Source organism: Roseateles sp. P5_D6, from assembly GCF_054049415.1.
Window position 1 is genome coordinate 222,903 of sequence record NZ_JBFUMK010000007.1, and the last position, 56,421, is coordinate 279,323.

The window sequence follows — 56,421 nt, forward strand, 5'->3', positions numbered from 1 at the left end:
TCTGCGCCGCATCAAGCTGGACACGCATGTCGGCATGGGTTTTTCCAACCTCATCGCCTTTTGCATCATGCTGTCCACGGCCGTGACGCTGCATGCCGCCGGCGTGCACGACATCCAGACTTCGGCCCAGGCCATCGAGGCGCTGCGGCCGATCGCGGGTGAGCATGCGGCGCTGCTGTTCAGCCTGGGCATCATCGGCACGGGCATGCTGGCCGTGCCGGTGCTGGCTGGCTCGGCGGCCTACGCGGTGGCCGAGGTGGCCGGCTGGCGCGACAGCCTGAGCCTCAAGCTCGAACGCGGCGAGGGACGCGGCTTCTACAGCGTCATCGCCGTCGCGACCCTGGGCGGCGTGGCCCTGTGCTTCGCGCCGCTGGACCCGGTCAAGGCGCTGTTCTGGTCGGCGGTGTTCAATGGCATCAGCGCTGTGCCCATCATGGCCGCGATGATGGTGCTGGCCACGCGCGAATCCGTCATGGGCGAGCATGTCATCGGCCCCAGGCTGCGCCGCATGGGCTGGGCTGCCACCGGCGTGATGGCGCTTACCGCACTGGCACTGGCGCTGGTCTGAGTTCTTCACGCGCGTGGCGCAGCACCACGCGCGATGAGTGCAAGGCGAGGCCGGCCATGATGACGGCCACGAGCAAGTCGGGCCAGGCCTGGCCGGTCAGCGCCACGCCACCGGCAGCGGCCACGACGGCCACATTGCCCAGCGCGTCGTTGCGACTGCACAGCCAGACCGCGCGCATGTTGGCGTCGCCTTCGCGCCAGGCATAGAGCATCACGGCCACACCCACATTGGCCAGCAGGGCCAGCGTGCCGACGATACCCATGGTCGCGGCCTGCGGTGGCTCGCCCGCCCAGGCGGCCCAGGCCGCGCGGGCCAGCACACCAACGCCGAACACCGCCATCGCCCAACCCTTGACCCAGGCCAGCCGCGCCCGCCACAGCAGCCCGGCCGACAGCACGGCCAGCGACGCGCCATAGTTGGCTGCGTCGCCGATGAAATCCAGCGCATCGGCCCACAGCGACAGCGACCCGGCGCGCCAGCCGGTCGTGATCTCGACGACGGCCATGGCCGCATTGATCAGCAGTGCCGCCCACAGCACACGGCGGTAGGCCGGCGAATTGCCGGGGCTGGGTTCATCGTGATGGTGGTGGCAGGCGTGGCTCATGGCGGGGAAGACCTTGGCTGAAAACTGCCGCTATTGCAAACCCTGGAGCCACACCAGAGTCAAGCCGAGAATCGTCACATGCGTATCGGAGAACTCAGCCGCCTGACCGGAACAAAGGTCGACACCATCCGCCACTATGAGCGCGAGGGCCTGCTGGCGCCGCCACCGCGCACGGATGCTGGATACCGCGTCTATGGCCCGCCTGATGTCGAGCGCCTGCACTTCATCCGCCGCTGCCGCTCGCTGGACATGAACCTGGCTGAGGTGCGGGCGCTGCTGGCGCTGCAGGGCGACGGGCACGGTGGCGCCAACGGAGCAGGTGTGCATGCGCTGCTGGACGCGCACATCGACCACGTCAGCGCGCGCATCACGGCGCTGCAGGAACTGGAGAAGGAATTGCGCGCGTTGCGCGCCCGCTGCCAGGGCAACGAGCCGGCCTGCGCCATCCTCGAAGGGCTGGCCGAGCCGGGCGCCGAGCTACCGCCCAAGAGCCACGTCGGCCACAGCCACTAGGGCATCAGCCGACCCGGCAGACCTTCAGCATGTTGGTGCCGCCGGGGTAGCCCATCGGCTCGCCGCAGGTGATGGCATAGGTGTCGCCGGGCATCAGCACACCGCGCTCGACGAGGATCTTTTCCGCGGCGGCCAGGGCCACGTCGCGGTCCTCGAACTTGGGCATCAACAGCGGCAGCACATTGCGGTAGAGCGCCATCTTGCGCTGGCTGACCGGTTGGGTCGTCAGGCCGAAGATGGGCACCTGAATGCGGTGGCGGCTCATCCACAGTGCCGTCGAGCCGGATTCGGTCAGGGCCAGGATGGCCTTGCAGCCCAGGTGGTAGGCGGTGAACAGCGCGCCCATGGCGATGGACTGGTCGATGCGGCCGAACTGGCGGCCAGCGAAGTCGGTGTCGAGACTGACAAACTCGGCACGCTCGGCTTCCAGCGCGATGTTGGCCATCTGCTCGACGGTCTCGATGGGGTATTTGCCGGCAGCCGTCTCGGCGGACAGCATGACGGCATCGGTGCCGTCCAGCACGGCGTTGGCCACGTCGCTGACCTCGGCACGCGTGGGTACCGGGTTGACGATCATGGACTCCATCATCTGCGTGGCCGTAATGGACACCTTGTCCAGCTCGCGGGCCATCTTGATCATGCGCTTTTGCAGCGCCGGCACGGCTGCGTTGCCCACTTCCACGGCCAGGTCACCACGCGCCACCATGATGCCGTCGCTGGCCTTCAGGATGGCCTCGAGGTGGGGGATGGCCTCGTAGCGCTCGATCTTGGCGATCATGGCCGGCTTGTGGCGATAAGCCTCGCCGGCCACGTTGGCGAGCTGGCGCGCCATTTCCATGTCGGTGGCGTTCTTGGGGAAGCTGACGGCCAGGTATTCGCACTGGAAGGACATCGCGGTCTTGATGTCGTCCATGTCCTTGGCTGTCAGTGCCGGCGCCGTCAGGCCGCCGCCCTGCTTGTTGATGCCCTTGTTGTTGGACAGCTCGCCGCCGAGCTTGACGATGGTGTGGACCTGCGCGCCGCGCACGGACTCGACGGTCAGCACCAGCAGGCCGTCGTTGAGCAGCAACGTGTCGCCGGGCTTCACGTCACGCGGCAGTTCCTTGTAGTCGAGGCTGGCAATGTCCTGGTTGCCGAGCTCGGTGCGGTCGGCGTCCAGGATGAAGGGCGCGCCGGGGATCAGCTCGATCTTGCCGCCCTCGAACTTGCCGACGCGGATCTTGGGGCCCTGCAGGTCGGCCATGATGGCCACCGACTTGCCGACACGTTGCGCGGCTTCCCGGACCATGGTCGCGCGGTCGATGTGGTCCTGCGCCTTGCCGTGGGAGAAGTTCAGCCGCACGACGTCGACGCCGGCGCGGATCATCTTCTCCAGGATCTCCGGCGTGTTGGAAGCAGGGCCGAGGGTGGCGACGATCTTGGTGGCGCGGGTCATGGCTGTCTCGATTCTTGGAAGGCGCGGAATTATGGTCCGCCAAGCCTCGCGCGAGTTTCGTCGTGTTTCAACCCAACACCTTCTCGAAGAAGGAGCTCAATGGATCAGGCGTGTAGCCGCCGAAGGGCCCGCGCTCCGAGTAGCCCAGACGCCGGTACAACGCCAGGGCCTCGGGCTGGTGGATACCGGTCTCCAGCCGCGCGATCCGCAGGCCGCGTTCGGTCAGCTCGGCCTCTAACTGCGCCATCAGCTGCCGGGCGACGCCACGGCCACGCTCGCTATCCAGCACGAAAAGACGCTTGATCTCTCCATAGCCGTCCGCGTCGAAGTGCTTGACGCCGCCGCAGCCGACGAGCTGCTCGCCACGCCACAGCCCGTAGAAGCTGCCCTGCGGTGGGCGCAGGCCATCGGCGGGCTCGAAGTGGTTGCTCTCGCTGGGATAGAGCGCGCCCATATAGGCCTCGGACAGCGCGATCAGACGCCGCGCATCGGGGTGACCGGGGTCCAGCGGCGCAAGGCGGGCGGGCAGTTCGGAACTCATGGTGGTTGGATACCAGTTACAGGGAAGGCACCGTCATCGCGAGCAGATAGCGCGCTGATTCGGCCCCGGGGTTGGTGAAAACGCTGCGCCCAAGGCAGCGAAAGCTGATCGAGTCGCCAGCGCCCAGCTCGAAGACCTGCCCCTGCAGAGTCAGCCGCAGCCGGCCTTCCAGCAGGCACAGGTGGTGTTCCAGGCGCGCGACGGTGGGCTCGTCGTAGGCCAGCTCGGCGCCGGGCGCGAGACGGCCCTCGATGACCTCGGTCGCGAAGCCGGCCAGGGGCGGACAGCGCATCAGTCGCTCGAAGCCGCTCTGCACGTCGTGCCAGCGTGGCAGGTCGGCGGCGCGCAGCAGGCGCACGGGCAAGGCCTCGGCTTCGGCGAGCAGGCGGCTCAACGGCAGGCCGTAAGCGCGGGCCAGGCGCGACAGCAGCGTCGCCGTCGGGCTGGTCTCGGCGCGCTCCAGCCGGCTCAGCGTTGCGCGGCTGACGCCGCTTTTCAAAGCCAGCTCGTCCAGCGACCAGCCGGCGGCCGTGCGCAGCGCAGCCAGCCGCTCGGCCAGTTGACGCTCGAACTGCCCCTCTTCGCTCAATTCAGAGAATTCTTCTCTCATATGAGAATATGCTAGCCGATATGAAGGACCGCCAGCTCGCCCCGTTGATCGCCGCTATGGCCGTCGTGCTGACCTGGGGCGTCAATTTCCCACTGTCCAAGGCCTTGTTCAACCAGGTCGGCCCGACCGGTTTCCTGGGGCTGCGCTATCTGCTGATGCCTTTCTGCGCCGTCGCGCTGCTGTGCTGGCGTTTCGGCCTGCGCTGGCCCCGGCTGGATCGTGGTGAGGTCTGGCCGCTGGTGCGATTGACGCTGATCGGCCAAGGCCTGCACCTGTTGCTGTCGGCCTACGGCATGCAGGGCTCCACTGCCTTCAGCGCCAGCGTGCTGCTGGCCTGCGGGCCGGTGTTCACACTGCTGATCCTGCGCGCGACCGGCGTGGAGAAACTCTCCGCGGGCCAGGTCGTCGGCGTGGCGATGGCGGCCACCGGCGCATTGGTTTTCACATCGGACAAGCTGCTCGCCGCCGACTGGCAGGCCGGCCTGGGCGACCTGACCCTGCTGGCCGCCGCCGCTCTCTTCAGCTACTACACGGTGGCGAGCAAGCCGCTGATCCAGCACCACGGCGGTGTGACGGTGCTGGGTTATGGCAGCCTGGTGTGCACGCTGCCGATGCTGCTGTGGTGCTCGCCGGCACTGGTGTCCTTGGACTGGGCGACGCAGCCCACATGGGTATGGCCGGGCCTGGCCTGGCAGGTCATCGGCGGCGGCTTCCTGGGCTGGCTAGCCTGGGGCTGGGCCAACGAGAAGCGCGGCGTGGCCCGCACCGCGCCGCTGATCTACCTGATGCCGCTGGTGGCCGGCCTCATCGCGTGGCTGTGGGGCGGTGAGCAGTTCAGCGCGCCCAAGCTGCTCGGCGCCGGCGTCATCCTCGCCGGTGTGGCGCTGGCGCAGTTCAGCCCTGCGCTGAACGGGCCTCGCGGGCTTCCCGCACGTCCGCAACCGCCAGAGCCGTCATGTTGACGATGCGGCGCACCGTCGCGGAGGGCGTCAGGATGTGCACCGGGGCTGCCGCGCCCAGCAGGATGGGGCCGACCGTCACGCCGTGACTGGCGCTGATCTTCAGCACGTTGAAGAGGATGTTGGCCGCATCCAGCGTCGGCAGCACCAGCAGGTTGGCGGCGCCCTTGAGCTTGCTGTCGGGCAGGAAGGCCTGGCGCACGCTCTCGGAAAGGGCCGCGTCGCCATGCATTTCACCGTCGCATTCGACTTCAGGGTGGGCGGCCGAGAACAGCTCGTGGGCGCGGCGCATCTTGACGGCCGACGGCCGCGTGCTGGAGCCAAACATCGAATGGCTGACGAAAGCCAGCTTGGGCGGCAGGCCAAAGCGGCTCACCTCCTCGGCAGCCATCGCGGCGATGTCGGCCAGCTCCTCGGCGCTCGGGTCGTCGTTGACGAAGGTATCGGTGATGAAGAGCGTCATCTGCTCCAGGATCAGCGCGTTCATCGCGGCGAACTGGCGCACGCCTTCGCGAAGGCCGACGAGGTCGCGCACCTGCTCCAGGTGGCGGTCGAAGCGGCCGACCATGCCGCAGATCATCGCGTCGGCGTCGCCCAGCTCGATGGCCAGCGCACCGATCGCCGTGTTGGAGCGCCGCACGGCGGACTTGGCCATCTCGGGCGTGAAGCCGTTGCGCTTCATGCGGGCGTAGTAGGCCTCCCAGTACTGCCGGAAGCGCGGGTCGTCCTCGGGGTCGATGACGGCAACGTCTTCACCCAGCTTCAGCCGCAAGCCGGCGCGCTCGATGCGCGCCTTGAGCACCGCCGGTCGGCCGATCAGCGTCGGCTTGCACAGGCCCTCGTCCAGCGCCACCTGCACCGCGCGCAGCACGCGCTCGTCCTCACCCTCGGCGTAGATGACACGTGCGCACTCGGCCTTCGCGGTGGCGAACACGGGGCGCATGAACATGCCGGTCTGGTAGACAAAGCGCTCCAGCGACTGGCGGTAGGCGACGAGGTCTGCCACCGGCCGCGTGGCCACGCCGTCGGCCGCCGCAGCCGCAGCGACCGCGGGCGCGATGCGCAGGATCAGCCGCGCGTCAAACGGCTTGGGGATCAGATATTCCGGGCCAAAAGCCAGTTCCTGGCCGGCATAGGCCGCGGCCACTTCATCGCTGGTCTCGGCCTTGGCCAGCGCCGCGATCTCGCGCACGCAGGCGAGCTTCATGCCTTCGGTGATCTTGGTCGCGCCGCAGTCCAGCGCGCCGCGGAAGATGTAGGGGAAGCACAGGACGTTGTTGACCTGGTTGGGGTAGTCGCTGCGGCCCGTGGCCATGATGCAGTCCGGCCGCACGGCCTTGGCCAACTCGGGGCGGATCTCGGGCTCGGGGTTGGCCAGCGCCAGGATGATGGGCTGACTGGCCATGGTCTTGACCATGTCGGCCGTCAGCACCCCGGCGGCCGAGCAGCCGAGGAAGACGTCGGCGCCATCGACCACATCGGCCAGTGTGCGCGCCGCCGTGATCTGGCAATAGCGCTGCTTGGACTCGTCCAGCTTGCCGGCCTTCGCGTCTTCACGTTCGGACTGGATGACGCCGCGCGAGTCGCAGACGAAGACGTTGTCGCGCTTCACGCCCAGGCCCACCATGACGTCCAGGCAGGCGATGGCGGCGGCCCCCGCGCCCGACACGGCCACCTTGACCCTGGCGATGTCCTTGCCCACCAGCTCCAGGCCGTTGAGCAGCGCCGCCGACGAGATGATGGCCGTGCCGTGCTGGTCGTCGTGGAAGACCGGGATGTTCATGCGCTTGGACAGCTCGCGCTCGATGTAGAAGCACTCGGGCGCCTTGATGTCCTCAAGGTTGATGCCGCCCAGGGTCGGCTCCATGGCCGCGATGATGTCGATCAGCTTGTCCGGGTCGCGCTCGGCGAGCTCGATGTCGAACACATCGATGCCGGCGAACTTCTTGAACAGGCAGCCCTTGCCTTCCATGACGGGCTTGGCGGCGAGCGGACCGATGTCGCCCAGGCCCAGCACGGCGGTGCCGTTGGTGATGACGCCCACCAGGTTGCCGCGCGACGTGAAGTCGGCCGCCAGCGACGGGTCGCGTTCGATGTCGAGGCAGGGATAGGCCACGCCCGGGGAGTAGGCCAGCGACAGGTCGCGTTGGTTGGACAGCGCCTTGGTCGGCGTGACCGAAATCTTGCCGCGCGTCGGGCTGCGGTGATAGTCCAGAGCGGCTTCGCGCAGCGCAGCTTCGGCAGGCGACAAGGGAGCGTTGTTCTTTTCCATGAGGGTGACTCTCCAGGGAGGAACCCTCAAGGTTACGCCGCGTTTCAGCCCCCGCCGATGCAGGTTTTTTGGCGATCTATGCCGAAGCCGATATCACCCGGTCGCGGCCTTCATGCTTGGCGCGGTACATGGCCCGGTCGGCCTCGCGCAACGCAGCCTCGACATCCGCCGCCGCCACGGCCTGGGCCACGCCCCAACTCGCAGTGACCTTCAGCCCGGCCGACCATTCAACGCGCGCCAGCACCTGGCGCAGCCGCTCGGCCACGGCCACGGCCTCCTCGGCCGGCGTCTGCGGCATGACGATGACGAACTCCTCGCCGCCCCAGCGCGCCAGCAGGTCGTCACGCGGCAGGTTGGCGCGCAGCGTGCGGGCCAGCAGCACCAGCACCTGGTCGCCGACCTCGTGGCCATGCTGGTCGTTGACACGCTTGAAATGGTCGACGTCGACGAAGACGACCGACAGCGGGAAGCTCATGTCGCCCTGCACTTGCAGCAGCAGGTCCAGTGCACGGTTGAGGCCATCGCGGTTGGCCACACGCGTCAGCGGGTCGCGCAAGGCCATCTTCTCGAGCGCTCGCGAGCGTTTCATCGACAAGCGCAGGCGCCCGTGCACCGTCCAGCTTTCCCAGACCAGATAGCCCAGCAGGCTGAACATCCACAGGCCAACCAGGCCGAGGCGGAAGGTCTCGGGAGCGACCCAGTCACCGACGAGCTCGGCGCGGTCGACGCGGATCAGGTGCTTGCCCGGCGCCACCTGGCCGCTGGTGCTGAAGCTGATAACGCGGATGCTGTCCATCTCCGGCCCCACCAGCGATACGGGCAGTTGATGGGTCTGAGCCCACCAGGAGCTGACAGCGAACTGCGACAGCCGCAGTTCCACCGGCTGCGGCTGGGCACCGGGCGCGAAGGTGACCTCCTGGGGCTTGAGGCTTTCGGCGTCACCCGGCTTCGTATAGGCCGGGTTGGCATTGCGCAGGAAGACGCGCACCTGTGGCGCCTGATGGTCCAGCGATGGGCCCTCGGCATTCAGCCACAGGCGGATGTGGCTGAAGTTGCTCAGGTCCAGCGGCCGGCCCTTCATCTCGAACTGCAGCTCGCAGTAGGGCCACTCGTAGCCGGGGCGGATGTCGCAGCGCATGCCCACCGGGCCGCCGGCAGGCGCGTCCAGCCTGGCTTCACTCTTGCCGCCGCTGCTGCGGTCGTCGACGATCTCCAGATGCTGCCCAGCCCCGCGCCCATCGAGCACGAGGTGGCGAGTCATCCAATACTCGTTGGCATAAAGGCCGAGCAGCGTCGTGACGACGAGCAGGGCGAGAAGCCAGCGCAGGACCATGCGGCAATTGTGTCGGCCGGTAACCCCCCGCGGATGGCCGCCGCCGCCAGCGAGCGTGAAATCATGACCGCCCCCAGCGGCGGACTTGTATCAGCCCGCTGCGCGCTCGGCCAGGATCTTGAAGGCCGGCAGCGTCTTGCCTTCCAGCACCTCCAGGAAGGCACCGCCGCCCGTGGAGATGTAGCCCACGTCCTTCTCGATGCCGTACTTGGCAATCGCAGCCAGCGTGTCGCCGCCACCGGCAATGCTGAAGGCAACGCTCTCGGCGATGGCGCGGGCGATGGCCTCCGTGCCATGGGCGAAGGCCGGGAACTCGAACACGCCGACCGGGCCGTTCCAGACGATGGTGCCGGCGGCCTTGAGCTTCTCGGCCAGCTTGGCGGCCGTCTTGGGGCCGATGTCGAGGATGAGGTCGTCGTCCTCCACGTCGGTGGCCGCCTTGACCGCCGCCGTGGCACCAGCGGAGAAGGTCTTGGCCGTCACGACGTCTTCGGGGATGGGCACGTCGGCGCCGCGCGCAGCCATCGCATCGATGACGGACTTGGCCTGATCGATCAGATCCGGCTCGGCCAGCGACTTGCCGATCTTCAGGCCTGCGGCCAGCATGAAGGTGTTGGCGATGCCGCCGCCGACGATGAGGCCGTCGACCTTGCTCGCCAGGGCTTGCAGGATGGTCAGCTTGGTCGACACCTTGGAGCCGGCAACGATGGCGACGAGCGGGCGGCGCGGGTTGGCCAGGGCCTTGGTGATGGCGTCGATCTCGGCTGCCAGCAGCGGGCCGGCGCAAGCGATCTTGGCGTACTTGGCGATGCCGTAGGTGGTGGCCTCGGCGCGGTGGGCCGTGCCGAAGGCGTCGTGCACGAAGATGTCGCACAGGGCAGCCAGCTTCCTGGACAGCTCCTCGCTGCACTTCTTCTCGCCCTTGTTGACGCGGCAGTTCTCCAGCAGCACCAGTTGGCCCGGCGCGACGGAGACGGCATCGACCCAGTCGCGCTGCAGCGGCACCGGGCGGCCCAGCAGCTCGGCCATGCGCTCGGCCACCGGCGCCAGCGAATCTTCAGGCTTGAACTCGCCTTCGGTCGGGCGGCCCAGGTGGGATGTGACCATGACGGCGGCGCCAGCGTCCAGGGCCATCTTGATGGCCGGCAGCGAGGCGCGGATGCGGGTGTCCTCGGTGATCTTGCCGGTGTCGTCCTGCGGCACGTTGAGGTCGGCGCGGATGAAGACGCGCTGGCCGGCCACCTTGCCGGCGGCGATCAGGTCGGAGAAGCGGATGACGTTCATGGTGGGCGGGGCAGTTGATGAGAAACCGAAACTGCCGCGATTCTCGCTGCCCGCCGTTCCGGCGCGGTTACCAGCCGAGGCCGAGCTTCAAAGGCAGCATGACCGCCATGCCGACGAGGATGGTGCCCAGGATGCCCTTGCGCCAAAAGTAGTAGGCCGTCGCGGCCACCGCCGCGGGCCAGCGCGCATCCTGCCAGGTCGTGATGAGCTGGCCCTGCGTCATGAAGATCTCGGGCGCGACGACCGCGACCAGGGCCGCCAGCGGTGCAACCTTGAGCAGTTCGCGCAGCCAGTCCGGAATGGGCAGGGGCTTCTCGCCAATCATGAAGAAACTGCGGGTCAGGACGGAAATGCCGGCCAGGCCGAACAGCGCCACCCAGGTCATCGCATCGCTCATGTCCGCCCCTCGGTCGTCGAGTACGCCGACCGATCCCCCGAGGGGATGCGCGCCGACTTGGGACGGCCCGGCGTTCGGCGCACGCTCATGCCCTGGCCTTTCGCGCGTCCAGCCACCAGCCTACGGCGCCCGCCGCAAAGATGGCGCACAGGATGTTGAGCTTGAGCGGCAACGCATAGGTGGCAATCGACACAGCGCCAGCCGTCACAGCCACCCACCACAGCACCTTCTCGGTCAGCAGCGAATAGGACAGTCCCAGCAGCGCCAGCACGCCGGCGAAGCCAATGCCCCAATGCGGCGGAATGCGGTCGGCCAGCAGGATGCCGGCGAAGGAGCAGGCCTGCCAGGTCGGCCAGTTGACGGCCACGCCACCCCAGAAATAGCGTTGCTGGCCCGGCACCGGCACGGGGTCCGGATAGCGCTTGACGAAGTAGACGAAGTTCAGGTCGGCCGCGACATAGCCGCTCAGCAGCCGGCGCGCCCTGGGCAGATGGCCCCAGTAGTTGCGCCATTGCGCGCTGAAGATGACAAAGCGCAGGTTGACGCAGAACGCCGTGGCCAGCAGCACCCACAGCGGCGCGCCGGAGGCGATCAGCGGCAGGGCCGTCAGCTGCGCGCTGCCGGCAAACACCAGCAGCGACATGCCCATAGCGAGCGGGATGCTGAGCCCGCTCTTGACCATGGTCACACCGGTCACCAGGCCCCAGGCCGCCAGGCCCAGGGAGGGCGAGGCCATGTCGCGCGCGCCGTGGCGGAAATCGGGGTCGGCCGCGAGCGCGCGCAACCTGGAAGTCAGACTCATGCCGCCATTGTCGGCGGCATAGGGCCTGTTCACCCGACAGCAATGGGTCGCGTTGTGGCAAGAAAGGCTGCGAGCAAGGCGCAAACCGCAGCCGGGCCGGTTGCCCGGCGAGGATTTGCAACGCCGCGCGCAGTCTTTCTGGCCACAACCCGAAGGGAAGGTCCGCCGCCAGGGGCCACTCGGCGTTGCATCCCTTGCCCGCACACGAGTGCGGGCGGCGCACTGCGCCTTGATTGGCCCCTGGCGGCGGGCCTTCGCGACCCATCGCTGTCGGGCGAACAGGCCCTCAAATCACTGCCCGATGCGACGGACTTTGCCGCTGCCGGCGACGGAGGACGAAATCTCCGGCGAGCCCGCGTACTTCACGTCGCCGCTGCCAGCGATGGAGACATTCAGGCGCTTGGTCGCGTTGACCTGGGCGTCGCCGCTACCGGCGATGCTGACCTTGACGTCTTCCGCCACCAGGTCGGCCGCCTTCACGTCGCCGCTGCCGGCGATGGTCACCTGGGCGCTGGCACAGCGGCCGGCCGCGACGATGTCACCACTGCCGCTGACCTTCATCCCCAGGCGTTCGGCGTCCAGGCCCGCGAAGCGGATGTCGCCGGAGCCGGCGATTGAGGCGTCGACGCCGGCCGTCTTCATGGCCTCGACCTTGACGGTGCCGGAGCCGGCCACAGCGATCGAGCGCAGGGCCGGCATCTCGATGGTCAGGCTGGGGTTGGTCGAGCTGTGCACATTGACGCCCTTTTTGGGCGAGATCTCCAGCGTGCGGCCCTTGCTGCCGTCGACGACGCGGGTTTCGATCAGGGGCAGCAGGTTGCGGTCGGCCTTGACCTCGACCTTGTTGCCCGAACCCTGGCGAATGACGACGTTGAAGCCGCCGGTCAGCGCGACACCGTCGAAGGCGCCCGTGTCGCGGGCCTCGGTAGCGATGTCGCCATTGCCGTTGACGCGCTCGCTGTTGATGGTCCAGCTCCAGGCCTGGGCGGAGCCGCTGAACATGGCGGCGGCCACGAGACCGAGGGCAAAGAGACGGCGGGAGGTGTTCATGTCGGGCTCCATCGGGTTTTGATGGTTCCCATGGTGCCAAGCGGCGCCGGGACGGACCTGACCAACGCGACAGTGCGCAGGATGGAAGGGGCGAAATGCGTCTGGCGGTGCCGGATCAGTGGCCCTTGGCCTTGTCGCCGCCCTTTTCAGACGCCTTTTCAGCGGCTTTCTCGACCGGCTTGGCCTCTGGCTCGTCGGCCGACGGCTTGACCGAGCCCGGGCGCGGCACGACGGGCGCGACGCCCTCGAGCTTGTTCTCACGCATGTACTCGTCCATCTCGCGCCAGCCGGTGTAGACGGCGGCCTTCTGGGCCTTGGGGTTGAGGACGTAGCAGTCCTCGATGGCACGCATCGCATGCCGGCAGGCGCTGCCGATGGCCTTGCCCTCGGCTTCCTTGGCAGCGGCCACTTTGGCGGGGTCGTCGATGCCAAGCTGCTCGCAGGCCGACAGGGCTGCGAGCAGGGGCAGGGCAAGAAGAAGGCGCTTCATGGGCTCAGCTATCGGCCGGCGCGGCTGCAACTTGAGGTCACGGCGAGTCAGCGCCTGGCCATCGCGAGCAGGCGCGTGACGCGTTCCTCGGTCGACGGGTGGGTGGAGAACAGCCCTCGCAGGCCACCACCGGACAGCGGGTTCATGATCATCATCTGCGCCGTCTCCGGGTGAGCCTCGGCGGGTGCCATCGGAATGCCCTGAGCGTAGCGGTGGATCTTGTCCAGGGCCGAGGCCAGCGCGGCCGGGTCGCCGGAGAGCTCGGCGCCGCCGCGGTCGGCCTCGAACTCGCGGGCGCGGCTGATGGCCATCTGGATCACCGTGGCGGCCAGCGGTGCAAGCAACGCGATCGCAATGCTGGCGATGACATTGGTCTGCCGGCCGTTCTCGTCGCGGCCGCCGAACAGCCCGGCGAAGTTGGCCAGCATCGAGATCGCACCGGCCATCGTCGCGCTGACGGTGCTGATGAGGATGTCCCGGTGCGCCACATGGGCCAGTTCATGGGCCATGACACCACGCAACTCGCGCTCGGACAGCACGCGCAGGATGCCCGTCGTTGCCGCGACGGCGGCATGCTCCGGGTTGCGGCCGGTCGCGAAGGCGTTCGGTGCTTCCTCGTCGATCAAATAGACCTTGGGCATGGGCAGACCGGCCCGTTGCGCCAGTTCCTGAACCATCCGATAGAACTGCGGCGCGGTGCTCTCGTCCACCTGCCGGGCGTTGTACATGCGCAGGACCATGTCGGCCGAAAACCAGTAGGCGAAAAAATTCATGCCAACGGCCACCAGCAACGCGATCAGCATGCCGGCCTGGCCGCCGATCCAGGACCCGACGGCCATGAACAGCGCCGTGATGGCGGCCATCAGGACAGCGGTTTTCAGCAGATTGAACATGTCACCGGCCCGGAAGTCAGGAATACGTGGGAGATGGTGCCACGCACCCGGGGTTTCAAGCGTCGAAGCGTTCGCCGACGGCAATCGGCCGGGCCTGGAGGAAGGTCGAAGCCGGCCCGCGCTTGCCCCCGGCGCGTTGCAGTTCGGTCAGTTTCAAAGCGCCTTCACCACAAGCAACCTCCGGCCCGGCGGCGATGACTTCACCCGGCTTACCCCGGCCTTCAACGACCTCGGCCCGCCAAACCTTGAGCGCCTCGCCGGCCAGTGTCGCCTGGCCGCCGGGGAAGGGATCGAAGGCGCGCAGCCGGCGCTCGATCACGACAGCGGGCAGCGTCCAGTCGATGGCGCTCTCGGCCTTCTCGATCTTGTGCGCGTAGGTGACGCCCTCGCCGGGCTGGGGCGTCGGCGCCAGGCTGGGCGCCTGCAGAGCCTCGACAATCAGGCGACCGCCCAGTTCGGCCAACCGGTCATGCAGGGCCGCGGTCGTGTCGTCGGCGCGGATGGTCTCGCGGCCGATCAGCAGCATGTCGCCGGTATCCAGGCCCGCATCCATTTGCATGATGGTGATGCCGGTCTCGGCGTCGCCAGCCTCGATGGCACGGTGGATGGGCGCGGCACCGCGCCAGCGCGGCAACAGCGAGGCGTGGATGTTCAGGCAGCCGCGGCGCGGGGTGTCCAACACCCACTGCGGCAGGATGAGGCCATAGGCGGCGACGACCATCACGTCGGCATCTGCCGCCCGCAACGCCTCGCGCGCCGCAGCCGCGTCAGCGGCATATTTGCCGTCCAGTTTCAGGCCCTGCGGCTGGGCGACCGGGATGCCGGCCGCAACGGCGCGTTGCTTGACCGCCGAAGCCTGCAGCTTCATGCCCCGCCCGGCCGGGCGATCGGGCTGGGTCAGCACCAGCGGCACGGCAAAACCGGCAGCCAGCAACGCGTCCAGCGCAACGGCAGCGAATTCTGGCGTGCCAGCAAAGACGACGCGCATCACAACCTTTGGTTGCGCTTTTTGGCCTCGAGCTCTTCCTCGCGCGTCTTCTTGACCATCTTGGTCTTGATGCGGTCGCGCTTGAGCGGGCTCAGGTATTCGACGAAGACCTTGCCCAGCAGGTGATCCATCTCGTGCTGAACGCACACGGCCAGCAGGCCATCGGCCTCGAACTCGTAGACCTCGCCGTCGCGATTGGTGGCGCGCACGGTGACCTCGGCATGGCGCGGCACCTTGTCGTAGATCTGCGGCACCGACAGGCAACCTTCCTCGCCCTCGACCATGCGCTCGCTGAGACGAACCAGCTCGGGATTGATCAGCACACGCGGGGTGTCGCGATCCTGCGACGTGTCGATGACGATGACACGCTCATGCACATCGACTTGCGTCGCGGCCAGGCCGACACCGTCGGCGGCGTACATGGTTTCCAGCATGTCATCGACGAGCTGGCGGATGCGCTCGTCCACGGCGGCCACCGGTTTGGCAACGGTGTGCAGACGCGGGTCGGGGTAGCGAAGGATGTGCAGTTGGGCCATGGCGCCTTGTAAGCACTCGCAAACGAGCGCTAGCGGTTGTTGGTTGCCCCCGGTGATTGCGGGCAGAATCGCCTGGATTTTCGCCGATCCGGCAATCCCCTCGGAGACCGCGCCAGATGCCCGTTGCCCGCCCAGCCCACTTCGCAGTCCTTGCGACCTGCCTCGCCCTCGCGACGGCGACCTCAGCCTGGGCGCAAACCAGCAAGCTGCCCGTCACCGCCGAACAGCGACGCGTCGCCGATCAGGTCGCGTCCGCGGGCGTGCCCCTGGCCGAACTGGCGCCCAATGCGCCGGACAGCCACACGGTGCAGCCAGGCGACACGCTTTGGGACATCTCCAAGCTGTTCCTGAAAAGCCCCTGGCGCTGGCCCGAGCTCTGGGGCATGAACCGCGACCAGATTCGCAACCCCCACCTGATCTACCCGGGCCAGGTGCTGCTGCTGGTCAAGGTCGATGGCCGGGCCCGGCTGCAACTGGCACAGGGCGTCGGCGGCAATACGGCCGGCAATGGCGTGGTCAAGCTGCGGCCGCAGATGCGCATTTCGGCGCTGGATTCCAGCCCCATCCCAAGCATCCCGCTGCACCTGATCCAACCCTTCCTGACCGACGCTGTCGTCTTCGACACCGATGCGCTGGCCACGGCACCGCGCATCGTCGCCGCCCAGGAAGGGCATGTGCTGCTCGGCCCGGGCGAACTGGCCTATGCGCGTGGCGATTTCGGCAGCGGCACCGACTTCCGCGTCTTCCGCAACGCCCGCCCGCTGCGCGACCCAGCCACCAACGAGATCCTGGGCTACGAGGCCCCGTATGTCGGCACGGCTGAACTGACCCGTCTGGGCGAGGAGCGCACCGGCGCCGATGGCAAGGCCGAGATCGTGCCGGCCACGATGACCGTCCGGCAGATCAAGCAGGAGGTCGGCATCGGCGACCGTCTGGCGCCGGCACCGGCACGCAATCTCGAGCTGTATGTGCCGCACGCGCCCAGCCAGCCCATGGCGGGTCAAATCGCGGCCATCTACGGCGAGGCACTCAACGCAGGCCAGAACCAGATCGTCGCGCTCAACCGCGGCAAGCGTGATGGCATCGAGCGCGGCCATGTGTTCGCGCTGTGGCGCGACGGCGCCAGGGTCATGGACAAGACCCAGGAGAGGGCCGAGGCCATCAAGCTGCCCGACGAGCGCCACGGCATCCTGTTCGTCTTCGAGGTCTATGAGCGCGTGTCCTATGCGCTGATCATCTCGGTGAAAGAGCCGGTTCGACCGGGCGACCGCTTTACCCAGCCTTAGAGAATGGAGCCCCTAGCCCAAGGAGTACCTTGGTCGGTCTTGCAGACCGCGCTGCGGCGGGTGCCGCAGCCCTTCGGTAGGCACATCGCGCCCACTGGGCGCAATGTGTCCGGCCTCAGCCCCCGAGGGAACGGCGATGCTTGCCGGATTGACCGGCAAGCACATCGCCAAGGCGGGCCGGCTCGGGAGCGGCCCAGCGCTCGGCCCGGCGGTTCTTCGAACCGCTGATGCTGACACCCATCGAGCTTGTCGCCTGGCTGCGGCTCACCGAGAGCGTGGGCCCGGCAGCGGCGCGGCGGCTGCTGGCCATGGCCGGCAGCCCGCAGGCTGTCTTCGAACTCCCCGCCGTCGCCCTGGACCAGGCGCTGCCGGGCAAACAGCGCGAGGGCTTCAACAAGCCCCCTGACCATCTCGACGAATTGATCGACAAGGCCCAGGCATGGTTGGCCGAACCCGGCCATGACCTGCTCGTTCTCGGCGATGCCGACTACCCACCTCGCCTGCTGGCCACGGCCGACCCACCGCTGCTGCTGTGGCTGCAGGGCCGGCGCGAACTGCTGGGCGCGCCGTCCATCGCCATCGTCGGCAGCCGCAACCCGACCGCCCAGGGGGGCGACAACGCGCGCGCCTTCGCCCGGGCGCTGGCACGCGGCGGCTACACCATCGTCTCGGGCCTGGCCCTGGGCGTGGACGCCGCCGCGCATGAGGGCGCCCTGGACGCCGACGGCGCCACCATCGCCGTCGTCGGCACCGGGCTGGACCAGGTCTACCCGCGCCGCAACGAGAAGCTGGCGGCGCGGCTACTGGCCGGCGGCGGCCTCATCGTCAGCGAGTACTCACTGGGCACCCCGGTGCTGCCGGCTAACTTTCCGCGCCGCAACCGCATCATTGCCGGCCTGGCCCAGGGCTGCCTGGTCGTCGAGGCCGCCGTGCAGTCGGGCTCGCTGATCACGGCCCGGCAGGCCGTCGAGGCGGGCCGCGAGGTGTTCGCCATCCCCGGCTCCATCCATTCACCCCAGGCCCGCGGCTGCCATGCGCTGATCCGCCAGGGCGCCAAGCTGGTCGAGTCGGCCCAGGACGTGCTGGAGGAGCTGCCGCCGCTGGGCAAGCTGTGCGTGACGCCCGAGCCTGCCGAGACGCCTCACGAGCAGCAGGCGCTGCTGGACGCCATGGGCTTCGATCCGGTCAGCCTGGATGCCCTGATGGCCCGCTGCGGCTGGCCGGCGGCCGAGCTCAGCGCCGCCCTGCTGGAGTTGGAGCTCGACGGCCACATTGCCCGCCTGACGGGCCAGCTCTTCCAGCGCCGACGGCAGGGATGAGGGCAGGCTGGGCAGCAGAGACAGCGAGCTTAACCGCGGATATCAGAGCCTGATCCGAGGGGTTATTCGCGTCCGGAGTGCGCCAGACCCTGGGCTATCATCCCCTCACGATGTTCGATGTCCTGGTTTATCTCTACGAGACCTATTGGCGCCCGGACGCCTGCCCCGATCACGCGCAACTCGCGCGAAAACTGACGGCGGTGGGCTTCGAGAACGACGAAATCCAGGAGGCCCTCTCCTGGCTGGACGGTCTGGCCGCGTCCGGGGAGTCCTACCAGGGCGAGCAGAGCGAACACGCGATGCGCGTCTATTCGCCGGCGGAGATGGAGCACCTGGGCGAGGAATCGATCAGCTTCGTCAGCTTCCTCGAGTCGGCCGGCGTGCTGCCCGGCCCGATGCGCGAGATGGTCATCGACCGCGCCATGGCCATCTCCGGGAACCCGATGGACCTGGAAGACCTGAAGATCATCGTGCTGATGGTGTTCTGGAGCCTGGGCGAAGAGCCCGATGCGCTGATCCTGGACGAGCTGTTCGTTGCCCCCGAGGATCGGTTGATCCACTGAACCCGCTGATGCACCAAGAACAAAGGACGCCGCGGCGTCCTTTTTCAATTCCTGAATCAGTTGGGGTCAGAGCAGCGCGCTACGCGCGCAGGTCTGACCCGCAAATCATTTGAGCAATTGCCCGGGATCGGCATCCAGCTTGGCCAGCGCCTTGCGCGTGGCCTGCACGGTCAGCGCTTCGTCCTGGGCAGGCAGCAGCAGGCCTGCCTGCAGGAAGGCGGCCATGCGGTTCAGCGAGAACAGCACGCCGCGGCCCTTGGGCGTGACGAACAGCGCCAGCTGCTTGCGCAGGCCGCGCCAGGCCAGCTGCACCTGCTCGTTGCGGCCGCGGTAGTCGAGCATGAACCAGCCGCCGACCTGCAGCTCGCGCGCCCAGGCCACCATGGCCGGCGTCGGCGCGGAGCCACCCTCGGCGACGACCTCCATGCCCTCGGATTCGTGGCCGGACAGGTCGCGCACCAGCATCTCGTCGACATGGCTGTCGCCGCCTTCGATGTCCTCGGGCAGCATGGCTTCCAGTGTCTCGAGCTGGTCCATCAGCTCGTCCAGGCGCTCGCGCGGGATGGCGGCCGTCTTGGCCGTGAAAGCGGCGGCCAATGCGTTGTTGAGCTGGCGCACATGCTCGTCCTGCTTGTCCGTCGGCAGGCCGGCGTGGCTCATGCCATCGCGCAGCGTCTTGAGCAGGGGCGGCAGGCGGCGGATGACCTCGGCACGCTCCTCGCGCGAGGCCTTGGAGCTGGCGCTCCAGATCAGGTCGGCGGCGGCCCGCTTCATGGACTTGGTCACGTCGGACTGGGCGCCCGCGCGCACCGCCGTGACGGCCAGCACGTCGGCCCAGACGTGAAAGAGGAAGTCGCGCACGCCGTCCTGTACCGGCACCTCGGACAGCATCTTGCGCAGCTCGATGGTGTACTGGATGGCCAGGGTTTCGCGTTGCTCGACCTGCTGGGCCAGCGACACGCCGCGCTTGGAGGCCTGGTTCTCGTTCTCGAAATAGTGGTCGAGGAACTTCTCGAACTCGGTCAGCACGGTGGCAAAGACCCGCCGGCCGGTGTCCGGATAGGCCTCGACGACCTGCACGACGCGCTTGATCTCGCGCTCCAGCGCATCGTTGCTGGCGCGCTCCGAACCCGGGCCACTGACCTGGGCCGTGTTGAAACCCATCACGCACGCGCCCATGCGGTCAATGAGACGACGCGCCGGATGGTCGGCGGCGGCAAAGAAGTCGGGTTCGCTGACGGCCACCCGCAGCACCGGCATCTGCAGCCGCGCGAACCAGACCCGCACCGTGGCCGGGATGCGCTCCTCGGTCAGGATGCTCTGGAACATCATGGCGACGATCTCGATGGTCGCGCGTTCGGCCGGGTTGCTCGCGGCCTGCTTCAGGACCTGCTTGAAGGCCTGGTTGCGCGCGCCAATCTCCTCCAGCGCACGCGGGGCGCTGGCGCTGCCACCGGTATCCACACCGCCAGCTGCGCCGGGGCGGCGCTGCAAGGACTCCTGGGCATGCTTGATGGCACCCATCAACCGCGGCGAGGCGGCGGAAACGGAGACGGGCGGCGCATCGGCCAGCGACGGCCTGGCCACGGAGGCGGGTGCATCGCCGCTCGATGAACTGCCACCACCGAGGGTGCCGGCATGGCTGGGTGTCACATCGGCCAGGCTCGGCTTGCCGCCACCCGGGCGGGCCGGCACCTGGCTTTTGACGACCGGAAAGCCCGGCACATGGCGGGCCAGCACACGCTGCAGTTGGGCCATGACTTCGTCGGCCTGGCTGCTCGCCTTGCTGCGCGCCGATGCCCCACCCGCGACCATCGGCACCGGGCCTGACGTGGGGGCGAGACCCGGGCCGGGAGACACCGGCGGTGGCGGCGGTACCGGCGCGCCAGTGGCCGTCGCCGTCGCCGCCGTAGCGGCCTGGGCCGTGCGGCGGATGAAGGGCCGCAGATCGACCTCGGGCAGCACCTTCTGGGCGATCAGCCAGCGGTTGGTCTCGTGGTAGGCCTCGCTGATGAGCTGGGCGAATTCCTCGTGAAGCTCATGGTGCAGCAGCTGCCAGATGTTCGCGTCCAGGCCGACGCGGGTCCAGGCGTCCAGCGCCACGCGGGCCACGACATGGGCCCGCAGCAGGTCCAGCGGTTCCAGGTCGTCATGAGCCTCCAGGGCCTGCATGCGGGTGCGCAGGTCGGTGAATTCCCAGGTCGCCCGGTCCATCATGACCAGGGCCAGGCGGGAGCTGGTGATCTCGCGCTCGATGGTCGAGTCGTCGACCAGGCTCATCTTCACCGACTGGGCCGGCACGGTCGTGTCGTGCTCGCGGGCGTTGTCGGAGACGCCGTGCACTGCCGCGTGGCGCAGCGCCGCGACGACGGCCATCTGCCAGTTGGGGCCCAGCTTCTGCCAGGCCTGCACCGCGTCGCGCCTGGCCATCATGATGGCGTGGGGGACGCCGTGGGCCAGTTGCTGGCCAGCGCCCTGGCCGACCGCAGCGACCAGGGGCGTCATGCCGCGCACCAGAGCTTCCAGATAGACGCGCCGCGCCTGGGTCGCCAGGGCCTGGTTACGAGCGGCGGTCATGGACTGGTGAGGGCTGCGCGGCTGGAATGTTGGGTTGCGATCACTCTACACGACGGCCCCGGAGTTCGGGTCATTGGGGTCGTCACGATTCACGCCCGCCTTGACCAGGTCCTCCCGCTTGACGCCCAGCCACATGGCGATGGCCGCCGCCACGAACACCGAGGAGTAGATGCCAAACAGGATGCCGATGGTCAGCGCGACGGCGAAGTAATGCAGCGTCGGCCCGCCGAACAGCAGCATGGACACCACCATCAGCTGCGTGCAACCGTGGGTGATGATGGTGCGGCTCATCGTCGAGGTGATGGCGTGGTCGATGACCTCGTGGGTGTTCATCTTGCGGAACCTGCGGAAGGCCTCGCGCACCCGGTCGAAGATGACGACAGATTCGTTCACCGAGTAGCCCAGCACCGCCAGGATGGCCGCCAGCACCGCCAGCGAGAACTCCCACTGGAAGAAGGCGAAGAAGCCCAGGATGATGACCACATCGTGCAGGTTGGCGATGATGCCGGCGACCGCGAACTTCCATTCGAAGCGGATGGCCAAGTAGATCATGATGCCGATGACCGTCGCGGCCAGTGCCTTGGCGGCGTCCTGGGCCAGCTCGGCCCCGACGGCCGGGCCGACGACCTCGGAGCGCGACAGCTTGATCGGCTCGGCGCCATCGGCTCGTCTGCAGATCTGCTTGCTGACCTGCTCGCCCTGGGGCGTCACTTCCTGATGCTCGCTGATCGTGCCGGCCTCGGCCGTGCACAGCTCGGTGAAGACCTTGCCGACCAGCTCGGTCTGCTTGATATCGCCGCGCACGGGCAGGCGGATCATCACGTCGCGCGAAGAGCCGAAGTTCTGCACCTGCACTTCGCCGAAGCCCATCTTCTCGACGACCAGGCGAGTCTTCTCGATCTCGGCCGCCTGCGGGTAGGCCACCTCGATGACCGTGCCGCCGGTGAACTCGATGGAGAAATGCAGGCCCCGCGTGACCAGGAAGAACACGGCGGCTGCGAAGGTGATGAAGGAGATCGCGTTGAAGACCAACGCATGCTTCATCAACGGCAGGTCGCGCTTGATGCGAAAGAGTTCCATGTTCTAGCTTTCTCAGGCCTTGGCGGCGACGTCGGTCGTCTCGGCGGCGGGCTTGTCGGCGTCGGGCCTCCAGATCTGCCCGATGGACACGCTCTTGAGCTTCTTCTGGCGGCCGTACCAGAGGTTCACCAGGCCGCGCGAGAACACGACGGACGAGAACATCGAGGTCAGGATGCCCAGGCAATGCACGACGGCAAAGCCCTTGATCGGGCCGGAGCCGAACACCAGCAGCGAGACACCGGCGATCAGCGTCGTCACGTTGGAGTCCAGGATGGTGGCCCAGGCGCGTTCGTAGCCCAGGCGGATGGCCTGCTGGGGCGATTCGCCGCCACGCAGTTCCTCGCGCACGCGCTCGTTGATCAGCACGTTGGAGTCGATGGCCATGCCCAGCACCAGCGCAATGGCGGCGATGCCCGGCAGGCTCAGCGTGGCCTGCATCATCGACAGCGCCGCGATCAGCAGCAGCAGGTTGAAGCCCAGCGCCAGCGACGAGAACACGCCGAACAGCAGGTAGTAGACGCACATGAAGGCGGCCACCGCGGCAAAGCCCCACGTGACGCTGGCGATGCCCTTCTCGATGTTCTCCTTGCCCAGGCTCGGGCCGATGGTGCGCTCTTCGATGATCTCCATCGGCGCGGCGAGGGACCCGGCGCGCAACAGCAGGGCTGTGTCGCTGGCTTCCTGGGTCGTCATCGCGCCGCTGATCTTGATGCGGCCACCGCTCAATTCGCTGCGGATGACCGGAGCCGTCACGACCTCGCCCTTGCCCTTCTCGAACAGGATGATGGCCATGCGCTTGCCGACGTTCTCGCGCGACAGGTCCTTCATGATGCGGGCGCCCTTGGCGTCCAGCGTCAGGTCGACCGACGGCGAGTGGTTCTCGTCGAAGCCGGGCTGAGCATCGACGAGGGCGTCACCGGTCAGCACCACCTGGCGCTTGACGATGATGGGGCCGAAGCCGCGGTCGATGAAGCGCTCGGTGCCGAAGGGCACGGGCCCGTTGCCCTTGAGCGCCTCCAGCGACTCGCTGCCGTCGTCCACCATGCGCAGCTCCAGCGTGGCGGTGCGGCCGATGATGTCCTTGGCTTTGGCAGTGTCCTGCACGCCCGGCAGCTGCACGACGACGCGGTCGGCGCCCTGCTGCTGGATGACGGGCTCGGCCACGCCGAGCTCGTTGACGCGGTTGTGCAGAGTGGTGATGTTCTGCTTGATGGCGGCGTCCTGCACCGCGACCTGGGCCTTGGGCGCCAGGCTGCCGGACAGCTGCAGCTCGCTGCCTTCGCCCTGCGGCGTCCAGACGACATCAGGCAGCTGCGTCTGCAGCAACTCGGTGGCGGCGGCGCGCTGTTCGGCGTCGCGAAAGGCGATGACCACCGTGTTGCCGTCGCGGCTGATGCCGGCGTGGCGGATGTTCTTGTCACGCAGCATGCTGCGTGCATCGCCGGTCAGCGACTCGGCCTTCTTGGTCAGTGCCGCCTTCATGTCGACCTGCATCAGGAAGTGCACGCCGCCGCGCAGGTCCAGGCCCAGGTACATCGGGTTGGCATGCAGGCTGGCCAGCCATTGCGGCGAACGCGACAGCAGGTTCAGCGCGACGATGTAGGTCGGCTCGGCAGCATTGGGGTTGAGCTCCTTGCTGATGACGTCCTTGGCCTTGAGCTGGGTGTCGGTGTCGCCAAAGCGCGCCTTGACCGAGTTGCCGTCGAACTGGACGAAGTCCGCCTTGATGCCGGCTTGCTGCAGTGCGGCCTCGATGCGGGTGGTCATCGAGTTGTCGACCTTGACGGTCACCTTGGCACTGGACACCTGCACCGCCGGCGCTTCGCCGAACAGATTGGGCAGGGTGTACAGAGTGCCGATCAGCAGCGCGACGAGCAGGATCGCGTACTTCCAGAGCGGATAGCGGTTCATGGGGACTTCCTTGTATGCGCCTGCACGGCGTAATCAGCAGCGCCCGGGCGGCCGTGGCCCGGGAGATGGGCGCAGGGCCGATTACTTCAAGCTGCCCTTAGGGAGAACCTGGGTGACGGCGCTGCGCTGGATCTGCAGCTCGACGCCGTTGGCGACTTCCAGGTGGATGAAGTTGTCACCCAGCTTGGCGACCTTGCCGATGATGCCGCCGGCCGTGACAACCTCGTCGCCCTTTTGCACTGCCTCGATCATGGCCTTGTGCTCCTTCTGGCGCTTCATCTGCGGCCGGATCATGACGAAATAGAGCACGACGAACATCAGCACCAGGGGCAGCATGCCGAGCAGGCCGTTGTCGGAACTGGCGGCAGCCGGGGCGGCCTGGGCGTAGGCGTTGGAGATGAACACGTTGAATTCCTTGGATGGGCGGCCGCAAAAACCGCAGGGCAACCTTGAATTCTAGTGCGCCGCGCCAAACGCCCCGATGACGGGGCTCCGAGGGGCTACGCCGCGGCGCCCACCCCTGCTAACCTGCCGCCGCCACATTCAACCTGCCTGGAGTTCCTTCCTTGCCGATCAGGGCGCTGACCGACCGACTGAGCCTGCGCAGCCTGCTGACGCTGCCCTATGTCGTCTTGGTGCTGGGTCTGGTGCTGCTGGTGGGCACGCTGTCCTGGCGCGCCGGGCGCGACACGGTGAACACCTTGTCGGGCCAGCTCCTGGTCGAGGCCGTGAACCGCATCTCCGTGTCGCTGGAGCGCCATGTCGGCGGGGCCGATGCCGTGCTGGAGGCGGCCTTCCCCACCGGCCTGTCGGTACCGGAGAACCTGCCCCGCGAGCTGGACACGCTGCGCAACCGCTTCTGGCTGGCGACCTCGGTGCACCGGGATCCCAACAATTACGTCTACTACGGCGACCGCCAGGGTCATTTCCTTGGCCTGTGGCGCTTCTCCGAACTGGAGGCCGAGCTGCGCGTGCGCACCGCGGGCACCGGCCCGCGCACCATCTACCGCCTCAGCGGCATCACCGGCGACATGCGCTCGCCGGTCACCGAGGACAAGGTGTTCGAGCCGCGCGAGCGCCCCTGGTACCAGGCCGCACTGGCCAACCCGGCGCCGCTGAGCTGGACGCCGGTCTACATCGACTTCAAGACCCTGGATCTGGTCACGACGCGCACCAAGCGCGTGGGCAACGACGTCGGCGAACCCGAGGGCGTGGCCGCCACCGACCTGTCGCTCAAGCAGGTCAATGCCCTGCTGCAGCGGCTGGCGCTGAGCGAGAACGCCGTCGCCATGGTCGTGGAAGGCGATGGGCAACTCGTCGGCGTGTCACGCGGCGCACACATGAAGACGCTGGCCGTCGGCCAGCACGAAAGGCTGAACGCCGCGCAGAGCCCCGACGCCCTCGTTGTTGCCGCCTTCGAGGCAGTGCGCCAACGCACGGCGGCCGGCGCCGAGGCCCTGGGCACCGCGCCGCGCACGGCGAGCTTTGCCGATATCGATGGCCGCGTCGTGCAGCTCGGCTATGCCCGCGTCGACCCTGCCCTGGGCTTGAACTGGCTCATCATCGTCGCCGTGCCGCGCGCCGACTTCCTGGTTGGCGTGCAGCGCAACTTCGTGCAGGCCGGCGTGCTCGCGGGCCTGGGCGTCGTCATCGCCCTGGGCCTGGGCTGGGCGGTGCTGGGCATCGTCACCCGTGAGCTGCGCGAGCTGGCCGACGCCGCCCGGCGCGTGGGCGAGGGCGTGCTCGACGAGCCGCCCGAGGTGCACCGCACCGACGAACTCGGCGAGCTCGCGCGCAGCTTCGCCGACATGCAAAGGCGCTTGCTGACCGACCAGTTGACGGGCCTGTCCAACCGCAGCGCCATCCTGCGCCGCATCGAGGACCGCATCCTGCAGCAGCGCCGGCGCGGCGACCGCTGGCCCTTCGCCGTCATGTTCGTCGACCTCGATCGCGTCAAGGACGTCAACAAGCGCTTTGGCCATGGCGTGGGCGACGCGGTGCTGAAGGAGGTCGGCCAGCGGCTGCGGGCCGGCGTGCGCATCGGCGACATCGTGTCCCGCTATGCCGGCGACGAATTCGTCATGCTGCTGGACTCGGTCGAGAACCGCGCCGACGCCGAAGCCGCGCGCGACCACCTCGAGGCCAGCATGCGCATGCCGCTGGAAAGCCTGGCGGGCCTGGCACCGGCCGACTTCCAGGTGGCGGCAAGCTTCGGCATCGCCCTCTACCCCGACGACGGCCAGGACACCGAGAGCCTGCTCCGGCATGCCGATGCAGACATGTTCGCCCGCAAGCAGCCCCCGCCTAGCGATGCCCGCCAGCCTTGATCTCAGCACCCTGCGCCGCCATGCCGTCGCGCGCAGCCTGTTCACGCCCACCACCCTGGTCAAGGCCGTCGAGAAGCTCGGCGGCTTTGTGCAGGCCGACCCGCTGCGCGCCCCCGCCAGGGCGCAGGACCTGACGCTGCGCCACCGCGTCAAGGACTACCGCGCCGGCGACCTGGAGCGCCGCTACCCGCGCCTGCCGCTGCAGGAAGACTTCTTCATCAACTACGGCTTCGTCACGCCCGAGCTGCGCGCGCTGATGCACCCGCGCACGACGCGTCGTGTGTGGGACAAGCCGCGCTGGAAGCTCGCCAACGCCGTGCTGGCCGAGGTCGAGCGCCTGGGCGAGGCCCATCCCGCCGAGGTCGACGCGGCGCTGGGCCACGGACAGGTGAAGAACTGGTTTGGCGGTAACAGCCGGCTGTCCACCGAGCTGCTGGACGGCTTGCACTACCGCGGCCATCTCGACGTCGTGCGGCGCGACAGCGGCACGCGCGTCTACCGACTCGGTCCGACCTGGGAAGCCCACCCCGACCCGCAGACGGCCATGGACGCGCTGGCCGATGTGCTGGTGCAGAAATACGCCCCCCTGCCGGCCGGCAGCCTGTCCCAGCTCATCCGCATGCTGTTCCACGGCGCGCACCAGTGGCGCGAGCTGGCGCCGGCGACGATCGCCCGCGCGAAGGAGCGCCTGGCCCACACGCGCATCGACGGCGTGGATTGGTACTGGCCGGCGAATGAAGACCCGACGCGCGGCTGGCGCATCCCCTCGCAGGTGCGGCTGCTCGCGCCCTTCGATCCTGTCGTCTGGGACCGCCGCCGTTTCGAGCTGCTGTGGGGCTGGGCCTACCGCTTCGAGGCCTACACGCCCCCGGCTAAGAGGGTGCGTGGCCATTACGCGCTGCCGCTGCTGTGGCGCGACCAGGTCGTCGGCTGGGCCAATGCCAGCGTGAAGGGCGGGCGACTGAAAGTGGACTGCGGCTATGTGGCCGGCCGCGCACCCCGCGACGCGGCCTTCAAACCAGCGCTGGAGGTGGAGCGGACGCGGCTGGCGGAGTTCTTGGGGGTCGAGGCCGGCTGATGCGAAGGACGAGTGCTTGACGGGGCGGCTAGCGGCCAGCAACTGACGGTCCCATTTCACGGAAAGCCTCTTCACCAGCAAGTCAGCCTGCAAATGGCGAGCATCGGGCTCTGACCACATAGGTTAACGGCCTTCGTTGACGACCATCAGCCACGAAGACGTCAGGTCCGACAGTGACCACGGTCGGCCGCAAGCTGGCGAAGGTAAGCACAGAGCTGCCTTGGCAGCATTGATTCGACTGAAGGACTCCAGCGGTTCCAGCCAGACGCGATGCTAGAGTGCCTCGCCCCGTCTCCAGCCCCGGAAGTGTCCGCTCCGATACCCCCGCCGTCCAAGCCGCCGAAGAGCCGTCGTCACAAGTTGCCCACGCTTGCTGACGTCGCGCGAGAAGCGGGGGTTTCTAGTGCGGCGGCGTCCTCCGCGCTCAGCGGTGCGAAGGGTTCGACGCGCGTGTCGGTCGAGACGCGTGAACGGGTCCTCGCGGCGGCGGCACGCTTGAGCTACCGGCCCAACGCGACCGCGCGTGCGCTGACGTTTCAACGCACCAATGCCATCGGCTTCGTCGCCAACATTGCCAATGAGGAGCCCAACCTCTATTTCCTGGAAATTTTCAACGGCGTCGTGCGGGGCGCGACGCAAGCCCAACAGAGCACATCCATCTTTCCGCTCGGCGGCTGGGAAGAAGCGCCCAAGCGCATCCCTGCGTTGTGCGACGGACGCGTCGACGGGCTCGTCGTGCTGGCGCGTCAGCTGGAAGATGACAGCACGACTTGGCTGCCACCGCATACGCCCATGGTCACGATCCACGCTGGCCCGCTATTGCAGGCCCAGGTGAACGTCGAGGCCGACGATGAAGCAGGCGGCTATGCCATTGCACGCCACATGCTTGAGCTTGGCTATCGCCGGATCCTCTGCATGGGTGGTCCGGTGAACGTCAAGGGCGCGGACGTCCGTGTCGATGGCTTCCTGCGCGCCCATGCCGAAGCCGCAGTGGAAGTTGCGCCCGACCATCTGATCCGCACGTGGTTCACCGCCGAAGGGGGTAGGCAGGCCATGCGGGAATGGCTGCAACGGCACCGCGGTCAGCCGTTGCCCGAGGCCGTCTGTTGTGGCAGCGACGACATCGCCTTCGGCTGCATCGAGGCGCTGCAGAGCTGCGGGTTGAGCGTTCCTCGGGACATCTCCATTGCAGGCTTCGATGACACCTTGATGGCCCGCGCACTGGGCATGACGACCGTGCGCCAGCCCCTGCTTGAGATAGGTCGTCGTGCGGTCGAGGCCCTGATGCAGCTGATCGAGGCGCAGCGCCGTGGCGAGGCCTACGAGGGCCCTCGCGACATCGTCCTGCCCGTCGAGATCGTCCACAGGCGGACCTTGCCAGGACCGCGGAGCGAGCCGCTGACCATCCCTTGACACGTGCGGAGGTGGCTAGGTTTTCCCCTAGTCAGCTTAACTGGTCGACCAATTTAAGATGCGCGTGCGGCGTGGCCGCACCTTTTTTGATCGGCTGATTAATCGGTTAATTAAAAATTGATCAACCGATTAGTCAATCCGCAAAAGCAACGAGAGCCGTATGTTCCTGGGCCAGGACGAACACAACAATTTCTCCGAAGGAGTGCTGGCCTGCGCGTTAGTAGGCACGCTCGCCGACGCGCGCGACAGGGCAGCAACCTTCGGCGCTCGACGCTGCCGGGCAGTTGCAGGCGGACGCGCGGTCCGACGGTTCTGCTTGGCGCCGAACGGCGGAAGGCGTGCGGCTCCATCTACGTGGTATGACCAAAAGCGTTCTGTTGGACGGTCCGGACCTGGTGCGCGTGGCGGCCTATCTTGTCGTGTCGCCCACCATCCAGCCGAGCCTGGCGGTGGTGGCGAGGCCAAAGCGTGCCGGCCGATTGCTGCCTGCAACTGATTGAACTGATCGAACTGAGAGTGATTCAGAAATGAAAACAAAGCACACAACACACAAGTCGCTGTTCCACAGCTGGGCAATGATGGCCGCCGCGGCGTTGACCCTATTCCTTGGCGCGGCAGGCAATAGCTGGGCGCAAAAGGCTGAAGGCCTGGCCCTCACCCCGCCCATGGGCTGGAACAGCTGGAACAAATTTGCCTGCGATATCGACGAACGCCTGATCCGCGAGACCGCCGATGCCATGGTCAAGTCAGGCATGAAGGACGCCGGCTACCAGTACGTGAACATTGACGATTGCTGGCAAGGCCAGCGCGACGCCGAGGGCAACATCCAGCCCGACGCCAAGCGCTTCCCATCCGGCATGAAAGCGCTGGCGGACTATGTCCATGGCAAGGGACTCAAGCTGGGTATCTACTCGGATGCCGGCGATGCCACCTGCGGCGGCCGTCCCGGCAGCCGCGGCCACGAATATCAGGATGCGCTGGTCTATGCGCGCTGGGGCATCGACTACGTCAAGTACGACTGGTGCAACACCCCAGGCATGAGCGCCGAACCGGCCTACACCACGATGCGCGACGCGATCGCCAAGGCGGGCCGCCCGATGGTGTTCAGCATTTGCGAATGGGGCATGAGCAAGCCGTGGGAGTGGGCCGGCAAGGTCGGCCATCTGTGGCGCACCACGCCCGACATCTACAACTGCTTCGACTGCCAGTTCAATCCCGGTTTCTCGACGGGTCTGGGCGTGCTGCGCATCCTCGACAAGCACGCTGACGCCAACCTGCGCAACTTCGCAGGGCCCGGCCACTGGAACGACATGGACATGCTCGAAGTGGGCAATGGCATGAGCGAGGATGAAGACCGCGCCCATCTGTCGATCTGGGCCATGCTGGCCTCGCCCCTCATCCTGGGCAACGACCTGCGTTCCATGTCCGAGTCGACCCGCCGCATCCTGACCAACCCCGGCGTGATCGCGGTGAGCCAGGACAAGCTGGGTGTGCAGGCGCTCCGCGTTCTGGTCGACGGCCCACTGGAGTTCTATGCCAAGCCGCTCGACGGCGGGGATTGGGCACTGATGTTCCTGAACCGCTCCAACCAGCCTGCCGACGTTCACCATGACTGGAAGAAGCAGGTCCTGGGCGATGACCTGAGCAAGCGGTCGGTCGATTTCAAGCAGGCCGTCTACCGCTGGTCCGACCTGTGGAGCAAGAAGACGGGCGACACCAGCGGCAAACTGGAAGCGCGGCTGGCGCCACACAGCGTGCTGATGCTGCGCCTGACCGGCCCTGCGAAACCGTAAGGCGCGCCTGGCCGTGCAAAGCGTCAACCATGAAGAAGACCACCTTGATCGCGGCGCTGCTCGCCGCAGTGCTGATCACGCCCGTCAGCGCCGCCGAAGCCCCGCGCCTCGTGCAGCGCGACGGCCACCATGCCCTGCTCGTCGACGGCAAACCCTTCCTGATGCTCGGCGCCCAGGCGCACAACTCCAGCAACTATCCCAAGGCCCTGGGCAAGGTCTGGGCCGCGGCCAACGATGCGCATGCCAACACCGTGCTGATGCCGGTGGCCTGGCAGCAGGTCGAGCCCCAGGAAGGCCAATTCGACTTCAGCTTCCTCGACGTCCTGGTCAAGGAAGCGCGGCAGCAGGACAAGCGCCTCGTGCTGTTGTGGTTCGCGACCTGGAAGAACACCGGCGGCTCGTACACCCCCGACTGGGTCAAGCTCAATGGGAAGCGCTTCCCTTCCATGCTGGACCGTGATGGCAAGCCCAACTTCTGTTTCAGCCCCTTCGGCGAAGAGACGCTCAAGTCCGACAAGCGCGCCTTCGTGGCGCTCATGGCCCACCTGAAGAAGATCGACGCGACCGAGCGCACCGTGCTGATGGTTCAGGTCGAGAACGAGGCCGGCACCTACGGCCTCGTGCGCGACTTCGCGCCAGCCGCCCAGGCGGCCTTCGAGCAGCCGGTGCCCGCCGAAGTGGTGGCGCGTCAGAAGCCCAAGGCCGCCGCATCGGGCAACTGGCGCGAGGTCTATGGCGACTACGCCGACGAGTACTTCCACGCCTGGGCCATCGCCCGCTACATCGGCGAGATCGCCAAGGCCGGCCGCGCCGTCTACGACCTGCCGATGTACGTCAACGGCGCGCTGCGCGAGGCGCTGGAACAGCCGCCCAAGCCATGGCAGGGCAACTTCGCCAGCGGTGGACCGGTCTGGGACGTCATCGACATCTACAAGGCCGCCGCGCCCGCCATCGACATCGTCGCGCCCGACATCTATACGCCCAACTCCGAGGGGATCAAGGCCAACATGCGCCTGTACCAGCGGCCGGACAACGCGCTGTGGATTCCCGAGATCGGCAATGCCGAGGGCTATGCGCGCTGGATCTACGCGGCGCTGGGCCGCGGCACCCTGGGTGTGGCGCCCTTCGGCCTGGACTACTTCAACTACGCCAACTTCCCGCTGGGCTCCAAGCGCGCCGACAAGACCATGGTCGAGCCCTTCGCACGCGTCTTCGGCGCCTTCCGGCCCATCCAGCGCCAGTGGGCGCAGTGGGCCTTCGAGGGCCGCACGCGCGGCGCCGCTGAAGGCGACGACCGCAAGCCCCAGTCGCTGGAACTGCCGGGCGGCTGGGTCGCCAAGCTGACCTACCGCCAATGGCAGTTCTGGGACCTTGCATGGGACAGCAAGGACGAGCGGCCGGCCGGCACCGAACAGCCCGGCGGCGGCGTGGCCATTGCGCAGATCGGCGACGACGAGTTCCTCATCGTTGGCCAGCGCACCCGCGTGCGCATGGAAGGCGGGCCGCAAGCAAGCGGCTTCATGCTGCGTGTCGAGGAAGGCAGCTTTGACGACAAGGGCCGCTGGCAGATGGAGCGCGTCTGGAACGGCGACCAGGTCGACAGCGGCCTGAACCTGATGGCGGAGCCCATCATGCTCAAGGTCAAGATGTCGCGCGCGCGCTGAAGGGCAACAGCGTCATGGCCGAGCGCGTTTTGCCCTTTGGTGACGGCACCGCGATCCGAGTGACGACCCACCTCACACCCGCAGCCAAGGGCCAGTTGCTGACCGCAGTCGCCATGGACGCGCACAACACCTTAGAGCAGCCGCAGGTCATCACACCGGTGCCGTTCTCCGCCATGCCGACCCGCAAGGCCCGGCGCTGGAACTTTCGCCCAAGTCCGTCGTCGTTGTCGGGATGTAGGTCCACGCACTGAGCCACATCCTTCAATAACGCTCGTGTCCGGAGGAGACAACCGGCCGAGCACCTTCATGCGGCCTGCCTCAAGACCGTGCGCATTCCCGCCAGCTGGAACCAGTACGCCGACGCCAACGGCAACGGCAACATCAGCCCGACCTTCGTGGCACGCGTCACCGAGGTGGTCGGTTATGCCCGCAACGCTGGCCTGCTGCATTGGCCGCGATAGGCAGCCGAAGCGAATCCGAGCAAACCATGACCCCAACGTCAAACATCAAGATGAGACCACTTCGCCCCTTCTCCTGGGTCTTCTGGGGCCTTGCACTGGCCCTTGCCGTCGGCAGCGCCACTGCCGCTGATGGCGCGCGCCAGCGCACCCGCGTCGATGACGGCTGGCGTTTTGCGCTGGGCCATGCGCATGACCCGGCGCAGGACTTCAACCACGGCACGGGCTCCTTCTTCTTCGCCAAGGCCGGTTTTGGCGACGGCCCTGCGGGGGCCGAGTTCGACGACCGCAGTTGGCGCCGCCTGGACTTGCCGCACGATTGGGCGGTGGAACTGCCCTTCGACGCGCGCGGCAGTTCGCTGCATGGCTCCAAGGCCATCGGCCGGAGCTTCCCCGAGAACAGCGTCGGCTGGTACCGCCGTGAGCTGGCTCTTCCCCAGTCGGCACGCGGCAAGCGCATCGCGCTGGAGTTCGACGGTGTCTTCCGTGACAGCGTGGTCTGGGTCAACGGCCACTACCTGCGCCGCGAGGCCAGCGGCTACTCAAGCTTCAACGTCGACATCACCGACTACCTGAACTTTGGCGGGCGCAACGTCGTCGCGGTGCGCGTGGACGCCACCACACAGGAAGGCTGGTGGTACGAAGGCGCCGGCATCTACCGCCATGTCTGGCTGACGCAGACCGAGCCGCTGCGCGTGGACCACTGGGGCAGCTCCGTGCGCGCCACGGTCACGGGCGGCCGCGCCGACGTGGCCGTCGACACGACGGTGCGTAACGACGGCAAGGCGCCCGCCTCCTTCAGCCTGGAGCACGAGCTGCGCGACCCCGCCGGGCGCGTCGTCGCACGCGCCAGCGTACCGGCAAGGCGCGTGGGCGTGGACACCAGCACCGACGTGGCCGCGACGCTGCGCGTGACGGCGCCGCAGCTGTGGTCTCTGGAAACGCCGCAGCGCTACACGCTGACGACCCACGTGAAGAGTGACGGCCGCGTGGTCGACAGCTACGACACGCCCTTCGGCATCCGCACGATCCACTTCGATGCCAACGCCGGCTTCTTCCTCAACGGCCGCCACGTCAAGCTGCACGGCGTCAACAACCACCAGGACCACGCCGGCATCGGCATTGCCCTGCCCGACGCCATGCACGATGCGCGGCTGAAGATGCTCAAGGGCATGGGCGTGAACGCCATCCGCTCGGCCCACCATCCGGCCACGCCCGAGCTGCTGGACGCCTGCGACCGCCTCGGCATCCTCGTCATCGACGAGCACCGCATGATGGGCACCGCGCCGCAGATCCGCGACGAGCTGGAGCGCATGGTGCGGCGCGACCGCAACCACCCGTCGGTCATCCTGTGGTCGGTGGGCAACGAGGAATGGGCCATCGAGAACTCCGAAATCGGCACTCGCCTCGCGCAGCAGATGCAGGCCATCGTGCGCCGCCTGGATMCGACCCGGCCCGCGACGCTGGCCGCCTCCAGCTCGGGTGCGGCCGAGGGCACATCGGTCGGCTCGCAGGTCATCGGCTTCAACTACAAGGGCCAGCACAACATCGATGCGATGCACAAGCGCTTCCCCGAGCGCGCATCAGTCGTCACCGAGGAAGGCCTGACCTACGCGACGCGCGGCATCTACGCCGACGACCCGGCCCGCGTGCAGATCGCTGCCTACGACAAGCGCTCAGGCGGCGACTCGACCTCGACCGTCGAAGAGGCCTGGCGCTTCAACGCCGAGCGCCCCTTCCTGGCCGGCGTGTTCTTCTGGACCGGCTTCGACTACCGCGGCGAGACCACGCCCTACGGCTGGCCCGCCGTCTCCTCGCAGTTCGGCATGATGGACACGACCGGCGCGCTGAAGGACAGCGGCCAGTACCTCAAGGCCGCCTGGACTGCCGAGCCCATGGTCCATGTATTGCCGCACTGGAACTGGCCCGGCCGTGAAGGCCAGCCCATCGACGTGCGCGTCTACGCCAACACCGATGAGGTCGAGCTGCTGCTGAACGGCAATTCACTGGGCCGCAAGTCGCTGGCGCGCTACGCCCATCTGCAATGGAGCGTGCCCTATGCGCCGGGCAGCCTGACGGCGCGCGGCTACCAGGGCGGCAAACTCGTCGTCACCGAGACCGTGGCCACCACGGGCAACGGCAGCGCCGTGCGGCTGACGGCGGACCGTGCGCGCATCCGCGCCGATGGCGACGATGTGGCGGTGGTCAGGGTCAGCGTGGTCGACCGCGAGGGCCGCGTGGTGCCCACGGCCAGCCAGCGCATCAGCTTCGAGGTGTCCGGCCCGGCGCGGCTGATCGGCATGGGCAACGGCGACCCGGGCTCGCACGAGGCCGACAAGCCGGCCGAGTTCCATCGCTACGTGACGCTCGACCGCTGGCGCCTGCAGGGCGTGGCGCGGCAGGATGACGCGGCGGCATTGCTGGCCGGTGCCGACGCCGAGAAGGGTCGCGACCCGTTCGCCTGGCTGCCGCCCGAGAAGCAGCCGGCCGACAGCGCCTGGAACGTCGTGCACGCCAGCTTTGCCCGCCCGGCTGCGGGGGTTGGCCGCGCGGCGCTGTTCGTGGGCGACATCGCGCCGGGCCAGCAGGTCTATTTGAACGGCAAGGCCCAGACGCCGCGCCGCGAGGACGGCATGGGCGTGATCGACTTCGACCCTGCTCAGTTGAGCGATCTCAACACGCTGACCCTCGTCTTCGCCACGCCGGCCGGTGGCACGCGCAAGCTCTTCGACGACGCGCAGGGCGGCCGGCGCTGGGTCACGCTGCGCACCACCACGTCCACCGGGCCGTGGCAACGCAGCGTGTTCAACGGCCATGCACAGGTGATCCTGCAATCCACCGGCAGCCCCGGTCGCGCCACGCTGCGCGCCGTCAGCGAAGGCCTTGCCCCAGCTGCAACGGTGATCGAGATCTTCTGAACACCGGGAACAGATTCGTCACCGTCGCTACGCTCGGAACCAGGCCACTGGACGGCAACGTTATGCAGCTTGAAGATTTCACCGAAGGCTAGGAGCCCATACATGTCGGGCTGGAGGGCGCCGCGCTTGTGATTGGCGGCATCGATCCCTGGCTGCATGCGAACGCTTGGCGCAGGGCTTGGCGAGAGCACATCGTTGTACCGCATCCGACTTATCGACAGCAACGCCATCGTGCCCGGATCTACGAGATCGCGGCGCTTGGGTCGATCACCCCTAGGATCGCCCGGTCACGATTGCCGCCCGAGTTGCCGCCATGCGCCGTCTTGCCCCACTGCTTCTCGCCCTGACCCTGTGCCCGCTGGCCCATGCCGACGAGGCCGGTGCAGCCCGCGCGCTTGAGCAAGCCCGCAGCAACCCCTGGCTGCTGCGGCAATTCATGGCCGCCTTCCCCAAGGGCGGCGACCTGCACAACCACCTGGACGGCAGCATCTACGCCGAGAACATCATTGGCTGGGCCAGCGCCGACGGCAAATGCGTGGACCCGGCCAGTGGCCAGATCAGTTTCCCGCCCTGCGACACGGCGCGGCCCCTGATGAAGGACTACGCGGCCGACAGCGCCCGCTACAGCCAGCTCGTCGACGCCTACTCGGTACGCAACTTCGAGCGCGGCAGCAAGTCGGGCCATGACCAGACCTTCGTCACCTTCGGCCGCTTCATCCCCGGCACGCTCGGCCGCGAGGGCGACATGCTGCGTGAGGCGACCAACCGCCGCGGCGCGGAGAACACGGTCTACCTGGAGCTGTTGCAGTCCTGGGGCATGGACAAGGCGCGCGCCATCGCGGCGGCCGAGGCCGGTGCCTTTCGCGCCGACCGGCCCACCACCGACTGGACCCATCACCCGGCCCTGCAGCGCATCGTCGCCGACACGCGCGCCGAGCTGGACCGCATCGAGAAGCGCTGGCGCGAGCTGTCGCACTGCAACCAGGCCAATGCCGAGCCGGGCTGCGGCGTGGCGCTGCGCTATCTGGCCCAGGTCATCCGCACCTTCCCGCCCGAGCAGGTCAATGCGCAGATCGCGCTGGCCTTCCTGCTTGTGAAGGCCGACCCGCGCTACGTCGGGCTCAATCTCGTCGCGCCCGAGGACGACCCCGGCACGCTGCGCCACTACAAGGAGCAGATGAGCGTCATCGGGCGCTTAAGCAAGCTCTACCCCGAGGTGAAGGTCACGCTGCATGCGGGCGAGTTCGGATTCGGCCTCGTACCGCCCGAGGATTTCAAGGACCACATCCGCCAGGCGCTGGACGTCGCCGGTGCGCGCCGCATCGGTCACGGCGAGGCGATCGGCCTGGAGACCGGCGCCTTCGACACGCTGCGCGAGATGGCCAAGCGGGGCGTGATGGTTGAGATCAACCTGACCAGCAATGCCATCGTGCACGACCTCAAGGGCGATCAGCACCCCTTCCTGCTGTACCGCCAGTTCGGCGTGCCCACGGCCTTGTCGGCCGACGATGAAGGCGTGTTCCGCATCGACCTGACGAACGAATACCAGCGCGCCGCGGCCACCTATCCGAAGCTGAGCTACCGTGACTTCAAGCAGCTGTCGCGCAATGCCCTCCACTACGGCTTCGTCGAAGGTCAGGCTTTGCTGGCCGACACCGGCAGCGGCCGCTTCGTTGCAAGCTGCACAGGCGAACGCACCGGAGCTGAGCCCAAGACGGCGCGCTGCCGCGACTTCCTTTCCACCCACACCAAGGCCCGCCTGCAATGGGACCTCGAAGCACGCTTTGCCCGCTTCGAAAGCCAAGTTCACTGAATGCTTCTTGATATCGCGCCGCTGCGCCGCAACACCGCCTTTCGCCGCCTCTTCGCCAGTCAGTTCATCTCGGGCCTGGGCACCATGGTCAGCTATGTGGCCGTGCCCTGGCAGCTCTATGAGCTGACGCACTCCAACGCCCAGGTCGGCCTGCTCGGCCTGGTGCAGCTGATTCCCGTCGTCGTCTGCGGCCTACTGGGCGGCGCGGTGGCGGACCGGGTCGACCGCAAGCGTCTGCTGATCGGCTCGGAGGCCTTGATGGCGTTGTGCCTGGCCGGCCTGCTGATGAATGCGCTGAGCGCCACGCCGAGCGTGCTGGCCATCTACGCGCTGGTGGCGGTGCTACAGGGCGCCAGCGGCTTTCACCGCCCGGCGCTGGAGGCGCTGACGCAGAAGCTCGCGCGGCCCGAGGAGTTCGCGGCGGTCGCAGCCTTGTCCTCCGTGCGCGGCACGGTGGGCATGGTGGCTGGGCCGGCTCTCGCGGGCATCCTGCTGGCGAAATGGGGCGCGGTCGGTGCCTACATCTTCGACCTCGCGACCTTCATCGCGGCGCTGTTCTTCATCGCCCGCATACCGCGCGAAACCATCGGCACGGTCGACGCACCAGGCGAACGGCCGCATCTGCTGGCCGATCTTGCCGAAGGCCTGCGCTTCGCGTGGGCGCGGCCCGAGCTGATGGGCACCTACATCGTCGACATCGTCGCGATGGCCTTTGCCTTCCCGGTGGCGCTGTTCCCGGCGATGGCGGCGGCGGACGGGCGCACCGAATCGGTGGGTTGGCTGCTGTCGGCGATGTCGGTCGGCGCGCTGGTCATCGGCCTGTTCAGCGGCTGGACGGGCAAGGTCAGCCGCCACGGCCGCGCGGTCGTCATCGCGGCGGCGGTGTGGGCTCTGGGCATCGTGGCGCTGGGCTTTGCACCCAGCCTGATGCTGGGCCTGGCCTGCCTGGCCGTGGCCGGCGCCGCAGACATGGTCAGCGGCGTGTTCCGCGGCACGATCTGGAACGAGACCATCCCCAACACATTGCGCGGTCGCCTGGCCGGCATCGAGATGATCAGCTACCTGACCGGCCCGCTGGTCGGCAACGCGCGGGCCGGCTTCATGGCCGATGCCTGGGGCGTGGCGCCGGCGATCTGGATCGGTGGCGCGATCTGCCTGTTCGGCGTGATCGCCACAGGCTTCCTGCTGCCGCGCTTCTGGGCCTACCGAAGCCTCACACGTTGACCGCACTCATCTGCGCCGCCGGGTAGCGCGTGCCGGCCACTATGTGCGCGGCCAGCAGCGCCTCGATGCGCTCGCGCCGGCCGGCATCGAAGTGGATGTGGGACGCCAGCGCGTTCTCATCGAGCCGCTTGATGCTGCGCGTGCCGGGAATGGGCACGATGTCGTCGCCCTGGTGCAGCAGCCAGGCCAGCGCGAGCTGGGCGGGTGTGTAGCTCCACTCCTCGGCAAGAGCCGAGAGCGCATCGGCCAGCGCGAGGTTGTGGTCCAGGTTGCCGCCCTGGAAGCGCGGATGGATGCGACGGCGATCGTCGGGTGCCAGTTGCTCGGCCGAACGGATGGCGCCGGTCAGGAAGCCGCGGCCCAGCGGGCTGTAGGGCACCAGCGTGATGCCCAACTCACGGCAGGTGGGCAGGATCTCGGCTTCGACGTCGCGGCTCCACAGCGAGTATTCGGTCTGCACAGCGGCTATTCGCTGCACCGCATGCGCGCGGCGGATGGTCGCGGCCGAGGCCTCCGAAAGGCCCAGGTGCCGGACCTTGCCGGCCTTGACCAGCTCAGCCATCGCGCCGACGGTTTCTTCGATGGGCACGTTCTTGTCGACGCGGTGCTGGTAGTAGAGGTCGATGTGGTCCACACCCAGGCGCTTGAGACTCGCATCGCAGGCCTCGCGCACATAGGCCGGGCTGCCGTCGATGCGCACCGCCGCGCCATCCGGCGCACGCACATGGCCGAACTTTGTCGCGACGATCACCTCGTCGCGACGCATGGCCAGCAACTGCGACAGCAGGCGCTCGTTGGCGCCGGTGCCATACATGTCGGCCGTGTCGAGGAAGTTGATGCCGATGTCCAGCGCGTGGTGCAGCACGGCCAGCGACTGGGCATCATCGGCCGGGCCGTAGAACTCAGACATGCCCATGCAGCCCAGGCCCAGGGCAGACACCGCGGGGCCGTGAGCGCCGAGGCGGCGGCGGGGAAGGGTCGAATGCGTCATGGTGGAACTCCTTGAAGGGATCATCAATGGGATGGGGACAGCTTAGGAAACTCAACCCTGCGCGCCCAGCACAAAGCTGGCGCATGTTTGCCCGATCCTCCAGCGCTTGAACCCGCATTGCGCCGCCCATCGGCAAGTGTTTGCACAATCACCCGCATGCCAAACGACGATGACCTGCAAGCTCTGCGCGAGCGCACGATCGCGCAGGCCCTGGCCCGCGCGCCCGCAGATGGCCTGCACACGACCGCCCTGCCCTGGCTGCGGCTGATCCGCGCCAGCGCGCCAGCCCAGCCGGTGCCGGCGGTTTACGAGCCCGGCCTGGTGCTGGTGCTGCAGGGCCGCAAGCGCGCGCAGCTCGGCGAGCGCGTGGTGCATTACGACGCCATGCAGTGCCTCGTCGTACCCATGACCATGCTGCCGCGCGGCCAAGTGCTGGAGGCCAGCCCGGCCAAGCCCTATGTCTGTATGCGCCTGAGCTGCGAGACGCAGGCGCTGACCGAGCTGCTGCTGGACGGCGATGCACCGCCTGAAGGCAACGACGCCGGCCTGCATGTCGCGCCCGTCACCGCGCCGCTGCTGGACGCGGCCCTGCGTCTGCTGCAGCTGCTGGACAGCCCGCAGGATCTGAAGACGCTGGCACCGTTGGTGCAGCGCGAGATCCTCTACCGCGTGCTGACCGGCCCGCTGGGCCCGCGGCTGCGTTCGCTGGCGCATACCGACGGCGTCACCCGCCGCGTGGGCCGCGTCATCGAGCAGCTGTCGCGCCGCTATGCCGAACCTCTGTCCATCGACGAACTGGCCGAGCTGGCCCACATGAGCCCATCGACGCTGCACCTGCGCTTCAAGCAGCTGACCGCCCTGTCACCGCTGCAGTTCCAGAAAAACCTGCGCCTGCAGCAGGCGCGCCGGCTGATGCTGGGCGATGGCCTGGATGCCGCCAGCGCCGCGCACCGGGTTGGTTACGAGAGCCCTTCGCAGTTCAGCCGTGAATATCGTCGCCTTTTTGGCGCGCCGCCACGCGAGGACATCTCGCTGCTGCGCAGCGCTGCCGGCTAGAATGCCGCCTCCTTCCGAGGAGCGTTGCAACCTCAGCACCTATTGAGGCCAGGCTCGGAAGTTCTGACCCCCTGCAACTGCGCTCACCCGCTGGCAATCCGTGCCTGGGTGAGGTTTGATCCCCCCGTACGACCCGCCAGCGGCTTCATTCGCTTGAAGGAGCCCTGCATGAGCACCACGAATCACATCGTCAAGGACCTGTCGCTGGCCGACTGGGGCCGCAAGGAAATCAAGATCGCCGAGCATGAGATGCCGGCGCTGATGGCCATCCGCAAGGAATACGCCGAGACCCAGCCGCTCAAGGGCGCACGCRTCACCGGTTCGCTGCACATGACSATCCAGACSGSCGTGCTGRTCGARACSCTGCAAGCCCTGGGCGCYGARGTGCGCTGGGCYTCGTGCAAYATYTTCTCGACRCARGACCACGCCGCCGCCGCGMTKGCCGCCGYCGGCACGCCSGTGTTYGCCWWCAARGGCGARACSCTGGMMGACTACTGGGACTACACGCACCGCATCTTCGAATTCGCCGGCAAGGGCGAGGCGGGCGAAGGYCCCAACATGATCCTGGACGACGGCGGCGACGCGACGCTGCTGATGCACCTGGGCCAGAAGGCCGAGAAGGACCTGTCCGTGCTGGCCAACCCCGGCAGCGAGGAAGAGCGCATCCTGTTCGCGGCCATCAAGAAGAAGGTCGCCGAAGACGGCACCTGGTACACCCGCAAGAGCGCTGAGATCATCGGCGTGACCGAAGAGACGACCACGGGCGTGCACCGCCTGAAGGAAATGTCGGCCAAGGGCACGCTGCTGTTCCGCGCCATCAACGTCAACGACTCGGTCACCAAGAGCAAGTTCGACAACCTCTACGGCTGCCGTGAATCGCTGGTGGACGGCATCAAGCGCGCTACCGATGTGATGGTCGCCGGCAAGATCGCCGTCGTGGCCGGTTATGGCGACGTGGGCAAGGGCTCGGCCCAGGCGCTGCGTGCGCTGTCGGCGCAAGTGTGGGTCACCGAGATCGACCCCATCTGCGCGCTGCAGGCCGCGATGGAAGGCTATCGCGTCGTGACGATGGAGTACGCCCAAAGCAAGGCCGACATCTTCGTGACGACGACCGGCAACAAGAACGTCATCCGCCACGAGCACATGCTGGCGATGAAGAACAACGCCATCGTCTGCAACATCGGCCACTTCGACAACGAGATCGAGGTCGCGGCGCTGGAGCAGTACGAGTGGGAAGAGATCAAGCCCCAGGTCGACCATGTGATCTTCCCGGACGGCAAGCGGATCATTCTCTTGGCCAAGGGCCGCCTGGTGAACCTGGGCTGCGGCACGGGCCACCCGAGCTATGTGATGAGCAGCTCTTTCGCGAACCAGACCATCGCCCAGATCGAGCTCTACGCGCACAAGGACAACTACGCCATCGGCCAGGTCTATGTGTTGCCCAAGCACCTGGACGAGAAGGTCGCGCGCCTGCAGCTGACCACGCTGAATGCGCAGCTGACCGAGCTGACGGAAGAGCAGGCCGCCTACATCGGCGTCAACAAGGCCGGCCCGTACAAGCCCGACACTTATCGGTACTGATTGTCGATGCGCGCTGACCAGCTCCTCGTCGCCCAAGGCCTGGCACCGACCCGCTCGGTGGCCCAGCGCTTGATCTCGAACGCCGCCGCCGAATGGGCCTCACCCACCGGCTGGGCGATGTTGAAGAAGGCCGGCGAGGACCTGCCCGAGACGGCGCAGCTGCGCGTCACCGACGACGCGGAGCTGCGCTATGTGTCGCGCGGCGGGCTCAAGCTGGAAGGGGCGCTCACCCGCGTCGGCTTCGACGTCACCACGCACACTGTGCTGGACGTCGGCCAGAGCACGGGCGGCTTCACAGACTGCCTGCTGGCTCACGGCGCCCGCCATGTCGTTGGCGTGGACGTGGGCCATGGCCAGCTGCATGCCAAGCTGCTGGCCGACCCGCGCGTCACGGCGCTGGAAGGCGTGCATGTGCGCGAGCTGGACGTGTTGCGCCAGCACGCGCCGACGGGCGGTTTCACGCTGATCGTCGGCGACCTGAGTTTCATTTCCATGGTGGGCAGCCTCCCGGAGTTGCTGCCCTGGCTGGAGGTGCACGGCCATCTGCTCGTGCTCATCAAGCCGCAGTTCGAACTGGGGCCACAAGCCCTGGGCAAGGGCGGTCTCGTCAAGGACGAGGCCGACTACCCGCGACTGGAAGCCCGCGTGCGCCTGGCCTGCACGGCCCTCGGCCTCAAGGTGCTGGACTACTTCGACAGCCCCATCACCGGCGGTGATGGCAACCGCGAATTCTTCTTGTGGGCCTCCCGATGAGCACCCTTGTCAGTTTCGAATTTTTCCCCCCGAACACGCCGGTCGGCGTCGAAAAGCTCAAGACCGTCGTGCAGGAGCTGGGCGCGATGTCGCCCCAGTACTTCAGCGTCACCTACGGCGCCGGCGGCTCCACGCGCGACAAGACCCTGGGCGCCGTGATGGACATCGCCGCGGCCGGCTTCAACGCCGCCCCGCACTTGAGCTGCGTGGGCTCCACGCGCGAGAACATCGCCGAGATCCTGGCCACCTACCGTGCCCAGGACATCCACCGCGTCGTCGCGCTGCGCGGCGACCTGCCCAGCGGCACGGCCACGGCGGGCGAGTTCCGCTACGCCTCCGAACTGGTCAGCTTCATCCGCGAGACCCAGGGCAAGGATTGGCATATCGAGGTCGCGGCCTACCCCGAGGTGCACCCGCAGCAGCGCTATGCGGCGCGCGACCTGCAGCACTTCGTCGACAAGATGAAGGCCGGCGCCGACGGCGCGATCACGCAGTTCTTCTTCAACGCCGACGCCTACTTCCACTTCGTCGACGAGGCGCGCCGCCTGGGCGTCACCCAGCCCATCGTGCCGGGCATCATGCCCTTCCACAACTACGGCCGCATCGCCCAGTTCGCGCAGCGTGACGGCATCGACATCCCGCGCTGGGTGCAGATGAAGATGGAAGGTTTCATGGACGACGCCGCCAGCATCCGTGCCTTCGGCCTGGACGTCATCACGCGGTTGTGCGAACGCCTCATCGACGGCGGCGCGCCGGGCATCCACTTCTACACGCTCAACCAGAGCGCGCTGACGCTGGAGTTGTGCAAACGCCTCGGCCTTGGCAACAAGGTTTGATCCAGCTCAAAACCCCACATCGAGTGTGGCGCTGCGAGGCGCCACCTTGTGTTGCCTCAAACCGCCGTGCGCCGCCGGCGCGTGCAATGCCTCCATCGGGACACGTCCCATTCACTGGAGCCATTGATGAAGTTCTCTTCCGCCCTGCGCCTGGCCGCCGTTGCCGCCGCCCTTGCCCTGCAGCCCGCCTTCGCCGATGAAGGCCCGCTGCTGGTACGCGTGCGGGCGCTGCACCTGGATTCCGCCAACAAGGACAGCACGGGCCTGGGCCTGTCGATCAACAACAAGACCTTCCCAGAAGTTGATTTCAGCTACTTCATCGCGCCCAACATCGCGGCCGAACTGATCCTGACCTATCCGCAGAAGCAGACGATCTACTCCAACGGCAGCGAGATCGGCTCGCTCAAGCACCTGCCGCCGACGCTGACGCTGCAGTACCACTTCAACCCGACCGGCACCGTGCGTCCCTACGTCGGTGCGGGCGTGAACTACACCAATTTCTCCAGCGTCGAGTTCGCGCCTGCCGTGCAGACCGCTCTTCATCCCAGCATCAAGCACAACAGCTGGGGCGCTGCCTGGCAGATCGGCGCAGACGTCGAGATCAGCAAGGGCACCTATCTGAACTTCGACGTGAAGAAGGTCGACCTGCAGACGACGGTCTATGCCAACGGCGCGTCGGCCGGCAAGTTCAAGGTCAACCCGACACTTGCCAGCGTCGGCCTGGGTTGGCGGTTCTGACGGCCGCTTGCGCTCATGTAAATGAGCGCTTTACGTAAGCGAAAGTCACTTCGCTCCGCAAGAATGCGCGGCCATGAGCCGCCTTCTTGTTGCGCTGGCAATGCTGTGTGCCAACGCCCTGTGCGCGGCCCAGACAACGCCCCAAAAAACGCCCCCACCCGCCGCGCCGGCCTCCGCCGCCAGCGGCGCCGCCAACCGCCTGGATCGCGTCGAGGTCAACGGCGGGCCGACGGCCAACAGCCGCCGCCGCAACAGCACGGCCAGCAAGATCGTCATCGAGCGCGAAGACCTGGACCGCTACGGCGACACGGTGCTGGGCGACGTGCTGCGCCGCCTGCCCGGCGTCACCATCGGCGGCCGGCCCGGGCGTGGCGGCGATATCCGCATGCGCGGCCTGGGCAGCGGCTTCACGCAGATCCTCGTCGACGGCGAACGCGCGCCGGCCGGCTTCGCGGTGGAGGACCTGCCGCCGGACCAGGTCGAACGCATCGAGATCTACCGCGCGCCCACCGCCGAGACTGGAGCGCGCGCCATTGCCGGCACCATCAACATCATCCTGCGCGAGCCGCTGCTCAAGGCCACGAACGAGCTGCGCATCAGCCTCGGCCAGGACCGCGGCGAGCCGCAGGCCGACGCCAGCTGGACGCGCAACCTGAAGTGGGGCGGGCCGAATGGCGACGAGTTCGTCGGCGCGGTGTCGACCAACGCCGGCCTGCACCGTCGCTTCAACAACATCGACTCGCACAACCGCGTCGTCGACACCGACACCGGCCAGGTGCTCAACGAGACCGTGCAGCAAGGCACGAGCGTGGGCAACAGCGCCAACCTCAACGGCAATGCGCGCCTGCGCTGGAAATACAGCGACACGCTGAGCTTCAACCTCGCGCCCTTCTTCGCGCTGTCGCAGAGCGAAGGTTCAAGCCAGAACAACGCCGTCGGCTTCACGCGCTTTCGCGACGTGCAAGGCGAAAACGACAGCCGCGTGCACAACCTGAGACTCAACCTGTCGGCCAACTATCGGCCCGCCGTCGGTGAGAGCTGGGACCTGCGCGTGGGCCGTGGCGGCTTCAAGTCCACCAGCAACAGCCAGCGCCGCGAGACGCTGAAGGACATCGGCATCGACCTGGAGCGCATCCAGGACGACCACAACGTCACCGACGAAGACCAGACCAGCCTGGGCGCCAAGTGGAGCCTCAAGACCGCCAAGGAGCACCAGTGGGTGACCGGCACCGAGAGCGAGCAGAGCCACCGGGTGCAGGTGCGCCGCACGCTGATCGACGGCGTGGAGTCGCCCGCGCTGCAGAAGTTCGGCGACACCCTGGGCTCGCGCAACCAGCGTTTTGCCGCCTACACGCAGGACGAGTGGAGCCCGAGCAAGATCTGGTCGGTCTATGCCGGCATCCGCTACGAACGCATCGAGACCCGCGCCGATGCCAGCGGCTTGCTGCCCGACACGCGCAACGTCTCGCAGGTCACGTCGCCGCTCTTTCACCTGCTGTGGAAGCCCGAGGCCTTCCCCAAGGACCAGGTGCGGTTGAGCCTGACGCGCAGCTATCGCTCGCCCAACCTCAACGACCTGATCGCCCGGCCCACCATCAACACCACCTACCCCACCGGCCCCAACCTGCCCACCTACGCCGACCGCGCCGGCAACCCCGACCTCAAACCCGAGCTGGCCACCGGCGTGGACCTGAGCCTGGAGCACTGGCTGCCCACCGGCGGCATCGTGTCGGGCAGCGCCTTTGTGCGCGACATCAAGAGCCTGATCCGCAGCAACCTGCAGCTGGAGACCGTGCCCTGGGACGAGTCGCAGCGCTGGGTCAGCCGGCCGCGCAACATGGAAGGCGCGCGCACCATGGGCTTCGAGTTCGAGGTCAAGGCGCGCCTGGACGAACTGTGGGAGGAAGCGCCGCCCGAATGGCAGTTGCTGCTGCTGCGCTTCAACATCGCCGTCTTCGACAGCAAGGTCAAGGGCATCCCGGGCTCCAATGCCCGCCTGGACCAGCAGCCGCGCGGCAGCCTGAACTTCGGCCTCGACCACCGCTGGAAGGCCCTGGGCCAGAACTTCGGCAGCGGCTTCAACTTCAACTACGTGCCGGCCAGCAGCGTGCAGCAGACCCTCAACCTGAAGCGTGAGGAGACCGCCCGCCGCCAGTTCGATGCCTACCTGTCCTGGGCCAGCGGCTCGGTGCGCGACGGCATCAACTGGCGCCTGTCCCTGGCCAACCTGCTGCCGCGCGATGCACAGGTCACGTCGGAGGCCGTCTACATCGACACCATCACCAGCCACAACATCGTCACCGACAGCTGGTCACGCAACCGCACCTTCCGGGTGATCTCGCTGCGGGCGGACATGCGGTTTTGAGCATCGCTGCCGGTATCGCCTGGTAGCGGGTTAGGCGAGCGCAGGCGCTCGCCTAAGTATTACGCCGCCATATCCTGGCCGGGGTGCGCAAGCGAAGGTGCTTCGGCCTCCTGCCTCTGCCTGGTGCGAGGCTTGAGTCGAAGGGCCGGACGTTCGATGAACGTCCAGGACAACCAAGCCAGGACCAACACCATGCATGTCGTCAGCAGCAGCGACATGAGGAAAGGAACTTTGGGCTCCAGCCAGATGTACACCAGCTGCTGGGTCGGCCAACCCCACAGATAGACGCCGTAGGACAAATCGCCAAATCGGCCGGCACTGCGCAGCACGGGCCATGAGCGGCTGCCCACGCAGACCGCCACGGGCGGAATGGCCAGCCAGGTCGCCAGATGCTGATGGCCCAGCAGCGCGGCCACCAGTGCACCCGCCAGGAGGACGGCAAGCCGCCGCGCGGTAAGAGGGAAGTAGTGAAGGGCTGCACCAAAGCCGAAGAACAGCATCAACTGCGTCAGGCGCAACTCCTCGGCCACGAGCGCGCGCGCCACCAGGGCATCGTCGAGGTGCGCGGCCAGATAGCAGGTCAGCCCCAACAGCAGCCCGCCCGCCACCGCAAAGCGCATCCGCTTCTGCAGAAGGAATGCGCCCACCGCGAAGATCAGATAGCAATGAACCTCATAGGGGATGGTCCAGAGGGGGCCGTTGAGCTTCCCATCGCCCGGCCGGGCGATGAAGTGAATGTCGTCCCAATAGCTCAGCGGAACAAGGTTGCCGCTGTAGGCCAGGAGCCCTTGCCAGTAGGCGGTACTGTGGCGAGTGGCGGCGTACCAGGCAAGGCCGATGCATAGCACCAATATGCAGGCCGCGAAGCCGGGCATGATGCGCAGCGCACGCCGCGCCAGGAACCGAGCAACGTGGGGGTCGCGCTCCCAGCTTTGCGCGACCAGGTAGCCGCTGATGCTGAAGAACAGCATCACGCCGAAATGGCCCAACGTGATCATGGACGTGGATCGAATGCCGGGCTCGATACCGCCCATGAGCGGGAAGTGATGTGTCAACAGCACCAGGAATGCGCCGACGATACGCAGCCCGTCGAAGTTGTTTGCGCGATTGCTCATGGCCTCCCCGGCGCTATGTCGTTCTGCCGCCAATGTAGCAACCGGCTCAAGCCAAAGATCACCCACCACCGGCTGCCACAACCCGGTCGAGAATGTACTGATGACCCGCCGCATCCTGTTCTTTTGCATGGGCAATATCTGCCGCAGCCCGACGGCCGAGGGCGTCATGCGCGCCAAGCTGGAGGCTGCCGGCCTCGATGTTGAGGTGGACTCGGCCGGCACGCACGGCTATCACATCGGCGCGCCGCCGGATGAGCGCAGCCAGGAGCACGCGCTGAAGCGTGGCTATGACCTGAGTCGCTTGCGCGCCCGCAAGCTGGTGGCCGAGGACTTCGTCCGCTTCGACGTTGTGCTGGCAATGGATGCCGACAACCTCACCCATGCGGAACGGCTGTGCCCGCCCAGCCAACGGCATCGACTGAAGCTGCTGATGGACTACGCGCCTCACGCAGGCAACCCGCAAGTGCCTGATCCCTACTACGGCGGCGCTGCCGGCTTCGATGAGGTGCTGGACTTGGTCGAAGCAGCTTGTGATGGATTGGTTGAGAGCCTTCGCAAGCGATGATCGTTTCGCCTCGCGTCCATGCAGTCCGGGCTGGATCGGCGTTCCGCTCTTGAGAGCGTGCCGCGCCACATCCAATCAGCAGCGGTGACATCGAGTTTCTTGGGGTAAACCGTATTTGTTCGTCGAGCGAACAAATTACGATGTCGAGCGCTGTCATAAGAAGTGCTGGAGACATGAACCCCATCAAGCCCCTGCTGGGCGCCCTGCTGCTCGCCGCCGCAACTGCCCAGGCCGCGCCACCTGCCGACGTGTCCTACAACTGGCGCCCGGTCGCCATCGGTGGCGGCGGCTTTGTGGATGGCATCGTCTTCCAGCCCGCCGTGCCGGGCCTGGCCTACGCCCGCACCGACATGGGCGGCGCCTACCGCCGCGACACCGCCACCGGCCCCTGGCAGCCGCTGTTGGACTGGTTGCCGCTGAGCGAAGTCAACCTGATGGGCGTCGAGAGCCTGGCCGTCGATCCCAACGACTCCGACGCCCTGTATCTGGCTTGCGGCACCTACACCAACCCCGCCGTTCCCAATGGCGCCGTGCTGCGCTCACACGATCGCGGCCGCACCTTCCAGCGCACCGACTTGCCCTTCAAGCTCGGCGGCAATGAGGGCGGCCGCGGCAATGGCGAGCGGCTGGCCGTGGACCCCAATGACGGCCGCGTGCTCTACCTCGCCAGCCGCTTTGCCGGCCTGTGGCGCAGCGCGGATGCAGCCAAGAGCTTCCAGCGCGTGGACGCTTTCCCCGACTCGGCCTGGCGCCGCGATGCGGCCGACGGCCCGCCACCCAGCTGGGGCGGCAGCGACGGCAAGGCGACGATCAACTTCGTGCTCTTCGACCCGAGCAGTGGCACACGCGGCCAGCCCAGCCGAACGATCTACGCGGGCGTGTCGGTCATCGGCCGGCCCAGCCTTTGGGTGAGTCGCGATGCCGGCACGAGCTGGCTGCCTATCCCCGGTGCCCCGACGCAGTACCGCCCGATGCGCGCCGCGCTCGCGAGTGACGGCAAGCTCTACATCGCCTATGCCAGCGACCCCGGCCCGCACCGTATGAAAGACGGCGCGGTCTGGCGCTACGACATCCCCAAGCAGGCTTGGGCCGACATCACGCCCGAGCGCCCCAGCGCCGCCCTCCCCTTCGGTTATGCCACCGTCGCCGTCGATGCCGCGAACCCGCAGCGCCTGCTCGCCAGCACGGTCGGCCGAGGCGCGGGCGACCAGCTCTTTCGCAGCACCGATGGCGGCGCGACGTGGAAGCCGCCGTTCCTCGCTGCGAAGTTCGACGCCGCCGCCGCGCCTTACGTTGCCGACACGCCGGTGCACTGGATGTACGACGTCAAGATCAACCCCGCCAACCCCGACCATGCCCTCTTCACCACCGGCTATGGCGGCTGGGAAACGCTGAACTTGACCCAGGCCGACAACGCCAAGCCCACGCATTGGCAGGTCATGAGCACCGGCATCGAGGAGACCGTGGCCCTGGCGCTGCACAGCCCGACCCAGGGCGTCCCGCTCGTCACGGCCATCGGTGACTACTCGGGCTTCGTCCATGCCGACCTCGACGTGCCCGCACCCGGCAACCCCAAGCCGCCCTTCTTCGGCAACACGCACGACGTGACCGGCGCCGAACTGGCGCCCGAGGTCATCGTGCGCATCGGCCATGCACGCATCGGCAAGAACCTGGGCTATTCGCTGGACGGCGGCAAGACCTGGCGCGAGCCGACCACCGTGCCCGACCCCAAGTCCGGCGACGGCTTCATCGCTGTGTCTGCCGATGGCAAGGCCTGGGTCTGGACACCGAAGGGTGGGCAGCCCCATGTCAGCCACGACCGCGGCGACACGTGGACCGCGGCGCAGGGCTTGCCCGCCGGCACCCGCGTCGTTGCCGACCGCGTGAACCCGCGCCGCTTCCACGCAATGGCGCTGTTCGACGACAAGCTGTACACGAGTGACGACGGCGGCAAGACCTTCAGCGCCCGGCCGCTGGCCCTGCCCGAGGGTGCCGTCGAACGCCCCGCGCCGCGCAACCACGACGGCGGCGGCCGCGGCGACCACCGCGGCGGCCAAGACAGGCTCTACGCCACGCCCGGCCGCGAGGGCGACCTGTGGCTCGCGGCCTACCACGGCCTGTACCGCGCCGGTGATGGCAAAGGCTTCAAGCGGCAGCCCGCCGTCACGCAGATCCACGCCTTCGGCTTTGGCCGCGCGTCGCCAGGCTCAGCCGAGCCGGCCCTCTACCTCGTCGGTGTCGTCTCCGGCCAATACGGCATCTTCCGGTCGGCCGACAGTGCAGCGAGCTGGCGGCGCATCAACGACGACGCGCACCAGTGGGGCCTGATCCTGCAGATCAGCGGCGACCCCAAGGTGTTTGGCCGCGTCTACGTCGGCACGCATGGGCGGGGCGTGCAATACGGCGACCCGGCGCGCTAAGGCTTGGGCTTGGGCAACTCCAGCCGCCGCAACGACGACTTCAGCAGCCGGTCGTCTGCGCCGAACAGGCTGACCAGTTCCAGTTGCAGCGGCCCGGCCGGCGTCTTGATCTCATGCAGATGGCGCTGCAGCCGCCGGCCGGATTCAAAGCGCGTGTCGTCGCTCGCCTTGCCCAGCCGCTGCGCCACCTCGGCGGGCGTCGTGCCAGCCGTGAGGGCCAGGGCAGCCTGGGCCCAGTCGTCCTTGATCGCTTGAACGCCCGCATCCGGCGGCGAAGGCGGATCGTCCATGGCCTCGAAGACGACGCGCGTGTCGTCCGGCCAGCTCTCGTCGCCCATGGGCAGGCGGAACATGCGCTCGCGCAGCGAATAGCCCCAGTCGTAGTCGGGCCCGCCGTCGTCGCGCAGGCCGTGCAGCAGGCGTGCGCTGAGGGTCAGGCGACGCTCGCCGTGCACCAGCGTCACGGCAAAGATGGGCCGGTCGGCGAAGTTGCTGGGGCTCCAGTCACGGTCCGCGCAATCGGCGGTGTCCAGCTGCAGCAGCCCGAACAGGAACGTCGCGCCGCGTGCCACGCCGCTGCCGAAGGCGACGCGGCATTGCAGCCGCAAGTCGCCCAGGCGCCGCTCGCTCTCGGGCAGGCCGGGCGTGCGGATGTCGGGCCGCCAGGTCACGCGACCATCGGCCAGACGGCTGCGCACCTCGGTGCGCTCAGGAAGCCGCCGCCAGGCCGGGTCGACGACGAAACGGTCCTCGGCATCCAGCACCACCGGCTGGCGGCCACCGCGCGTCATCAGGCCCAGTTCGAGCGCTTGCGTCGTCTCGGCCTGAGTGCGCGCATAGACCTTGAACTTCAGCGCCGCGGCCGGCGCGAGGGCATGGTGTTTGTCGAACAACGACTCGGCCTTGAAGAGCTGGCCCAGCGTCTTCCTCTCGCGCGCCGTGGCTGCTTCGCCCTGCACCTCGACGCGGCCGAGCTGGGCCTCGGGCGGTGGCGCGCTGGCGGGCAGCGCGAGCGCGCCGGCCAGCAGCACCATCGAGAGGTTCATCACACCAACGCGAATGCGTCCCGCGTCAGGTTCTCGGGCGCCTCGCCGGCCGTGCGGCAGGCCACGTCATCCTCGATGCGGATGCCGCCGTAGCGCGCCAGCCGGTCAACGCAGTCCCAGTCCACCTGCGCCGCCTGCGGCGATGCGCGCAGCTGGCGCAACAGCGTCGGGATGAAGTACAGCCCCGGCTCGATGGTGACCACCATGCCCGCCTGAATCGGCCGCGTCAGCCGCAAGTAGCGGTGGCCTTCGGGCTTGTCGGCCACGCCGCCGTCCTCGTTGGCCATGAAGCCGCCGACGTCGTGCACCTGCAGGCCCAGCAGATGGCCGATGCCGTGCGGGAAGAAGGGCTTGGTGACGCCTTCGGCCACCATCGCCTCATCGCTCATGTTGACGATGCCGGCCTCGCGCAGCACGCGGGCGATGCGGCGGTGCGTGCTGAGGTGGATGTCGCGGTAGTCGACGCCCTCGCGCACCTCGTCGACCAGGCCGAGCTGCTCACGCTCCATGGCCGCGATCAGCGCCGCGAACTCGTCATGGCCGGGCGCCGCCCAGGTGCGGGTGATGTCGCTCGCATAGCCGTTGACCTGGGCGCCGGCGTCGATGAGGAAGCTGCGCGACTCGGGCGGCGGGCTCTCGTCCTGGTACTGGTAGTGCAGCACCGCGGCGTGCTCGTTGAGGCCGACGATGTTGCTGTAGGGCAGGTCGCGGTCGGTGTGGCCGGTGGCGACCAGATAGGCCCGGTGAATGGATGCCTCACTCTCGCCGCGCAGGAAGGCGGCGCGGGCGGCGTTGTGGCCCGGCACGGCGCGGCGCTGGGCGGCGCGCATCTGTTCCAGCTCATAAGGGCTCTTCACGCCGCGGGCCCAGTGCAGCAGGTTCAGCAGGGTCTCGGGGTTGTTGGGTGTGAGCCCCGGCAGCGCGGCATCGGCTTCACCGAGTATGGCTGTGCGCGGCGTGATGCAGTCGGCCAGCGCGGCGGCAGCCTCTTCCGGTTCGTGAATGACGACCAGCTCGACCGCATTCACCCACTCGCCGCTGGGCACGCTCGGCGGCACATGCCAGTAGTCGTCGGGCTGGTAGTAGACGACGCGCGGCTTCCTGCCCGGTCGCACGGCCAGCCAGGAGTGCGGGTGGTTGGTCAGCGGCAGCCAGTGCTTGAAATGCGGGTTGGCCTGGAAGAGATAGGGCCGGTCGTCGAGGAAGGCGTATTTCTCGATGCCGGAGGCGATCAGCAGCGTGTCGAAGCCGGTGCGCTCGAGTGCCGATTCCGCGTGCTGCTGCAATGCGGCAAGGTGGTCGGTGTAGAGGCTCATCGCTCGGCTCACTTGCGCACGTAGGTCAACTTCTTCGCGCCGCCGTCACAGCTGCCGATGACCTTGGCCTCGCCGACCTTGTCGCTGTCGACGACGGCGATCTCATAGCCCTTGACGCCCTTCTCATCGAGCTTGGCGGCGATCTCGGCCTTGAGTTCGTCGCAGGGCTTGGCGGCGGCAAAGGCAGCGGCGCAGCCCAGGGACAGGGCGACGGTCAGCAGGAGGGTACGCATGGCGGGCTTGGGCAGGGGTTGCGAGGCAGCCATTCTGCGGCAGAGCACCCCGGCAATCGAGATGCCCGCTGCCTCAGCCGTCCTTGTCCCAGACCACCCCCTCCTCCGTCAACATTGCATCCAACGCCACATCCAGCTGACTCGGCTTCAACAACGGCAAAAAGCCATGCGCATAGCCGATCCCAACAGCCGCCGGCCTGGGATCCATCTCGGCCAGCGTCTTGTCCATGAAGCCACCGCCATAGCCCAGCCGCAGGCCGGCAGGTCCGAAGCCCAGGCAGGGCACCAGCATCAGCTGGGGCTTGAACTCCTCGGTGTCCTTGGGCTTGGGGATGTGGAAGGCGTCTTCCTCCATCGGGCAGCCGGGGTACCAGACATGAAAGCGCAGCGTGCCGTGCACCTTGTCCACCACCGGCAGGCCGATGCGGCGATGGGGGTGGTTCTCACCCCATCGGTAAAGGGTGGGCAGGGGGTCGAACTCACCCTTGATGGGCCAGTAGGCACCGATGGTGGTCTCGCGCCGGCGCAGCAGCCAGACGCTCAGCACCTCCTGCAGCTCGGCGGCCAGGTCCAGGCGGTTGGGCAGGGCCAGCCGTTGTTCGATCAGCTTGTGCCGGATGGCGGCGCGGTCGTTGGCGTCCAAGAGCGTGGCTTTCTTCCGGACCTGTGAATCTGGCCATTGTGGGCCAAGCGCCGACCTCGCTAGAGTCCCGACCCAACGGAAACGCAGGGAGAACCACCAGTGCTGAACAAGCTCAACCAGCTCAGCGAATCAAGCGGGGCGCTCAAGCCGGGCCGCGGCATGATCAGCGGCGTCATCGCGCTCACGCTGGCCATCCTGTGCTTCCTCGGCGTGCTGGCCTTCCACTTCCCCGAATACCTGACGACGCCGCAGTTGCGCCAGTCCTACGACGTCGACGTGATCCGGCGCCTGCTGTACTGGGCCTTGGTGCTGTCCGGCGGGCTGGCGCTGTTCAACATCGTGTTCAGCCGCATGCGCTGGCTGGCGCTGTGGACCTTCGTGCTGCTGGGCCTGGCATTGGCGCTGGGCGGGCACAAGGTCGAGGTGGACCCGAACTTCCCCGACCACACGCCCTATGTCGGCCTGGACTGGTTCATCCTCGACCTGCTGGGCTCGACGCTGATCTTCGTCTTCATCGAGAAGCTGTTCGCGCTGCGCCGTGACCAGCCGGTGTTCCGCCCCGAGTGGCAGACGGATTTCCACCACTTCATCGTCAACCACCTGGCCGTGGGCTTCGTGATGCTGGCCACCAATCTCCTGGTGCACAAGTTCTTCGGCTGGGCGGCCAAGGACGGCATCCAGGGCTGGGTGCAGGGCCTGCCCTTCCCCGTCGCCCTCTTCCTCATCGTCCTGGTGGCCGACCTGGTGCAGTACTGGACGCACCGGGCCTATCACGAGGTGCCGACGCTGTGGCGCCTGCACGCGGTGCACCACAGCGTGAAGAGCATGGACTGGCTGGCCGGCTCGCGCCAACACATCCTGGAGCTCATCATCACGCGCACCCTGGTGCTGGCACCCATCTTCGTGCTGGGCTTCAGCAAGGAAGTCATCGACGCCTACATCGTCGTCGTCGGCTTCCAGGCCGTGTTCAACCACGCCAACGTCAGCGTGCGCCTGGGGCCGCTGCGCTACCTCATCGTGACGCCCAACTTCCACCACTGGCACCACTCGCAGGACCAGGAGGCGCTGGACAAGAACTACGCGGCTCACTTCGCCTTTCTTGACCACCTGTTCGGCACCGCCGTGCAGTCGGATCGCAAATGGCCGGAGCACTACGGCGTGCTGGGTGACTATGTGCCCGACGGCTTCCTGCGCCAGCTGCACTTCCCGTTCACCTGGAAGGGCTGATCACGCATGGACGCCTTCATCGAGCTCTGCGTCGAGCTGCTGCAGCCCCTCGGCCCGGTGCGGCCGCGCCGCATGTTCGGCGGCCACGGCATCTATGTGGACGGCTTGTTCATGGCCCTGGTCATCGGCAACCAGCTCTATCTGAAGACCGATGACGTGTCGCGCGAGCGTTTCGTCGCGGCCGGCTGCGAGCCCTTCAGCTACGGGACCAAGAACGGCGAGCGCCAGGTGATGAGCTACTACCAGCCGCCCGAGGAGACGCTGGAATCACCTGCGCTGATGCTGCCCTGGGCGCGGCTGGCGCTCGAGGCGGCCTTGCGTGCCGCCAACGCCAAGGCCGCGAAGCCCGTGGCCAGGAAGAAATCAGCGGCCCAAAAACCGGCGGGCAAGAAAACCACGGCTCGCCGAGGCTGACACCGGCGGCACCAACAGCTCGAAGTCGGCGGCGGGCCAGCCTTCCAGCACCGCCGTCTGGCCCGGCGCCAGCGCCACGGCCTCGCCAGCCTCCAGCCACTTGTCTTCGGCCGGCTCGTCGGGGGTGCCCGACAGTGTCAGCCAGACGCGGCCACGGGCCACCGCCAGGCGGCGAGACTCGGCGCCACCGGCCAAGGTCATGGCCCGGCCATCGTCCAAATGCCAAACAGATTGCGCGTCGCTCATGATGAGACTCCTGGGTTGATGTCAGGGATTCTGCTTATTTCACCCAAGGTGGTCCAATGACTCCGCGGCGCCGATTGATACCATTCACGCATGAATCAGCCGAAGCAACCAGTCCGCCAAAGACCCCTGTCCATCGGCCCGCTGCGCGCCTTCGAGGCCGTCGCCCGCTTGCTGTCC

Annotated in this window: 51 protein-coding genes, 1 pseudogene and 1 riboswitch (2 of these 53 running past the window's edge); of the genes and pseudogenes, 27 read left to right on the forward strand and 25 right to left on the reverse strand. The window is 67.6% G+C overall.

The genetic code is table 11. From position 1 onward, the window contains the following. Window positions 1-568, forward strand: the final stretch of a protein-coding gene (locus ACXJKM_RS12070; RefSeq protein WP_056205184.1) for an NRAMP family divalent metal transporter. It extends 680 nt beyond the left edge of the window; the window shows 568 of its 1,248 coding nt (coding positions 681-1,248); the start codon falls outside the window, past its left edge; it ends in the stop codon at window positions 566-568. Here ACXJKM_RS12070 and ACXJKM_RS12075 read toward each other — a convergent pair. Further along, entirely contained in the window at window positions 540-1,172 is a 633-nt protein-coding gene (locus tag ACXJKM_RS12075) for a cation transporter (protein ID WP_457320696.1), read from the reverse strand. The two genes, ACXJKM_RS12070 and ACXJKM_RS12075, sit on opposite strands and share 29 nt — an antisense overlap. 78 nt (window positions 1,173-1,250) lie before the next feature. Between ACXJKM_RS12075 and ACXJKM_RS12080 the strand changes: the two genes are divergently transcribed. Beyond that, window positions 1,251-1,685, forward strand: coding sequence for a Cd(II)/Pb(II)-responsive transcriptional regulator (locus ACXJKM_RS12080; protein WP_457320698.1), 435 nt, complete (start codon window positions 1,251-1,253; stop codon window positions 1,683-1,685). A gap of 4 nt (window positions 1,686-1,689) precedes the next feature. Here ACXJKM_RS12080 and pyk read toward each other — a convergent pair whose 3' ends face one another. The 3 genes from pyk to ACXJKM_RS12095 all read right to left on the reverse strand — a co-directional run bounded on the left by pyk (window position 1,690) and on the right by ACXJKM_RS12095 (window position 4,271). Continuing rightward, complete coding sequence (gene pyk, locus ACXJKM_RS12085; RefSeq protein WP_056205191.1) at window positions 1,690-3,120, reverse strand: pyruvate kinase; 1,431 nt, start codon at window positions 3,118-3,120, stop codon at window positions 1,690-1,692. 67 nt (window positions 3,121-3,187) lie between these two features. Continuing rightward, window positions 3,188-3,661, reverse strand: coding sequence for a GNAT family N-acetyltransferase (locus ACXJKM_RS12090; RefSeq protein ID WP_056205195.1), 474 nt, complete (start codon window positions 3,659-3,661; stop codon window positions 3,188-3,190). 16 nt (window positions 3,662-3,677) lie between these two features. Continuing rightward, the gene (locus ACXJKM_RS12095; RefSeq protein ID WP_457352577.1) at window positions 3,678-4,271 is read right to left on the reverse strand and encodes a helix-turn-helix domain-containing protein; all 594 of its coding nucleotides are present in this window, start codon (window positions 4,269-4,271) and stop codon (window positions 3,678-3,680) included. A gap of 20 nt (window positions 4,272-4,291) precedes the next feature. On the opposite strand from ACXJKM_RS12095, the gene ACXJKM_RS12100 reads away from it, so the two are divergent. After that, entirely contained in the window at window positions 4,292-5,233 is a 942-nt protein-coding gene (locus tag ACXJKM_RS12100; protein ID WP_457352579.1) for a DMT family transporter, read from the forward strand. Here ACXJKM_RS12100 and ACXJKM_RS12105 read toward each other — a convergent pair. The 10 genes from ACXJKM_RS12105 to def form a co-directional block, all read right to left on the reverse strand. Next, complete coding sequence (locus tag ACXJKM_RS12105; protein WP_457352581.1) at window positions 5,166-7,502, reverse strand: NADP-dependent malic enzyme; 2,337 nt, start codon at window positions 7,500-7,502, stop codon at window positions 5,166-5,168. The two genes, ACXJKM_RS12100 and ACXJKM_RS12105, sit on opposite strands and share 68 nt — an antisense overlap. Before the next feature lie 76 nt (window positions 7,503-7,578). Beyond that, on the reverse strand, window positions 7,579-8,835 hold the full coding sequence (locus ACXJKM_RS12110; protein WP_457352583.1) for a GGDEF domain-containing protein: 1,257 nt from the start codon (window positions 8,833-8,835) through the stop codon (window positions 7,579-7,581). A gap of 90 nt (window positions 8,836-8,925) precedes the next feature. Then, window positions 8,926-10,119 carry a phosphoglycerate kinase gene (locus tag ACXJKM_RS12115; RefSeq protein ID WP_056205208.1) on the reverse strand — a complete coding sequence of 398 codons (1,194 nt, stop codon included), beginning with the start codon at window positions 10,117-10,119 and terminating at the stop codon, window positions 8,926-8,928. Window positions 10,120-10,186: 67 nt separating this feature from the next. Then, complete coding sequence (locus ACXJKM_RS12120; protein WP_056205211.1) at window positions 10,187-10,516, reverse strand: AzlD domain-containing protein; 330 nt, start codon at window positions 10,514-10,516, stop codon at window positions 10,187-10,189. Between the two features lie 85 nt (window positions 10,517-10,601). Further along, window positions 10,602-11,318, reverse strand: coding sequence for an AzlC family ABC transporter permease (locus tag ACXJKM_RS12125; RefSeq protein WP_056205212.1), 717 nt, complete (start codon window positions 11,316-11,318; stop codon window positions 10,602-10,604). 291 nt (window positions 11,319-11,609) lie between these two features. Continuing rightward, window positions 11,610-12,368, reverse strand: coding sequence for a head GIN domain-containing protein (locus tag ACXJKM_RS12130; RefSeq protein ID WP_162247880.1), 759 nt, complete (start codon window positions 12,366-12,368; stop codon window positions 11,610-11,612). Window positions 12,369-12,483: 115 nt separating this feature from the next. Next, window positions 12,484-12,858, reverse strand: a complete 375-nt coding sequence (locus tag ACXJKM_RS12135) for a hypothetical protein (RefSeq protein WP_056205217.1) — start codon at window positions 12,856-12,858, stop codon at window positions 12,484-12,486. 47 nt (window positions 12,859-12,905) lie between these two features. Beyond that, a complete protein-coding gene (gene htpX, locus ACXJKM_RS12140) occupies window positions 12,906-13,751 on the reverse strand; it encodes a zinc metalloprotease HtpX (protein ID WP_056205220.1) in 846 nt (281 codons plus the stop codon). Window positions 13,752-13,806: 55 nt separating this feature from the next. Then, window positions 13,807-14,739: a methionyl-tRNA formyltransferase gene (fmt, locus tag ACXJKM_RS12145; protein WP_056205222.1), complete on the reverse strand. Its 933-nt coding sequence runs from the start codon at window positions 14,737-14,739 to the stop codon at window positions 13,807-13,809. Beyond that, on the reverse strand, window positions 14,739-15,275 hold the full coding sequence (gene def / locus ACXJKM_RS12150) for a peptide deformylase (protein WP_056205224.1): 537 nt from the start codon (window positions 15,273-15,275) through the stop codon (window positions 14,739-14,741). Before def ends, fmt begins: the two co-directional genes overlap by 1 nt. 116 nt (window positions 15,276-15,391) lie before the next feature. Between def and ACXJKM_RS12155 the strand changes: the two genes are divergently transcribed. The 3 genes from ACXJKM_RS12155 (at window position 15,392) to ACXJKM_RS12165 (ending at window position 18,443) form a co-directional block, all read left to right on the forward strand. After that, entirely contained in the window at window positions 15,392-16,561 is a 1,170-nt protein-coding gene (locus tag ACXJKM_RS12155; protein WP_056205226.1) for a LysM peptidoglycan-binding domain-containing protein, read from the forward strand. 227 nt (window positions 16,562-16,788) lie between these two features. Then, window positions 16,789-17,880, forward strand: a complete 1,092-nt coding sequence (gene dprA, locus ACXJKM_RS12160) for a DNA-processing protein DprA (protein ID WP_457352586.1) — start codon at window positions 16,789-16,791, stop codon at window positions 17,878-17,880. A gap of 110 nt (window positions 17,881-17,990) precedes the next feature. Then, window positions 17,991-18,443 carry a DUF494 family protein gene (locus ACXJKM_RS12165; protein WP_056205310.1) on the forward strand — a complete coding sequence of 151 codons (453 nt, stop codon included), beginning with the start codon at window positions 17,991-17,993 and terminating at the stop codon, window positions 18,441-18,443. Window positions 18,444-18,548: 105 nt separating this feature from the next. Here the strand turns inward: ACXJKM_RS12165 and ACXJKM_RS12170 are convergent, their stop codons facing one another. From ACXJKM_RS12170 to yajC, 4 genes are all read right to left on the reverse strand, one after another. Further along, complete coding sequence (locus ACXJKM_RS12170; RefSeq protein WP_056205231.1) at window positions 18,549-21,020, reverse strand: DUF1631 family protein; 2,472 nt, start codon at window positions 21,018-21,020, stop codon at window positions 18,549-18,551. A gap of 45 nt (window positions 21,021-21,065) precedes the next feature. After that, complete coding sequence (secF, locus tag ACXJKM_RS12175) at window positions 21,066-22,100, reverse strand: protein translocase subunit SecF (protein ID WP_056205235.1); 1,035 nt, start codon at window positions 22,098-22,100, stop codon at window positions 21,066-21,068. Window positions 22,101-22,112: 12 nt separating this feature from the next. Further along, a complete protein-coding gene (secD, locus tag ACXJKM_RS12180) occupies window positions 22,113-24,011 on the reverse strand; it encodes a protein translocase subunit SecD (protein WP_457352588.1) in 1,899 nt (632 codons plus the stop codon). 81 nt (window positions 24,012-24,092) lie between these two features. Beyond that, window positions 24,093-24,416: a preprotein translocase subunit YajC gene (gene yajC / locus ACXJKM_RS12185; RefSeq protein ID WP_056205313.1), complete on the reverse strand. Its 324-nt coding sequence runs from the start codon at window positions 24,414-24,416 to the stop codon at window positions 24,093-24,095. A gap of 161 nt (window positions 24,417-24,577) precedes the next feature. Between yajC and ACXJKM_RS12190 the strand changes: the two genes are divergently transcribed. The 10 genes and pseudogenes from ACXJKM_RS12190 (at window position 24,578) to ACXJKM_RS12235 (ending at window position 38,699) form a co-directional block, all read left to right on the forward strand. After that, window positions 24,578-26,338 (forward strand): diguanylate cyclase domain-containing protein, encoded by a 1,761-nt coding sequence (locus ACXJKM_RS12190; protein ID WP_457352590.1) that lies wholly within the window; start codon window positions 24,578-24,580, stop codon window positions 26,336-26,338. Then, window positions 26,322-27,416, forward strand: coding sequence for a DNA glycosylase AlkZ-like family protein (locus ACXJKM_RS12195; protein ID WP_457352592.1), 1,095 nt, complete (start codon window positions 26,322-26,324; stop codon window positions 27,414-27,416). Before ACXJKM_RS12190 ends, ACXJKM_RS12195 begins: the two co-directional genes overlap by 17 nt. Before the next feature lie 360 nt (window positions 27,417-27,776). Next, window positions 27,777-28,829 carry a LacI family DNA-binding transcriptional regulator gene (locus tag ACXJKM_RS12200; protein WP_457352594.1) on the forward strand — a complete coding sequence of 351 codons (1,053 nt, stop codon included), beginning with the start codon at window positions 27,777-27,779 and terminating at the stop codon, window positions 28,827-28,829. A 527-nt stretch (window positions 28,830-29,356) separates the two neighbouring features. Continuing rightward, window positions 29,357-30,622, forward strand: a complete 1,266-nt coding sequence (locus ACXJKM_RS12205; RefSeq protein WP_457352596.1) for a glycoside hydrolase family 27 protein — start codon at window positions 29,357-29,359, stop codon at window positions 30,620-30,622. Between the two features lie 29 nt (window positions 30,623-30,651). Further along, the gene (locus ACXJKM_RS12210) at window positions 30,652-32,286 is read left to right on the forward strand and encodes a DUF5597 domain-containing protein (protein WP_457352598.1); all 1,635 of its coding nucleotides are present in this window, start codon (window positions 30,652-30,654) and stop codon (window positions 32,284-32,286) included. Window positions 32,287-32,300: 14 nt separating this feature from the next. Then, window positions 32,301-32,537 (forward strand): hypothetical protein, encoded by a 237-nt coding sequence (locus ACXJKM_RS12215; protein WP_457352600.1) that lies wholly within the window; start codon window positions 32,301-32,303, stop codon window positions 32,535-32,537. Between the two features lie 57 nt (window positions 32,538-32,594). Continuing rightward, window positions 32,595-32,747 (forward strand): annotated as a pseudogene (locus ACXJKM_RS12220) (cellulase family glycosylhydrolase); the annotation flags it as partial. A 50-nt stretch (window positions 32,748-32,797) separates the two neighbouring features. Continuing rightward, window positions 32,798-35,662, forward strand: coding sequence for a beta-galactosidase GalA (gene galA / locus ACXJKM_RS12225; RefSeq protein ID WP_457352602.1), 2,865 nt, complete (start codon window positions 32,798-32,800; stop codon window positions 35,660-35,662). A 313-nt stretch (window positions 35,663-35,975) separates the two neighbouring features. Next, window positions 35,976-37,475, forward strand: coding sequence for a hypothetical protein (locus ACXJKM_RS12230; protein WP_457352604.1), 1,500 nt, complete (start codon window positions 35,976-35,978; stop codon window positions 37,473-37,475). Beyond that, window positions 37,476-38,699 carry an MFS transporter gene (locus tag ACXJKM_RS12235; protein ID WP_457352606.1) on the forward strand — a complete coding sequence of 408 codons (1,224 nt, stop codon included), beginning with the start codon at window positions 37,476-37,478 and terminating at the stop codon, window positions 38,697-38,699. On the opposite strand, the gene ACXJKM_RS12240 is transcribed toward ACXJKM_RS12235, so the two are convergent. Then, the gene (locus ACXJKM_RS12240; RefSeq protein WP_457352607.1) at window positions 38,689-39,690 is read right to left on the reverse strand and encodes an aldo/keto reductase; all 1,002 of its coding nucleotides are present in this window, start codon (window positions 39,688-39,690) and stop codon (window positions 38,689-38,691) included. The two genes, ACXJKM_RS12235 and ACXJKM_RS12240, sit on opposite strands and share 11 nt — an antisense overlap. Window positions 39,691-39,846: 156 nt before the next feature. On the opposite strand from ACXJKM_RS12240, the gene ACXJKM_RS12245 reads away from it, so the two are divergent. The 6 genes from ACXJKM_RS12245 (at window position 39,847) to ACXJKM_RS12270 (ending at window position 47,019) form a co-directional block, all read left to right on the forward strand. Beyond that, the gene (locus tag ACXJKM_RS12245; protein WP_056192446.1) at window positions 39,847-40,746 is read left to right on the forward strand and encodes an AraC family transcriptional regulator; all 900 of its coding nucleotides are present in this window, start codon (window positions 39,847-39,849) and stop codon (window positions 40,744-40,746) included. 10 nt (window positions 40,747-40,756) lie between these two features. Further along, a riboswitch (S-adenosyl-L-homocysteine riboswitch) is annotated at window positions 40,757-40,838 on the forward strand. 76 nt (window positions 40,839-40,914) lie between these two features. Beyond that, window positions 40,915-42,327: an adenosylhomocysteinase gene (gene ahcY / locus ACXJKM_RS12250; protein WP_457352609.1), complete on the forward strand. Its 1,413-nt coding sequence runs from the start codon at window positions 40,915-40,917 to the stop codon at window positions 42,325-42,327. A gap of 6 nt (window positions 42,328-42,333) precedes the next feature. After that, entirely contained in the window at window positions 42,334-43,080 is a 747-nt protein-coding gene (locus ACXJKM_RS12255) for a TlyA family RNA methyltransferase (protein ID WP_056192440.1), read from the forward strand. Continuing rightward, a complete protein-coding gene (metF, locus tag ACXJKM_RS12260; protein ID WP_457352611.1) occupies window positions 43,077-43,916 on the forward strand; it encodes a methylenetetrahydrofolate reductase [NAD(P)H] in 840 nt (279 codons plus the stop codon). Before ACXJKM_RS12255 ends, metF begins: the two co-directional genes overlap by 4 nt. A 126-nt stretch (window positions 43,917-44,042) precedes the next feature. Next, entirely contained in the window at window positions 44,043-44,654 is a 612-nt protein-coding gene (locus ACXJKM_RS12265; protein WP_457352612.1) for an OmpW/AlkL family protein, read from the forward strand. Between the two features lie 73 nt (window positions 44,655-44,727). Then, window positions 44,728-47,019, forward strand: a complete 2,292-nt coding sequence (locus ACXJKM_RS12270; protein WP_457352614.1) for a TonB-dependent receptor plug domain-containing protein — start codon at window positions 44,728-44,730, stop codon at window positions 47,017-47,019. 59 nt (window positions 47,020-47,078) lie between these two features. Here ACXJKM_RS12270 and ACXJKM_RS12275 read toward each other — a convergent pair whose 3' ends face one another. Beyond that, entirely contained in the window at window positions 47,079-48,134 is a 1,056-nt protein-coding gene (locus ACXJKM_RS12275; RefSeq protein ID WP_457352616.1) for an acyltransferase family protein, read from the reverse strand. Between the two features lie 100 nt (window positions 48,135-48,234). Here ACXJKM_RS12275 and ACXJKM_RS12280 point away from each other — a divergent pair, with 100 nt between their 5' ends. After that, the gene (locus ACXJKM_RS12280) at window positions 48,235-48,699 is read left to right on the forward strand and encodes a low molecular weight protein-tyrosine-phosphatase (protein ID WP_457352618.1); all 465 of its coding nucleotides are present in this window, start codon (window positions 48,235-48,237) and stop codon (window positions 48,697-48,699) included. A 173-nt stretch (window positions 48,700-48,872) separates the two neighbouring features. Then, on the forward strand, window positions 48,873-51,119 hold the full coding sequence (locus tag ACXJKM_RS12285; protein ID WP_457352620.1) for a xyloglucanase: 2,247 nt from the start codon (window positions 48,873-48,875) through the stop codon (window positions 51,117-51,119). Here ACXJKM_RS12285 and ACXJKM_RS12290 read toward each other — a convergent pair. The 4 genes from ACXJKM_RS12290 to ACXJKM_RS12305 form a co-directional block, all read right to left on the reverse strand. Further along, entirely contained in the window at window positions 51,116-52,165 is a 1,050-nt protein-coding gene (locus ACXJKM_RS12290) for a hypothetical protein (protein ID WP_457352622.1), read from the reverse strand. The two genes, ACXJKM_RS12285 and ACXJKM_RS12290, sit on opposite strands and share 4 nt — an antisense overlap. After that, window positions 52,165-53,481, reverse strand: a complete 1,317-nt coding sequence (pepQ, locus tag ACXJKM_RS12295) for a Xaa-Pro dipeptidase (RefSeq protein WP_457352623.1) — start codon at window positions 53,479-53,481, stop codon at window positions 52,165-52,167. The genes ACXJKM_RS12290 and pepQ overlap by 1 nt, the downstream gene beginning before the upstream one ends. 8 nt (window positions 53,482-53,489) lie before the next feature. After that, on the reverse strand, window positions 53,490-53,714 hold the full coding sequence (locus ACXJKM_RS12300; protein WP_457323070.1) for a DUF1161 domain-containing protein: 225 nt from the start codon (window positions 53,712-53,714) through the stop codon (window positions 53,490-53,492). A gap of 73 nt (window positions 53,715-53,787) precedes the next feature. Further along, window positions 53,788-54,357 (reverse strand): 5-formyltetrahydrofolate cyclo-ligase, encoded by a 570-nt coding sequence (locus ACXJKM_RS12305; RefSeq protein ID WP_056192418.1) that lies wholly within the window; start codon window positions 54,355-54,357, stop codon window positions 53,788-53,790. Window positions 54,358-54,456: 99 nt separating this feature from the next. On the opposite strand from ACXJKM_RS12305, the gene ACXJKM_RS12310 reads away from it, so the two are divergent. Next, window positions 54,457-55,584: a sterol desaturase family protein gene (locus tag ACXJKM_RS12310; protein ID WP_057298115.1), complete on the forward strand. Its 1,128-nt coding sequence runs from the start codon at window positions 54,457-54,459 to the stop codon at window positions 55,582-55,584. A 6-nt stretch (window positions 55,585-55,590) separates the two neighbouring features. Further along, on the forward strand, window positions 55,591-55,998 hold the full coding sequence (locus ACXJKM_RS12315; RefSeq protein WP_457352625.1) for a TfoX/Sxy family protein: 408 nt from the start codon (window positions 55,591-55,593) through the stop codon (window positions 55,996-55,998). Here the strand turns inward: ACXJKM_RS12315 and ACXJKM_RS12320 are convergent. Next, on the reverse strand, window positions 55,948-56,244 hold the full coding sequence (locus ACXJKM_RS12320; RefSeq protein ID WP_457352627.1) for a DUF2917 domain-containing protein: 297 nt from the start codon (window positions 56,242-56,244) through the stop codon (window positions 55,948-55,950). The genes ACXJKM_RS12315 and ACXJKM_RS12320 overlap by 51 nt on opposite strands. Before the next feature lie 90 nt (window positions 56,245-56,334). Here ACXJKM_RS12320 and ACXJKM_RS12325 point away from each other — a divergent pair, with 90 nt between their 5' ends. Further along, window positions 56,335-56,421, forward strand: partial view of a LysR substrate-binding domain-containing protein gene (locus ACXJKM_RS12325; RefSeq protein ID WP_457323066.1) — the 5' portion only. It continues 870 nt past the right edge of the window; the window shows 87 of its 957 coding nt (coding positions 1-87); it begins with the start codon at window positions 56,335-56,337; its stop codon lies off the right edge, out of view.

What these genes read in the sequence shown, in the direction of transcription:
- ACXJKM_RS12120 (WP_056205211.1), bottom strand. Translation starts at nt 10,516, where the DNA reads ATGAGCGATGCGATGACCTGGGTGGCGCTGTTCGGCCTGGCCGGCATT.
- htpX (WP_056205220.1), bottom strand. Translation starts at nt 13,751, where the DNA reads ATGTTCAATCTGCTGAAAACCGCTGTCCTGATGGCCGCCATCACGGCG.
- ACXJKM_RS12245 (WP_056192446.1), top strand. Translation starts at nt 39,847, where the DNA reads ATGCCAAACGACGATGACCTGCAAGCTCTGCGCGAGCGCACGATCGCG.
- ACXJKM_RS12205 (WP_457352596.1), top strand. Translation starts at nt 29,357, where the DNA reads ATGAAAACAAAGCACACAACACACAAGTCGCTGTTCCACAGCTGGGCA.
- ACXJKM_RS12285 (WP_457352620.1), top strand. Translation starts at nt 48,873, where the DNA reads ATGAACCCCATCAAGCCCCTGCTGGGCGCCCTGCTGCTCGCCGCCGCA.
- ACXJKM_RS12240 (WP_457352607.1), bottom strand. Translation starts at nt 39,690, where the DNA reads ATGACGCATTCGACCCTTCCCCGCCGCCGCCTCGGCGCTCACGGCCCC.
- ACXJKM_RS12130 (WP_162247880.1), bottom strand. Translation starts at nt 12,368, where the DNA reads ATGAACACCTCCCGCCGTCTCTTTGCCCTCGGTCTCGTGGCCGCCGCC.
- def (WP_056205224.1), bottom strand. Translation starts at nt 15,275, where the DNA reads ATGGCCCAACTGCACATCCTTCGCTACCCCGACCCGCGTCTGCACACC.
- ACXJKM_RS12095 (WP_457352577.1), bottom strand. Translation starts at nt 4,271, where the DNA reads ATGAGAGAAGAATTCTCTGAATTGAGCGAAGAGGGGCAGTTCGAGCGT.
- ACXJKM_RS12235 (WP_457352606.1), top strand. Translation starts at nt 37,476, where the DNA reads ATGCTTCTTGATATCGCGCCGCTGCGCCGCAACACCGCCTTTCGCCGC.
- ACXJKM_RS12155 (WP_056205226.1), top strand. Translation starts at nt 15,392, where the DNA reads ATGCCCGTTGCCCGCCCAGCCCACTTCGCAGTCCTTGCGACCTGCCTC.
- ACXJKM_RS12210 (WP_457352598.1), top strand. Translation starts at nt 30,652, where the DNA reads ATGAAGAAGACCACCTTGATCGCGGCGCTGCTCGCCGCAGTGCTGATC.
- ACXJKM_RS12110 (WP_457352583.1), bottom strand. Translation starts at nt 8,835, where the DNA reads ATGGTCCTGCGCTGGCTTCTCGCCCTGCTCGTCGTCACGACGCTGCTC.
- ACXJKM_RS12170 (WP_056205231.1), bottom strand. Translation starts at nt 21,020, where the DNA reads ATGACCGCCGCTCGTAACCAGGCCCTGGCGACCCAGGCGCGGCGCGTC.
- ACXJKM_RS12135 (WP_056205217.1), bottom strand. Translation starts at nt 12,858, where the DNA reads ATGAAGCGCCTTCTTCTTGCCCTGCCCCTGCTCGCAGCCCTGTCGGCC.
- ACXJKM_RS12215 (WP_457352600.1), top strand. Translation starts at nt 32,301, where the DNA reads ATGGCCGAGCGCGTTTTGCCCTTTGGTGACGGCACCGCGATCCGAGTG.
- ACXJKM_RS12195 (WP_457352592.1), top strand. Translation starts at nt 26,322, where the DNA reads ATGCCCGCCAGCCTTGATCTCAGCACCCTGCGCCGCCATGCCGTCGCG.
- ACXJKM_RS12230 (WP_457352604.1), top strand. Translation starts at nt 35,976, where the DNA reads ATGCGCCGTCTTGCCCCACTGCTTCTCGCCCTGACCCTGTGCCCGCTG.
- metF (WP_457352611.1), top strand. Translation starts at nt 43,077, where the DNA reads ATGAGCACCCTTGTCAGTTTCGAATTTTTCCCCCCGAACACGCCGGTC.
- ACXJKM_RS12275 (WP_457352616.1), bottom strand. Translation starts at nt 48,134, where the DNA reads ATGAGCAATCGCGCAAACAACTTCGACGGGCTGCGTATCGTCGGCGCA.
- dprA (WP_457352586.1), top strand. Translation starts at nt 16,789, where the DNA reads ATGCTGACACCCATCGAGCTTGTCGCCTGGCTGCGGCTCACCGAGAGC.
- ACXJKM_RS12165 (WP_056205310.1), top strand. Translation starts at nt 17,991, where the DNA reads ATGTTCGATGTCCTGGTTTATCTCTACGAGACCTATTGGCGCCCGGAC.
- ACXJKM_RS12280 (WP_457352618.1), top strand. Translation starts at nt 48,235, where the DNA reads ATGACCCGCCGCATCCTGTTCTTTTGCATGGGCAATATCTGCCGCAGC.
- ACXJKM_RS12125 (WP_056205212.1), bottom strand. Translation starts at nt 11,318, where the DNA reads ATGAGTCTGACTTCCAGGTTGCGCGCGCTCGCGGCCGACCCCGATTTC.
- secF (WP_056205235.1), bottom strand. Translation starts at nt 22,100, where the DNA reads ATGGAACTCTTTCGCATCAAGCGCGACCTGCCGTTGATGAAGCATGCG.
- ACXJKM_RS12115 (WP_056205208.1), bottom strand. Translation starts at nt 10,119, where the DNA reads ATGAACGTCATCCGCTTCTCCGACCTGATCGCCGCCGGCAAGGTGGCC.
- ACXJKM_RS12315 (WP_457352625.1), top strand. Translation starts at nt 55,591, where the DNA reads ATGGACGCCTTCATCGAGCTCTGCGTCGAGCTGCTGCAGCCCCTCGGC.
- ACXJKM_RS12290 (WP_457352622.1), bottom strand. Translation starts at nt 52,165, where the DNA reads ATGAACCTCTCGATGGTGCTGCTGGCCGGCGCGCTCGCGCTGCCCGCC.
- ACXJKM_RS12080 (WP_457320698.1), top strand. Translation starts at nt 1,251, where the DNA reads ATGCGTATCGGAGAACTCAGCCGCCTGACCGGAACAAAGGTCGACACC.
- fmt (WP_056205222.1), bottom strand. Translation starts at nt 14,739, where the DNA reads ATGCGCGTCGTCTTTGCTGGCACGCCAGAATTCGCTGCCGTTGCGCTG.
- secD (WP_457352588.1), bottom strand. Translation starts at nt 24,011, where the DNA reads ATGAACCGCTATCCGCTCTGGAAGTACGCGATCCTGCTCGTCGCGCTG.
- ACXJKM_RS12075 (WP_457320696.1), bottom strand. Translation starts at nt 1,172, where the DNA reads ATGAGCCACGCCTGCCACCACCATCACGATGAACCCAGCCCCGGCAAT.
- ACXJKM_RS12320 (WP_457352627.1), bottom strand. Translation starts at nt 56,244, where the DNA reads ATGAGCGACGCGCAATCTGTTTGGCATTTGGACGATGGCCGGGCCATG.
- pyk (WP_056205191.1), bottom strand. Translation starts at nt 3,120, where the DNA reads ATGACCCGCGCCACCAAGATCGTCGCCACCCTCGGCCCTGCTTCCAAC.
- ACXJKM_RS12265 (WP_457352612.1), top strand. Translation starts at nt 44,043, where the DNA reads ATGAAGTTCTCTTCCGCCCTGCGCCTGGCCGCCGTTGCCGCCGCCCTT.
- ACXJKM_RS12300 (WP_457323070.1), bottom strand. Translation starts at nt 53,714, where the DNA reads ATGCGTACCCTCCTGCTGACCGTCGCCCTGTCCCTGGGCTGCGCCGCT.
- ACXJKM_RS12270 (WP_457352614.1), top strand. Translation starts at nt 44,728, where the DNA reads ATGAGCCGCCTTCTTGTTGCGCTGGCAATGCTGTGTGCCAACGCCCTG.
- ACXJKM_RS12105 (WP_457352581.1), bottom strand. Translation starts at nt 7,502, where the DNA reads ATGGAAAAGAACAACGCTCCCTTGTCGCCTGCCGAAGCTGCGCTGCGC.
- ACXJKM_RS12090 (WP_056205195.1), bottom strand. Translation starts at nt 3,661, where the DNA reads ATGAGTTCCGAACTGCCCGCCCGCCTTGCGCCGCTGGACCCCGGTCAC.
- pepQ (WP_457352623.1), bottom strand. Translation starts at nt 53,481, where the DNA reads ATGAGCCTCTACACCGACCACCTTGCCGCATTGCAGCAGCACGCGGAA.
- ACXJKM_RS12255 (WP_056192440.1), top strand. Translation starts at nt 42,334, where the DNA reads ATGCGCGCTGACCAGCTCCTCGTCGCCCAAGGCCTGGCACCGACCCGC.
- ACXJKM_RS12100 (WP_457352579.1), top strand. Translation starts at nt 4,292, where the DNA reads ATGAAGGACCGCCAGCTCGCCCCGTTGATCGCCGCTATGGCCGTCGTG.